Raw genomic sequence first — 57,671 nt, forward strand, 5'->3', positions numbered from 1 at the left:
ATATTCCTCATGGCGTAGCCTGTGCGTCTTTACTACCGACTGTGATGAAATACAACAAGGATTTTACCACTGAGAAATACCGTGAGATCGCGATTGCTTTGGGCTTGGAAGGTGCAGAAGCAACGAGTATCGAAGGTGTGCGTGATGCCGCGTGTGAAGCAATCGACCAGTTAAGTAAGGATGTCGGCATTCCTGCAACAATTTCCGAGCTGGGGGTGAAGGCGGAGGACATTCCGCACATCGCACAGGATGCCTTCAAGGATGTGTGTACACCGGGGAATCCAAGAGACGCATCAGTAGAAGAAATCATTGCGCTATATCAAAGCTTGATGTAGGAAAGAAAGTCAGAGGTTGGATTGGAAAATCCAACCTCTTTTAATGAAAAAAAGACCTGCCAGTCGTAAAATTAGATTATGATTGTTATAAAACGCTATCTTCACATTATCACTTGACCTTGAAAGCTTTTGCTTGTATTATACTACTTGGGCACCTTTTAAAAGGTCAGAAATTGAATGTTACTCGCTCCCTATTCATTTGGATAGGGGCGTTTTCTTTTTTTATAAGAGTAAATTTATTCAATGTTCTCTCTAAATAATTTATACGAAGGGGTTTTTGTAATTATGACAAAATATATTTTTGTTACTGGCGGCGTGGTTTCATCAATCGGAAAAGGGATTGTGGCTGCCTCTCTCGGACGCTTACTGAAAAATCGCGGATTGAAAGTGACGATTCAAAAGTTTGATCCTTATATCAATGTGGATCCGGGAACAATGAGTCCCTACCAGCATGGAGAAGTGTTTGTTACAGATGACGGTGCTGAAACTGACTTGGACTTAGGTCACTATGAACGATTCATCGACATCAATTTGAACAAATATTCAAATGTAACAACAGGAAAAATTTATTCAGAGGTTTTAAGAAAAGAACGTAAAGGGGAGTACTTAGGTGCTACGGTACAGGTTATCCCTCATATTACTAATGAAATCAAAGAAAAAATCATGCGTGCAGCAAGTATGACAGATTCTGATATTATCATTACAGAAGTCGGTGGAACTGTTGGAGATATCGAATCATTGCCGTTTCTGGAAGCCTTGCGTCAGATGAAGGCGGATGTGGGTGCAGATAATGTGATGTACATCCATACGACATTGATCCCTTACTTGAAAGCCGCAGGGGAAATGAAGACAAAACCAACACAGCATAGTGTGAAAGAATTGCGCAGCTTGGGTATCCAGCCCAATATTTTGGTGGTAAGAACAGAGCTTCCTGTGTCTCAAAACACAAAGAATAAATTGGCTCAATTCTGTGATGTTGCTCCTGAGGCTGTGATTGAGTCCAGAGACGTGGAAACACTATACTCTATCCCATTAGCGTTGCAGGCGCAGAATATGGATCAGATCGTCTGTGACCATTTAAAACTGGATGTACCACAGGCTGATATGGAAGACTGGCGTGCACTGGAAGAAAAAGTGTTGAATCTGAAGAAGAAAACAAGAATTGCTCTTGTTGGAAAATACGTTGAATTACCGGATGCCTATCTTTCTGTTGTTGAGTCGTTGAAACATGCCGGTTTTGCTTTTGATTCAGATATTGAAATCGATTGGGTAGATTCACAAGATGTTACAGCTGAAAATGTTGAGGAGCTTTTAGGTAAAGCGGATGGCATTTTGGTTCCTGGCGGATTTGGTGATCGAGGAATTGAAGGGAAGATTGAAGCAATCCGTTATGCCCGTGAAAATGATGTGCCCTTCTTAGGCATATGTTTAGGTATGCAGATGGCGTGTGTAGAATTTGCACGCAATGTTGTAGGTCTTGAAGACGCAGGATCTGCTGAAACCAATCCGGATATAACAAACAATATCATTGATTTGATGGCCGATCAGGAGAATATTGAAAATCTTGGTGGTACATTACGTTTAGGGTTGTACCCTTGTAAGTTGAAGAAAGGCAGTGTTACTGCACTGGCATATGGTGAGCAGGAGGTTGTTCAGGAACGCCACCGTCACCGCTACGAATTTAACAATAAGTACCGTCAGCTTTTTGAAGATAACGGACTGGTGTTCTCTGGTGTATCTCCTGACAATCGCTTAGTTGAAATTGTTGAAATACCTGAGAAAAAATTCTTCGTAGGTTGTCAGTTCCATCCGGAATTGATTTCCCGTCCAAACCGTCCGCAGCTTTTGATCAAAGGCTTTGTAGGAGCGGCATTGGAGAATCAGAAATAGAAAAAATGAAACGTAAGACCTGTTAAGAGCAATTTTGCTTTTGACAGGTTTTTTGTTTGTTCAAAAAAACCCCTATAAGCGCAGCCGTTGAATAAAGCGGATCTGTCTTATAGGGGTTTTGAATTATCTATTTGTGATCCGTCAGGGCGTCGGTGTCGGATCAGGTGTCGGGGTGGGGTCCGGCGTCGGCTCTTCCTCAGAGCTTGGCGTTGGTTCTTCTTCGGAGCTAGGTGTCGGCTCTTCTTCAGAACTTGGCGTCGGTTCCGGTTCGACTGTCGGAGTAGGTTCTTCGGCAGTACTTGAGCTTGATGAACTGGATGAGCTCTCACTGCTTGACTCAGAAGTCGTAGTACTTGTTTGAACCTCGCTCGTATATATCGATGTCTGTGTCTGAGCGCCTTTTACATACAACTCTGAACCAATACGAACTACACTATCAGGCATTTCCCAGTCGTCGTTTGATACACTTTGAGAAAGATAAAGCATCATTTCCCGGTAAATGTCTGAGGCCGTTCCCCAGTACTCTGAATGGATTGGTGTATCTCGATTTTCATAGCCTGTCCAGACGGAAATCGCATAATGGGTGCTATAGCCAACGAAGCTGCTGTCTGGGGCAATATTAGATTGACCAACCATGCCCATTCTTACTAGATCTTCATCGGAATAGTTGGAGGTTCCTGTTTTACCTGCTTGGATCAGACCGTCGATTGCCGCATTATTGACCCCTTCAGTGATAACATCCTTCAGCATATCTGTCATCATATAAGCAGTGGAGTCCTTCATTGCTCGTGTGCTCTCAGTAGAGAACTCGTCAACAGAATCATCCTGATAAACAACTCTGCTGACGTAATAAGGCTTGTTGTACGTACCGCCATTACCAAATGCGGCGTAGGCCGCTGCCAGTTTCAGAGAAGATACACCATATTTACCACCGCCAAGATCAGAGGTATTACTTGAAATCGCATTGGCTTGTTCGATAGGGTTGAATTCAATATCCAGTCCTTTTAGGAATTCCGCGGCTTTATCTCCGCCTACGGCATCAAAGGTCTGAACAGCCGTCGTGTTTCTTGAATAAACGATTGCTTTACGCATGGTCATCGATCCGAAATACTGTAAATCGGAGTTGAAGACTGAGGTTGAGGTTCCTTTATAAGTAGTCGGTTGATCCACCATCATTTTTCCAGTCGAGTAATCTAAATACTCGATTGCTGGACCGTAATCTACCATAGGCTTCATTGTCGAACCAACATCGCGTCCAGTATTAACTGCCAGGTTTTCTGTTAATTGGGCATCATCCGGAATATTTCTTCGGCCAATCTGAGCTTTGACCTGTCCAGTTTTAACATCGATCACAGTAGAAGCAACCTGTAAATCAGCATCAGGGTATTCTACATATTGATCTGTGTTGATGATGTCAAATAAGTATTTCTGAGCATTCATATCAAGATTTGTATAAATATCTAAGCCATCAGTGTAGACGTTTTTACCTGTCTTTTCTTCAACCTCTGCAATAACCTCTGTCACATAATTATCAATGACTTTTCGATCAGCAGTAGATTGGTTTAGCGGCTGCAGACCATCTTCAACCGGTGTTGCAACAGCTTGTTTATATTCTTCTTCAGTGATTTTATCGTTTTGTTCCATTGTAAGGAGAACGATGTCCCGTCGCTCCTTTGCTAATTCCGGGTTTGTATATGGATCATAATCATTTGGAGCTTGCGGCATTCCCGCAAGTAGTGCTGTCTGTGAAAGATTCAGCTCGGACAATGGTTTGCCAAAATAAGTCTGTGCAGCAGTCTCCATACCATAGACACCGTTTGCCATATAAACTTTGTTTATATAATAGGTAAGGATTTCTGATTTAGAGTTTTCTCTTTCCAATTCTACAGCCATCCAAGCTTCCTGTGCTTTTCTTTTCAGTGTCTGATCAGATGCTTTTGTTGAGAAGAAAGAGAGCTTGATCAATTGCTGAGTAAGTGTACTACCACCTTGCAATCCGCCGGTTTTAAGGTTGGAGAATAGCGAACCGACGATCCGAATCGGGTCGACTCCGTTATGCTTATAAAAACGTTTATCCTCAACAGATACGACAGCATCCTTCAATAATTGAGGTACATCGTTTGGCTGGATGATTTCTCGTTTTTCTGATCCTAAATCTTCAAAGACTTCATTATTGATGTCATAAAGCTTTGAGGATACAGTATCGCTTAATCGAGATTCATCCAGTTCGGGTGCATCTTTCGCATAGAACCAGAAAAGTCCGACTCCACTTAATAGCCCGATGAAGCCCAACGCAACAAGACCAATCAGTATTTTCACAAAAATTTTCTTTTTCTTTTTAGGAGTACCGGTCCCGCCAGGCATTCCTGTCGAGGGTTGGGTACCATGTTTTTGGGAACGTGTCCCGAATTCGCTTGCCATATTTATTTGCTCCTTTTTGATTTAACTTCATTCATTGTTTTGAATACTTTGAATGTATTGATCAACTGCTTTCAAATAGGGGACTCTGGGAGCGAGACCAAGTGTAATCTCGATTCCTTCGGTTTCCAATGTATTCAAGTGCAGAGATTTTTTTCCTGATGGTTGTTCTGACCAGTAATGGATCAGTCGTTCACCGCTTAGAAAGAAACAGCGATTTAAAGATGAAAACCACAGCAGAACAAAACAAATTCCCTGCTGTGCCATACATTGCTTCATATGAACGATTTGATGTTCATGAAAGTTTTTGAAGGGGAAGGAGGTTTTGTTCTTCGTTTCCTTCGCTTCAAAGTCTAAGTAGTGTCCCTTGTACACACCATTATAATCTGTCGTGGAAGCTTGTCTAAAATAGGCTTCTTTGATAACCGCGGCACTTCTGCGGGGATAATCGACCTTCACGATTTGAACAGGCGTCGGTTTCTTGTGGATCACGGCTGCTCCTCGTGTTAAGTAGTAGCTGTTGCTTTGATTGATCTCGTCTTCAAAATCCATGCCCCGTTTAGCAAAATCAACAGTCTTCTTTTTTTCTTGTTTTTTTTTCTTAGATGCTTCATTATTGTTGAAGGGGGTTCCGTTTGGATAATGAAAAACCATATCTATCACACTCCTAGCGAATATTATATCAAAAAAAGCACATGAAGGAAAAGGAAAGTCTTATGGAAGTCGTAAAAACCGTATTTGTTACAGGATACAGGAGCTTCGAATTGAATATATTTCAAGACAATGACCCGAAAGCAGCGGTTATTAAAAAAGTCTTAAAAAGCGAGCTGGTCAACTTTATAGAAGAGGGTGTTGAATGGTTTTTGATTTCAGGTAATCTCGGTGTCGAGCTTTGGGCAGGCGAAGTTGTTCTGGAGTTAAAGCAGGAATATGATGTAAAGCTTGGCATTCTTTATCCTTTTCAAGGCTTTGGAGAAAATTGGAATGAAAAGAATAAGCTGCTTCTGGAAAAAGTAGAGGGGCAGGCGGATTATGTTGATTTTGTCAGTCGTCGACCGTATCAGTCGCCGGCACAGCTAAAAGGGCATACGACATTCATTCTTAACCATTCACAGGCGGCTTTGATGATCTATGATAAAGAGTATCCCGGTAAAAGTATGTATTTTCTTAAAGACGCAGAATCCTTTGCAGAGACGCATTTCTATGAAAATCGGTTGATTTCTATGGATGATTTACAAAATTTTTCTCATGAATAAAGAATCTGTTTGATTTTCCCGCTGTTTTTAGATACAATGAAAATGTTGAATTATGAATTGGGCTAATGAGTAAAGAATATAATGAGGTGTAGATATGGCAAATTTGATATACAACCCAAAAGAAATCCTACAAAAAGAATTTAAATCGAAAATGCGAGGCTATGATCCAATCGAAGTGGATGAGTTTTTAGATAACGTCATCAAAGACTACGAAGCATTTAATAAAGAGATCTTGGCATTACAAGAAGAAAACAGTCGTCTTACTGCAAAACTTGATCAAGCATCTAAAGTTTCTCAAGCAATGCCTTCAAGAAGTGCAGGTATGCAGGAAGCACCTAAGAGTGCTGCTGTGACTAACTTCGATATCCTAAAAAGATTGTCTAACTTGGAAAGAGAAGTTTTCGGTAAGAAGCTTGATGATACGCCGGCACCTCCTCGTACAACACCAACGTACGAACCAGCACCACAACCGTCCCATGATAATGCTGAAACACGTCAATTCTAAGAATTGATAGTATAGATGAATCCTTGTATTTCTTTACTAGGATTTATACAGATGAATACCTGTAATTTTCGGGTTACCGCGGTCTGAGTGATCAGGCTGAGGAAAGTCCATGCTCGCACAGACTGAGATGTCTGTAGTGTTCGTGCTTAGCGAAACCATAAGCTAAGGTACTCTTTTAGAGTAACGGCAGGAAAAAACGGCTAAGGCTTCGGCTATGTCTGAGTATCCTTGAAAGTGCCACAGTGACGAAGCAGTACGGGAAACCGTGCTGGTGGAACGCGGTAAACCCCTCGAGCGAGCAACCCAAATTTTGGTAGGGGCACTCTTCTAAAGGAAATGAACGAGTAGAAGAGGCAGAATACTTCTGCAGATAGATGGTAACCATCAGTTTTTTTACCTGAGAAAAATCTGATACAGAACATGGCTTATAGAAAATTACAGGCAATCAGGCTGACCTTCCAACATTGTTGTGAAGGCTTTTTTTACGAATAGAGGCTGTAGTGATGATAAATCAACAGCTCTTTTCTTTTACGATAAAGTGAGAAATAGAAGTATAGGACTATAAACGATTCATTAAATTAGGAAGCCTTTCTGATGAATCCGTGTGAATAAAAAGATAGGAGAACTAGCATGACAGATAAAACATATCAGCTTGTTGCAACAGCAGCCAGCGGCCTTGAAGCCTTGGTTGGAAAAGAACTGAAGGATCTTGGCATCCCTTGTCAGGTAGAAAACGGCAGAGCACGCTTTGAAGGAACTATGGAGACCATTGCAACAGCAAATCTTTGGTTGAGAACAGCCGACCGTGTCAAAATCGTTGTGGGTGAATTTGATGCTTACAGCTTTGACGAATTATTTGAAAAGGTCAAAGCGCTCCCTTGGGAAGATCTTCTGCCTTTTGATGCAGAGTTTCCTGTAGCAGGTAAATCCATCAAGTCCAAACTTTATAGTACACCGGATTGTCAGGCAATCACCAAGCGCGCCATCGTCAATCGTCTTCGAGAAGTCTATCATCGCCCAGCAAGTGTACCATTACCTGAGAGCGGTGCGTTCTTTCAATTAGAAGTTGCCTTACTGAAGGATCATGTAATGGTGACACTTGATACGACTGGACCAAGTCTTTTCAAGCGAGGCTATCGTCTTGAAAAAGGTGGAGCGCCTCTTAAGGAAAATATGGCTGCAGCATTAGTACTGCTGACAAACTGGCGCAAAGATCGTCCATTTTTTGATCCGGTTTGCGGTTCCGGTACCTTGTGTATAGAAGCGGCATTGATTGGTCATAATATTGCACCGGGCTTTAATCGTGAATTTGCCTTTGAAGCGTGGGACTGGTTTGATTCATCTGTTGTTGAGAAGGTTCGTGCAGAGGCAGAGGAACAGGCTGATTATGATATTGAACTTGATATCAGTGGTTCAGATATCAATGGCCGGATGATCGAGATTGCTAAGGCTAATGCGGAAGAGATTGGATTAGGCGACTCAATCAATTTCAAACAGCTGGCAGTCAAAGATTTCTCTACAGATAAAGAGTACGGCGTAATGGTTGCTAATCCACCATATGGAGAACGTCTGGGAGATGAAGAAGCAGTAAGAGAGCTGTACAAGGAAATGGGCCAAGTATTCCGTCCAATGAAAACTTGGAGCAAATATATTTTGACGAGTGATTTATCATTTGAACAGTATTATGGAGAAAAGGCTACAAAGAAACGAAAACTTTATAATGGTGCACTTCGGACCGATCTATTCCAATTCTGGGGAGAGCGTCCACCAAGAAAACCAAGAACAGAAGAAGAGGGATAATTATGAACGAGACGTCATTTCTAAGAGAGATAAAAGAGATCGATATGTTGAATCAGTCTTTGGGACTTCTTGAGTGGGATGGGCAGACAGGAATGCCCGAAGCATCAAGCAGTTTTCGTGGAGATGTTGTCGGTTATCTCAATAAATTAGCTTTTGAAAAAAGTACAGGACCTGTCATCCAAGAAGCAGTGACCTATTTCTCAGAGCATCCTGATGAGCTGTCTGAGGTAGGCGGAGAAGTATTCAGAGAAGTCAAGGAAGAGTACGAGCGCAACCATAGCATTGCACCCGAGCGAATGGAAGCCTATCATGGGGAAATCTCAAAGGCACACACAGCTTGGCTGAACGCAAGAGCGAAGAAGGATTTCACTGAGATGAAGCAATCTATCGGTGACTTGATTGCCTTTCTAAAGGAGTTTATCCCACACTGGCAAAAGGAAGAAAAAACAGCCTACGATGTACTGTTGAATCAATATGAGCCGGGTCTGACTGTTGAAAAATTGGATCAGTTGTTTTCTGAATTGAAGACAGGTATCATGAGCATCAGAAAAGAAATCGCTGAAAAAGGCACTGTTCCTAGAACGGATTTTCTGTCTCGTCATGTGTCAAAGGAACAGCAGAAACGATTTGTCATGGATGTGGCACAGCAGCTAGGCTATGATTTTTCTAAAGGACGCTTGGATGATACGGTTCATCCGTTTATGCTGGATTTAAATCGTAACGATGCAAGAATCACTACACGTTGGGATGAAGCCAATTTTTCCATGGCAGTTTTTGGCGTGATCCATGAAGCCGGTCACGGAATTTATGAGCAAAATATCGATCCTAAATATGATTATACGCCATTGTCAACAGGCGCTTCTATGGGGATTCATGAATCTCAGTCTTTGTTCAATGAAATTATTTTAGGGAGTAATAGAAATTTCTGGAAGAAGCAGTATCCATTGTTCCAAAAGTACACAGAAGGAACTTTTGATGATATTGATTTTGATACCTTCTACAGAGGCTTGAAGGAAACGAAGGCGAGCTTGATTCGGATTGAAGCAGACAGCCTGACGTATCCACTTCATATCATCATCCGTTATGAAATTGAAAAGATGATCTTTAATGAAGAGGCTGCTCTTGAAGAATTGCCGAAAATTTGGGCAGACAAATATGAAGAGTATCTGGGTATCCGTCCGGAAAATGATTTGGAAGGGATCCTTCAAGATGTTCATTGGTCTGGAGGCAGTTTTGGGTATTTCCCATCCTATGCATTAGGTTATATGTACGCAGCGCAACTATGTCATACACTGGAACAGGATGTGAAGTTGAATGATGTTCTTCTATCAGATAACTATGCGCCGATTTATAATTGGATGACAGAAAAAATTCATCGTTTTGGTGCATCTAAAAAGCCGAATGAGCTAATCGTGAATGCGACAGGGGAAGAACTGAGCCCAAGCTATTTGATCGACTACATGAAAGCTGTATATTTTGATGTATACCAGATCGAAGCAACAGATAAATAATGGAATGACTGTTATATAAATCCTATTAAAGAAGTACAATGACGCGATCTCCATTATTTTGTACGCTGAGAAAAGCTCACTTTTCATGTGATGAATATTTATTAGGAGCTATATAAGCAGATTAGAAATTCTAAAAATGAAGGAATCGGTGAAATGCCGATTGAGTTTATGAGAAGGGAATGAACAGCCATGTTATCGATGTATGATTATTTACAGGCTGGTGAAACGACCATTTCAAATTTGGTGATTGAAAATTACCGTAAAATCGGCTTAAGTGATGAAGAGTTTCTCTTTTTACTTCAGCTGTATCGTTCTCAAGCAAAGGGCGATTTGTTTCCTGATCTTGGTGCAATCAGCCTAATCATGGGCAAACCGAAGGAGTCTATGTATCAGCTGTTGAATGAGCTGGTATCTAAAGGCTGTATTCGGATTGACACAAAGCAAAATGAGCAAGGGCAGATGATCGATACCTATGATTTGCTTCCCATTTTCCAAAAAATAGAGGGAGTCCAGCAGAAACAGACAGTGCAGCATCAACTGCAGTCAGAGGAAGAATCCATCAAGCAATTGTATCAGGGCTTTGAAAAGGAATTTTCACGTCCGTTATCACCAATAGAGCTGGAAATGATCAGTCAGTGGTTGGAAACAGATAACTACAAGCCGGAGCTTATTCGATTAGCGCTAAAAGAAGCAGTTTTGAATCAGGCTTACAGCTTGAAATATATTGATAGAATACTCTTGGCTTGGGAGAGAAAGAACATCACAACAAAAGAGCAGGTTGCGGAAGATCAAAAGAGGCGAAAGCAAACACTGCTCCAAAAAGAGATTGATGAAGAAAGTCATGCACAGGAAGAACTGCCGAAAGTTACGTTGCATAATTGGCTGAATCCTGAGGACAGCGAGTAGGAGGAACCTTATGATTTCAAAAGCAAAAACAATGGAAGCTATCATGATCATGTATGAGATGTTTCCAGATGCTGTAGGAGAACTACAGCATAAAAATCCTTTTGAACTGTTGATTGCAGTGATCCTTAGTGCTCAAGCGACAGATGTTTCAGTCAATAAGGCGACACCGGCACTTTTTTCTGCATATCCTACGCCGGAAGCGATGGCTGAAGCTCCGTTGGATGATCTGATTGACAAAATCAAGACGATTGGGCTTTATCGAAATAAAGGGAAAAACATCAAGGCTTGTGCAGCTCAGCTGATTGAACGTTTTGGCGGGGAAGTTCCTAAAACCAGAGAAGAGCTGATCACACTACCTGGGGTCGGCAGAAAGACAGCCAATGTAGTCATGGGAGATGCTTTTGGGGAACCTGCGATTGCGGTAGATACCCATGTGGAAAGAGTCTCAAAGCGACTGAGAATCTGTAAGCTGGATGCCAGTGTGACTGAGGTAGAAGAAACCTTGATGAAGAAGGTGCCGAAGGAACTGTGGATCAAAACCCATCATACGATGATTTTCTTTGGGCGCTATCATTGCTTGGCGAGAAATCCTAAATGTGATATCTGTCCATTACTATATATGTGTCAGGACGGAAAAAGTCGAATGCAAGCCAAGGCATAGCTTAAAATAAATCCGTATTTCAAGAGAAAATCAAAGAGCGTACAATAATGATCAAGGCGAGAATCTATGTGCGCTGCTAAACACTAAAAGAGGCTGAAAAAAGTGATATACTTTTTCAGCCTCTTTTCTATCAGCCAATCCCGGTAACAAAGTAGAAGAGCTTATCAGAATAAGTCGGTTCCTTCAAGTCTGTTTTGATTGTTTCATTCAATAGCTTCATGTAGTCAGTGATTATTCCGTCTACTCCATAAAACATCATACGAGTCATCGTATCCTCATCATTTACGGTCCAAGCGTACACCTTTTTATCGTCGCTGTGAGCGGCATCAATAAAGTTTCTATTTAATGTAGTGTATTCCATCGTAAAGAAATCAACAGTTGCGATTGGTGGACCAACGATATTAAAAGGAAGAATGTAGCCTACATAAAAATCAGGCTCCTTCTCCTTTAGCTCAGCTGCTACGTCAAATGTCAGCGTATGAAGAATATGTTTTTCGGATAGAATCGTTTCTCGGTATTCTTTAACAAATCTGTCCACCATATCAGGGCTGTCCTGAGGTGTGGCTTTGATCTCAATCAACAACGGTTGGTTGAGCTTTTTCGCTTCAGCCAGATAGTCATCGAAAGAAACAACGGGTTCTTCCATTCCGTTTTCTTTAGCTGTTAGCTTTTGCAGCTCTGCTAAAGTCAGCTGATTTGGTCGTTTATTCACACCAGTCAATGCTTTTAGATTGAAGTCGTGCATAACAACAAACTGCTTATCCTTCGTCTCCTGAATATCCATTTCGATATAAGAAGGATTGAACTTACTTGTTTTTCTCAACGCATCCAAACTGTTTTGGACACTATTACTGTCATCGACACCTCTGTGGGAAATCGTCAACGGCTCTTTGATGGAGTAATTACTTAAGTAATTCGTATTGTATGTCCCAACCCCGATTCCGAAAATAACAGCTATAAAAGCAAAGCCGGCAGCACGAGCAAAGGTCCACGGATTGCCGGGAGCTACTTCTTCCTTTTTATACCATGAAGGCAGGTTAGGAAGGAAGCCTTCATCATCCATGAAATCGATCGTAATGTAGAAGATACCAACCGTTGAGAAAACAATGTTCAGTAGAAACATCCCTTGAAGCAACGTCATGGCAATTACTGCACCGGGAAGTGCGTAGTCTGGAAAATAGGTTTCAATCCCCATTTGAGCTAGGAAGATCAATGAATAACCGATGGTGGATAACACTAAAATCGTTCCGCCGATAAAGATGAACTGTCCCAAAATCTTAAAGAATTGTTTTTTTGTGCTATTCCAGCTTTCTCTTACCGCTGTTTTGAAGGGCAGATCTCTTAGTATCATTTCCGGTAAAGCGAAAATCAAGCGGATAGACAGGTAAATCAGCAGTAAATAAACAACAATGACAGTAGCAACGATGATTACTCGATTGGCAAAAATGTAGTCCAGAATAAACGCAGGAATCTTGATCTTTGAAAGCAGATCGGAATTAAAATTCAGTCCGCTAAAGGGCAGAACCAAAAAGAAATAGAACAAGAAGAATAGGATAGTGCTTGGTTTTATTTTCTTTAACTGGCTGATTGTTCCCAGTAATAGATGCTTTAAGGAAATAGGTTCCTTCTTCTTAATGAAGAAAACACTTAGAAGTAAAAACGTGAATTCAAAAAAGACACTGATTAAAATAGCTAACAGAACAAGCAACAGCGCAATTAGAACACCGGGATGCTCTCTTAAAATGATTCCAATTGAATCATAGGAAAGATAATCGATCTTTCCTTGGCGCAGAATAAATCTGGTCAAACTTGAAAGAAAGGGGAGCAGGATAAACAACATAAAGCCGTGAAGCAGTAGTACATCACGGAAATATGCGGTTGTGCTTTTTAGAAAATCGATAATATTTACTATACTGTTTTTAAAATAGTTCATGGCTGCTCATCCTATCTCTGTTATCTATGTGAGTGAAGTTTTTTCTATAATAATTTTGTCTAAAGGGGTGCTGCACGAGAAGTGGCTACTGACTCATATGTAGACAATAGCGAAGCTCGGTTATTTCATCGCATTCATTTAATGAAAAAATCGGGACCGAATAGCGTCCCGATCCATATATTCATTATAAATAGTTCTGCTTTAAAAGCCTAGTAAAGTGTTCAGATAGCCGCCGCCGTAAATCAATGCCAGGCTATAAATTGCGATCGATAAAGGTTTACCTAAGATAATGATCAATGTGAATTTTTTTACAGACATTTTTGTCATACCAGCCAATAGGCAAAGGGCATCATCTGGAGAAAACGGGAACAGGATCGCCCAGATAAACAATCGCTCAAAACGGTTTTCATTATCCAGCCAGCCAATATACTTATTGTAGGTTTTGTCGCTGATCAGACTTAGTACCAGTGGTTTACCGTATTTTTTACTAAGCATAAAAATGATAACTGAGCCGATGGCAATTCCAACATAATTGTAAATGAATCCTGCAACCGGACCGAAAATCAATACACCGGCCGCACAACTGATACCTCCGGGAATGATGGGAATCACGACTTGTATAATTTGAATGAACATAAAAATTACCGGGCCGAGAATCACAGAGTTTCCGACTAATCCTCTCAAGGCATTCGTATCTCGAAATACACCTAATTTTAAAAAGTAAATCGTCACAATTATGGTAGCAATGATTCCGATAAAAGAAACCATTTGAATTATTTTTCTTGAAAGTGCAATACTCATCTATCTCATCTCCCTGTAGTTGTAATTACGTTCTATCCAAGTAATCCTCTTGCTGAGGTTATGTTTATTCTATCATTGTTTTGCCTATAAAATGAATAACAATATTGTAAGGAAAGACTCTATTTGTAAATCTCACAAAAGAATTCATCCGTGTTAATCTATTGTCATTATAGCCTGTTTTATATTTCCGCACATCAAACTTTAGCCCGAAAAGTAAAATTTTAAAAGTATTTTTGGGAAAACATAAAATAAACTGTATGAAACGCAGACTCACAGCGATTTTCAACTAAATAGGGAGATCATTTTTACCTTGTGGAGGCTGTAAAAAGAGTAGCTAGATGGAACGAACGATTTTGTTAGCTGCTTCGGCATTTGTCGTGGTATTCACTGGGGAAAAATGATAAAATGAAAAAGATTATGAATGAAATGAGGTCTTTACGTGGTTGAATATTTAAATGTTGGAAAAATTGTTAACACTCAGGGAATCAAAGGGGAAGTAAGAGTTATCTCGCAAACGGATTTTCCGGAGCTTCGTTATAAAAAAGGTTCTGTACTGACATTGTTTCAAGATGGCAAAAAGCCAATCCAGCTAGTGATCAAAAGTCATAGAAAGCATAAAAATTTCGATATTGTAAGTTTCGAAGAGCATCCGAATATCAATGATGTTGAAAAATATCGAGATGGTATCCTGAAAATCGAAAAAGACAATGTAGGAGAGCTGGATGATAATGAGTTCTACTATCACGAAATCATTGGATTGACGGTTTTAGATGAAGAAGGGATCGAGCTTGGGAAAATCAAGGAAATCCTGTCACCGGGGGCGAATGATGTATGGGTAGTACAGCGAATCAAAAAAAGAGATTTACTGTTGCCGTATATCGAATCAGTTGTTAAAAAGGTAGATGTAGCTAACGGTCAGGTCATTGTAGAAATTCCGGAAGGGCTGATCGACGATGAAAATTGATATCCTGACATTGTTTCCCAGAATGTTCGAAGGACCTTTAGGAGAATCGATTATAGGGAAGGCTGTGGATAAGGATTTACTGTCTATTCAAGTGCTTAATTTCCGTGACTATTCAGATAATAAGCATCAGACTGTCGATGATTATCCTTATGGCGGCGGCGCCGGGATGCTGTTAAAGGCACAGCCGATTTTCTCAGCAATAGAAGCAATAGAAGAACAGGCACCGGAGACGAAAAAAAGAGTGATCCTTCTTGATCCTGCCGGTAAACGATTCGATCAGACGATGGCTGAGGAGTTTTCTCAAGAAGAGCATCTGGTATTCATTTGTGGTCACTATGAGGGCTATGATGAGCGTATACGGACACTGGTGACAGATGAAGTGTCACTAGGAGATTATGTTTTGACGGGCGGAGAGCTTGGCGCAATGGTCATGGTAGATGCAACAGTTCGCCTGCTTCCGGAGGTGTTAGGCAACAACCTATCTGCACAGACAGATTCTCATTCGACTGGTCTGTTAGAACACCCGCAATACACTCGTCCAGCTGAGTTCAATGGAATGGCTGTTCCGGAAGTGCTGACGAATGGCAATCATAAATTGATTGAAGAGTGGCAGTTGAAGGAGTCGCTTCGCCGGACTTATCAGCGAAGACCTGATATGCTGGAAAAGCTGGAACTCACAGATCAAATGAAGAAAATGCTTCAAGAAGTTGAACATGAAGAAGCAGAATAAAACAACGAGAAAGCGGTCTTGAAAATGACCTGCCAGGATAATGTAGTATTGTTTTTCAATGATGCTTATAGGGCTGTAAGCCAAGAGAAGCAGGAGAAAGAGGATGGTTAACATCCAGTATTTTCTCCTGCTTTGGTTTGTCGTCATGATGGGGTTTTAGGACCAGCTTAAGCGTCCGTGTGCTGAGAAATCCATTTGGTGATAAACCTGCTGCATTGAGCAGCCGCTTCAGAATCGGAAGTTCCTCTTTCTAAAAGATAGAAATTACGTTCATAGCTCTCTGCTAAAGGAACGGTGTGAAGGCCATCAGTCTCTCGAGAAGAAATGATCGATCGTCCGATCCCCATTTGTAGAAGCTTTAGGATCAGTTCATTACTGTTGATTTCTAAAAATGGGCCAGTGATATTATTTTCTTCAAAGTAGCGTTTTGAATAATGATAGACGCCGGAGGTTGGCTCTCGGACTAACCACAGTGTTTCTTTGATTTCACCAGCGATCACAAGTGTGTCAGACATCAAGGTCGTACGCTTGAGTGTTCCAGTCTGCAACGGCATTTCAATAAAGCCTAAATCTGCTTCATGCTTGGTCATCGTATTCAACACATCAAGGGAGTTGCAAAGAGTGATCTTGAATGAGATTTGTGGAAAGACAGCAAGCATGGCCTTCATCAAATCGGGAAGGACTTTGATACCAAAGGTCTGTGAAGCAGCAATCTGAATGATTTCATTCGCTGCTGACTGACTTATGACTAGATGCCGTGTCTTTTCCCATTCCTCTAGAATATCTAAGGATTGATTGTATAAAAGCTCTGCCTGAGGCGTCGGGGTGATTTTTTTCTTACCGCTTCGAATAAAAAGTATTGTGGACAGCTCATTTTCGAGCTGTTTGATTTGAGCAGAAACAGCAGGCTGAGAAATAAACAGGATCTCTGCAGCTTCTGAGAAATTTAACGTTTCATATACCGTTTTGAACGTTTCCAGTAGTTTAAACAAAGAAATCACTTCCATTACATTTCGTTATAGTAACTATAATAACAATAAATTAAAAGAATGAAAAGCAGGGTGTATAATAGCTACAGATAGTTAGGAGGGAAACAAATGAACATTCGTTCAATTACAAAAAACTCATTCGTTTCAGGAGTTGTTTTAGCTTTTTTAATTGCCCTGATCAGTAAAGGCCTGGCAATTTTTCTACCGCAGCTTGGCGGTGCGACGATCGCTATTTTACTAGGGATCGTATTAGGAAATTCCATCGGTCATCAGGACCGTTTTGATAGAGGAACAAAGTTTGCTGAGAGTAAGCTCCTTGAGATTTCGGTTGTATTGTTGGGGGCGACAGTGACATTTCAGACGGTAGCAGAGATGGGTGTTAAAGGAGCCGTATTCATTGTGCTGTTGATGACAGGAACGATTATGTTTACCTATATTGTCGGAAAAGCTTTGGGCTTCAATCAATCAATGGCTTTGATGATGGCCGGAGGTAATGCAGTTTGCGGATCTTCAGCAATTGCATCAATTGCACCAGTCATTGGCGCCAAGGATGAGGAGAAAGGACAAATCATCACATTGGTGAATTTACTTGGAACCGTTATGATGCTGACACTGCCCTTTATCGGCTTAGCTTTGTTCGGAGATGGACTTATTGCAAAAAGTGCTTTGCTAGGAGGCACGCTTCAATCTGTCGGGCAAGTTGTAGCAGGTGCAAGCTTGTTGAATGAAGAGGTTGTTCAATTTGCGATGCTGTTTAAAATTTTACGTATCCTATTGTTGGTTGTCGTCGTTTTCGTATTTGAGAAGTGGGCTTCACGCTCAAGTCGCTCACTGGACACAACAGCCGCTGCTCAGCCTAAAAAGAAAAAATCTCTGCCGTGGTATGTTACTGGCTTTCTGATTGTTTGTATCATTAATAGTGTTTTTCATATTCCGACACTAGTATCAGAATCTGCTCATTTTGTCAGTGGCTGGTGTGAAGTAACAGCATTAGCAGCGATTGGCTTACGCCTGAACTTGAAAAAATTCTTGAAGGAAGGGCCAAAATTCATGATTTACGGTCTTTCTGTCGGGGCTTTTCAAACGATAGGTGCAGTCCTGTTGATTTTCCTTTTACTAAAAGGGTGATCGATCTGACGAAAGTGATAGATAGTTGGTTCAATGAATTGTTGTCGAATAATTGGCAACGATTCATTGGATCTTTTTTTCTATTCTGCTTAGTTTACATTCAAAAATAATAGATATATATGTTTTCTGCGTCTCTGTAATTGTTAAAAAAGTAAATGATAATAATTTTAGATTGTGAAAAATATTCTGGCGTATTTATAGAGTTTAACAATTTTTATGTATTTTTTTCAATTTGTTGTTGTTTTGTTTGATTTGAAAAAGGTATAATGAAATAAGGGTTTTAATTGTTTTTTTAGAAAATTAGTATAGCAAATCATTGCTTTTTTCTACAGCTGGAATTTTAGTTATATAAAAAATTTCACAATCTTTTGTTGTTTGTTCCTTTTGCTAAGGTAAGGAGGTTTGAACGTGAGTAAAATTATTCAAGCTTTTTCGAAGTTCAAAGGGGGGATATCTGTACCTCATCATAAAAATACGAAAGAAAATGTAACCGCTAACATTCATGATCCTTCAATTGTCATTATTCCTATGCAGCAGCACATTGGCGCCGTCTGTCAACCTACAGTCAAAAAGAAAGACATGGTTAAGGTTGGTCAGGTAATTGGACAATCAACCGCTTATGTATCAGCTCCGATTCATTCATCTGTTTCAGGAAAGGTCAAAGCTATCAAGCCTATCCTGCTTTCCAATGGGAAGATGTGTGAAGCTGTTTATATTGAAAATGATGGGATGAATACGATTGATCCAGAGTTGAAGCCGACAAGTGTGAAAACTAAGGATGAGCTGCTGCAGGCTGCCTATGATAGCGGATTAGTAGGTATTGGCGGTGCCGGATTTCCACTGCATGTAAAACTGGCAAATAAAGAAAATCATTTGATCGATCACCTGATTATTAACGGAGCGGAATGTGAACCGTACATTACTTCTGATTACAGAGAAATGATTGAGTACCCTACACGCATCATCAATGGAGCAGAAAGAATCATGAAGCATCTGGGAATCAAAAAAGGAATTATTGGTATTGAGGAAAATAAGCCGAAGGCCATTCAAGTAATCGGTGATCTTTTAGAGAAGCGCACAGATATATCTTCCGCAATTGAAGTAATGTCTCTCCCTGTAAAGTACCCGCAAGGGGCTGAGAAAATGCTGATTTATGGAGCTACAGGAAGAAAAATAGGAAAGGGAGAACTGCCTGGGCAAGTAGGCTGTCTTGTCTTGAATGTCTCCACAGTTTCTTTATTTGAACACTATTTGGAAACTGGTCTTCCATTAGTTCGTAAACGAATCACGGTCTCGGGAGATTGCATCGCTTTACCTCAAAATGTTTCCGTTCCATTAGGCACATCGATCAAGGATGTTATTGATTTTTGTGGTGGATTTACACAGTCTCCAAATAAGCTGATTCTTGGCGGACCCATGATGGGGATTGCACAGTATACCATGGACCTTCCAATCACAAAGCAAAATAATGCGCTGATAGCATTAGGAGAAAGTAAATTGCTGCCTGAAGAATCCCCTTGTATTCGCTGCGGGCGCTGTGTGACTGCCTGTCCGTTATCCCTGATGCCGGTTCAAATTGAGCGAGCCGTTAAAATGAAAGATGCTGCTATGCTTCGCAGGCTAAATGCTTCTGCTTGTATGGAATGCGGCTGCTGTTCCTATGTCTGTCCGTCTGGTAGAAAATTAGTACAGTATATGAAGCAGTCCAAAGTTCTGGAAAGGGGAGCGACTACATGAAGCAAGCAGCAGAAACACTGAATGTCTCTATATCTCCTCATCTTCACAGTGGCAGAACCAGTCGCAGTATTATGCTGGACGTGGTTATCGCATTGATTCCGGCAATGGCTGCTTCTGGTATCATTTTTGGCTTTAGAGCAATACTGTTGATTGGCGTAACAACTGTTTCATGTGTTGTGAGTGAGTATGCCTTTCGCAAAATAATCAAACGTTCTCAAAGTATCAACGATTTAACTGCGGTAGTTACGGGGATCTTACTGGCGTTGAATCTGCCTGTGACGCTGCCCTTTTGGATGGCTGCTTTAGGCGGCGGGATAGCAATCATTATTGTAAAACAATTCTTTGGTGGTGTCGGACAGAATTTTGTGAATCCGGCAATCACGGCTCGAATCGTTCTTTTGATGTCCTTTGCTTCTCAGATGAATGTATGGAAGGAACCCTTTTATTATTTATCAGAATCAACAGACATAGTTTCTTCTGCTACTTATTTTGCAAATGCGGCAGAAGGAAATTTGCCATCCCTAACAGATATGTTTTTAGGGGTCAGAACAGGCAGCCTGGGGGAAACCTGTGCGGTCGCTCTACTTCTAGGTGGTTTCTATTTGATTTTTCGAGGTGTGATCACACCGCTGATTCCTGCCTGTTTTATTGGAACAGTGGCCGTACTGAGCTTGCTTTTAGGCGGTGATCCGTTGTATCAGGTTCTATCCGGCGGCTTACTGCTAGGGGCTATTTTCATGGCAACTGATTACACAACGTCACCCATCAATCGAAAAGGGAAAATTATTTTTGCTATAGGCTGTGGTGTGATCACGGTTTTGATTCGTTTCTATGCCTCATTACCTGAAGGAGTATCATATGCCATTTTACTCATGAATATTTTGGTACCGCATATTGAAACCTTGACGATACCAAGGGCCTTTGGAGAGAAGCGGAGGGATATCAATGAAACAGTCAAATAGACGAGCTGTGATTTCCGGAACAGTATGTTTGATGGTCATCTGCTTTGTCGTGACATTGACTGTTGCGGGAACTCGATTTATTTTCAAGGATAAAATTGCCGCACAGGAATGGCAGAACACGGAGCAATCAATGAATCGTATTTTGAAAGCAGACTCCTATGAGAATTTATCCACTGACGATGAAGAAAAAGCATATGCTGCATTAGATAGAAATGGAGAAATACTGGGCTATATTTTTATTACAGAAGCATATGGCTATGGCAGTATGATCAGCGTGATGAGCGGTATATCAGCCGGTGAGGTCATGGGTATTGAAATTTTGGATTGTACGAATGAAACACCGGGGTTAGGTCAAAATGTTGCTGAGGTTTCATTTAAAAACCAGTTCAGCGGTTTGACCTCCAATCCTGAGGTAACAAAAACAGAAAAGAAGACAGCGGATCAGGTTGAAGCAGTCACGGGAGCGACGAAGTCTTCTGTTGCAGTAGCTGAAGCAGTGGGTATTGCGCTAAGTCGATACCAAGAGCATGTTGATTCTGTAGTGAAATGAGAAAGTGAGGGAGAGTCTATTGGAAAAACCAAAGTTACTATCCATTTTTACAAAGGGAATCATCGTGGAAAATCCTGTGTTACGGCTGGTTTTAGGAACATGTCCAGCACTTGCAGTGACAACGTCTGCTATGAACGGCTTAGGGATGGGTGCTGCTGCAACCGTTGTCTTACTGGGGTCGAATGTAGCAATTTCCTCGTTGCGAAAGCTCATACCTGACCGCGTACGAATACCTGCATTTATTACGATCATCGCCGGTTTCGTAACAGTGGTTCAACTGCTGATAAAAGCACTGGCTCCCGCATTAGATGCCACCTTGGGCATTTATTTACCACTGATTGTTGTGAACTGTATTATTTTGGGAAGAGCAGAGGCCTATGCAAAAAATAATCCTGTATTACATTCTGCGCTGGATGGCTTGGGAATGGGTGTTGGGTTTACCTTGGCGCTGTTGCTTATGGGAGGGATCCGTGAGCTTCTTGGTAGCGGAACGATTTTAGGCATTGCTGTTACTTCTGAATTTATCACACCCATGACGGTGATGCTGTTGCCTCCCGGCGGTTTCTTTGTCTTTGGCATGCTGATCATGCTAGTCAATAAATTGAGTGAGGAAAAAAACAGCAGAACTCTGGATTGTTCAGCTTGTCCAATTGTAGAAGCCTGTCCAAACGTTGACTCATGTGAAGCAAAAGAGAAAGGAGAGGATTGCTGATGCAGATGATGCTGACAATTTTAGTTGCGGGAATTTTAACAGATAATTTTGTGTTGGCACAATTTTTAGGGATCTGTCCCTTTCTTGGTGTCTCAAAAAAATTGGATACAGCAGTTGGAATGTCCTTGGCAGTAACACTTGTGATGGTCATTGCAACACTGGTCACTTATCCGATTTACACAGGAATACTCGTTCCTTTAGGCTTAGATTACCTACAAACGATTGTCTTTATTCTAGGTATAGCTGCACTTGTTCAATTAGTGGAAATCCTGCTGAAACGGTATATGGAACCTCTGTATAAGTCATTGGGGATCTACTTACCATTGATAACAACAAATTGTGCTGTATTAGGAGTGACCCTGCTTCATCATGCAAAGAATTATACATTTTTACAAGCGATCGTCAATGCCTTTGCAGGTGGGCTAGGCTTTTTACTAGCAATGGTGATTTTTGCAGGTGTGCGACAGCGGCTGGAAGGAAACGATATTCCGGAAGGACTAAAAGGGATGCCGATCACCTTGGTTTCTGCTGCAATCGTGTCTCTGTCGTTTCTTGGCTTTGCGGGTCTGGCTGAAGGACTGTTTAATTAGTAAGGAGAGGGAAGAAAATGATAGAAAGTATTGTTGCCCCCATTCTCATTGTGTCGGGGCTTGGCCTGTTTGCCGGTATCGGCCTATCTATCGCCACGATCATTTTTGATAAGCCAGCTGATAAGAAAGAAGAAGCATTGAAGGAGATTCTTCCGGGAATCAACTGCGGCGCTTGCGGCTTTACAGGGTGTGAGGGATATGCTCAGGCTATGGCGGCGAATGAAGCTGAAGCAAACCTTTGTACACCTGGAGGGATCGATGTCCAAACACAATTAGCTGAACTTTTGGGAACCGCTATTGGTGATTATCGGCGAACAGCTGCATTTGTTCATTGTAATGGAACTTGCAATCATACCAAAGAAAAAATGAATTATGCAGGTGCAGAGACCTGCTATGGCGCCGCTCAAATCTTTGGCGGTCCTGGAAGCTGTCAGTTCGGCTGTATGGGCTATGGAGATTGTGAAGCTGTTTGTGCATACGATGCGATCCATATCAAAAATGGTGTGGCTGTAGTGGATGAAGAGAGATGTATTGGCTGTTTAGAATGTATTACAGCATGCCCTAAGCAATTGATCCGTATGTTGCCGGCTGCTGAGATTTCTGCTGTTGTCTGCTCAAATCATGAACGAGGCGGAGGTGTCAAAAAGCTCTGTGAAGTAGGATGCATTGCCTGTAGTAAATGTGTTCGAAGCTGCCCGGTTCAAGCAATCACGATGGAAGAATCACTGGCAGTGATCGATCCTGAGCTGTGCACCAATTGCGGAAGCTGTATAGAGGTTTGTCCGCAGAACTGTATCGTAGAGGTTGGCTCTAGTGTGAAGGTTGGTTAGTAGATTGATCAGGGTAAAGAAGAGTAAAGATGTGAATAGCTTGAACGGTTGACAATTTTTTGGTGTTTCTGGGTAATGCAAGAAATATTCAAGTAGTAAAAGCAGGAGAAAGATCCATGAATCACAGGCTGAAGGGGAAGTTTTCCTTAGATATAAAGAAAATTTCCTTTACAGCTATTTTTGTCTGTGCTAAAATGATTTGGTGAGTGCAAAAGCACTCATCTATTACGATATTCCGCTGTGACAATTGCTCATAAGAATGTTTTGTATAAGGAGAAGGATAAAATGAATCCATTGATCGAAGAATTAACAAAGGAACAACTACGTTCAGACATTCCAGCGTTTCGCCCAGGGGACACAGTACGTGTTCACGCGAAAGTTGTCGAAGGTACTCGTGAACGTATCCAGATTTTTGAAGGTGTTGTAATCAAACGCCGCGGAGCTGGAATCAGCGAGACTTACACAGTACGTAAGATCTCTGGCGGTGTAGGTGTGGAACGTACATTCCCATTACACACTCCACGTGTTGCTCAAATCGAAGTAGTTCGCTATGGTAAAGTACGTCGTGCAAAACTGTACTACCTACGTGCATTACACGGAAAAGCAGCTCGTATCAAAGAAATCCGTCGTTAATTCATTATTATCGAATGAGATTGAACCCCTTGAGAAATCAAGGGGTTTTTTGTATGTTCTTGTTATTTAAAATAGGTAATGATAGAGAGCGTCATTATTCAAATAAATGAAGAGTCGCAGAAAAGGGACAGAGGACTACAGTAATTCGATGTCCTTTCTCAATTTTCCCCTAAATAGCTATAAATATCTCTTGTACAGACTTCTTATATTTCATTAATAGGGCTCACACAACCTAGCGGCCAATCGTCCCAAACCCATTTTCAATTCGTAAAAAAAAAGTGACGACAATAGTCACTGCTTTTTTGTATGAAAATAAATTACTGATTCTTGATTTTATGAACTGTTCTAGCAAGGATCTCAAGTATATATGTCACAGATAATTGAGAAGTGATATTTGTTTCTCTATACATTTCCGTATTGGCATAATAGGGAATATCTACATCAGATAATTTTGCGATTGATGAATTGGAACTGTTTGTTATTGAAATGATAGAAGAACTATGCAGTTTAATGTGATTAATGTAATCAATGATATCTTCATTTTCTCCGGATACAGATAATGTAACGAGACAGACTTTGTTGTCTAATCGATCTGAAATATTATACAGCGGAGTGTTCAATGGATCTTGTATATTCAATGCCAAGGTAAAAAGGGAGGAGAACAGCAATGCTCCGTAGCTTGCAAAGATGCTTGATGTTCCGATACCTACGAAAAGAACCAGATCAGATTCTTTAAGAATATTTGCTGCAGAATTTATGCGCTCCTGAAATTCATTAGAGTGTGTTCTCTTTAAAAACTCTATGAAAGGAAGCTCATCGATTGTTTGAATGGGTTCAGATAGCTCTTTTAATTCTTTCGCATATATTTGAAGCTTAAGTCGAAAATCAGCATATCCATTACAATCAAACTTTTTGCAAAACCTTAAAATAGTTGATGTACTTACATGACACGCATCGGCTAATTCCCTTATTCTCATATAAGGAACTGAATTTAGATTTTTAGTGATATAGTCATAAATATCAATTTCAATACTTCTTAACTCCGCTTGATAAGGTAAGAACAGCATAATTAATCACCTCTCCATTAGTTATAGCTATAGTGATCCTGTAGCAATTTACATGACTTTAGTGAAATGATATACAGAAAAGCAGCTGGAGGTTCAGTCAGAACCTGCCAGACTATACTTTGGGCCAATAGCCAATGATTTGTCAGGATTTATATAAAGTATAAGTGAAAAAAATTACATTAGCAACAAACAGAAAGATAAACAATTGAAAAAACACAGTGTTTTATTTTTGTTACAAATGCCTAAAAATGAGACCTTTGCCTAGATAGCCTTAACGTATATACAACAGATGCAAGCCTTTTCTATAATACAAATATAACAAAGAAAAGGAGAGTTATTATGGATAAGTTTTTGAATTGGATGCAAAGTGTTGTAATTCCGCCGATGACTAAATTGGGAAATCAGAGGCATCTTGTGGCAGTCAGAAATGGTCTTGCATTGACCTTACCAGCTATCATCAGTGGTAGTGTATTTTTGATTATTGGAAATATTCCTATTGATGCTTGGCTGAATTTTTTAAGCCCTTATGAGAATATGATCAATGCTGCTGTCAATGTTTCATTCGGTATTATTTCTTTATTAGCAGCGACAGGAATTGGGTACCAGTTAAGTAAGAGCTATGGCTTAGATGCGATATCGGGCGCCGGACTAGCTGTGATGGCTTTTATCATTACCCAGCTTTCAGATGAGTTTGTTATTGATCCGGCTGGTTTTGATTCAACAGGGCTGTTTACAGCTATAATTGCCAGTATTGCAGCGGCTGAGATATTTCATTTTTGTATTAAGAAAAAACTGGTTATCAAGCTGCCTGATGGTGTTCCTCCAGCAGTGAGTAACTCTTTTGTATCATTGGTTCCTGCTATGATCGTTCTTATTTTATTCTGGACCATTCGGGTACCGCTGAATTTTGATATCACGCAATTTATTGAACAGCTGTTTACACCTCTGTTGTTTGCTTTAAACAGCTTGCCTGGAATTTTACTCTATACTTTCTTAGTTAGTTTATTATGGTGTGCCGGTATCCATGGTGATATGACGCTGGAGGGTGTTGCCGACCCGATTTTCTTAACGTTTATCGCTGCTAATGCATCCGCATATGCTAAAGGAGAAGCGCTTCCTTATATTACTGCTTCAGGATTTTCCAGTCTATTTGTGAATGTTGGCGGTACAGGAGCTACGTTGACATTAGTACTATTAATGATCTTTTCAAAATCCAAAACCTATAAACAGCTAGGGCGAATCGCTCTGCCGGGGTCACTTTTTGAAATCAATGAACCTGTGATTTTTGGCTTTCCGATTATTATGAACCCATTGATGATGATTCCATTTATCCTGATTCCGTTAGTATTAGCTACAAGCAGCTATCTGCTGATGTCTATCGGATTGATTGGAAAACCAATCATGGTAGTCCCTTGGACCATGCCGCCAATCATTGGGCCGCTGATGGCAACTGGTTGGGATTGGCGTGCGGCTGTGTGGTCAGCAATAGAAATAGTTATTGCAGTCGCAATCTATTTTCCGTTCTTTAAAATTGCTGAAAAGGAAATGCTGTTGAATGAAGAAGAGAGCAGTCAAATTGAAGAACCGGACACAATCGAGTTTGTTGATTAATACTAAGCTAAGGAGGATAAAGGTATGAAGAAAAAATTGAAAATCGTAACAATAGGCGGAGGTTCAAGCTATACCCCTGAATTAGTTGAAGGCTTCATTAAGCGATATGATGAGTTTCCTTTGACTGAATTGTGGCTTGTTGATATTGAGGCAGGGCTGGAAAAACTGAATATTGTTGGAGAAATGGCTAAAAGAATGGTCAAGAAAGCTGGGATCGAGTGTGAGGTTCACCTGACGTTGGATCGCGAGGAAGCACTTAAAGACGCAGATTTTGTGACAACACAGTTAAGAGTAGGTTTACTTGATGCACGGATTTTGGACGAACGTATTCCATTAAGCCATGGATTGATTGGACAAGAAACAAATGGAGCAGGTGGAATATTTAAGGCGTTAAGAACCATTCCGGTTATTCTGGATATCGTAGAGGATATGAAAAGGCTTTGCCCCGATGCTTGGCTGATCAACTTTACTAACCCGGCTGGCATGGTAACAGAAGCAGTACTGCGCTATGGTAATTGGAATAAAGTCGTAGGCTTATGTAATATTCCGGTAAATGCTGTTGTGGAAGAATCTAAAATCCTTGGGGAAGAAACCAAAAATCTGTTTTTCCATTTTGCAGGAATCAACCATTTGCATTGGCATACTGTAACGGATGCAGCTGGCAACAACCGTACTGACGAGCTGATAGAAAAGATGTATGGAAGCGGAGATGCGAAGTCTATCGTAGCAAATATCAAGGATAATGATCTGATTTTTGAACAAGTTGAGAATCTTCATATGGTTCCTTGCCCATACCACAATTACTATTATTATACGGATAAAATGCTTGCTGAAGAGCTGGAAGACTTCAAAAACCATGGAACTCGTGCTGAACGAGTGAAGGTAATTGAAAAAGAATTATTTGAACTTTATAAAGATCCAAAACTCGATTATAAACCAAAACAGCTGGCAGAAAGAGGCGGCGCGAGATATAGCGATGCTGCCTGTGAAACTATTACTTCTATATATAACGATAAACATACCATTATGACTGTCAGCACAAAAAATAATGGGACTATCACGGACTTGCCTGAGGATTCAGCAGTTGAAGTAACCTGCATGCTGACAGGACAGGGACCCATTCCTTATAATTTCGGAAAGTTTGAAGCGAAGGAGCGCGGCTTGCTTCAATTAATGAAGGCTATGGAAGAACTTACAATTGAGGCAGCTGTTTCAGGAGATAGAGGAACCCTGCTTCAAGCCTTTACAATGAATCCTCTGATTACAAGTGGCGATGTTGCCAAAACGGTCATGGAGGAGCTGTTAGAGGCGCATAAAGAGCATCTTCCTAATTTCTTTAGATGATTTCAAAGAAGCATTACCTAATTACTATCTAGTGATTGGGTGATGCTCTTTCATTCTTTTAGGATGAAAATGAAATTATTGGTATACATATAAAATGAATGAAGAAAAAGGATTTTTATTTTCGGAATACCTAAAATTGTTATAGTGAAAAATGAAAACACTTCAAAAACACGGTGTGCAAAATAGAGATAATTATTATTGAGCTTAAAATTTATAGAGATAGATTATTTTGGTAAATAAAGAGTGATTGACGGAGAAGAAAATGATGGATAGTTGAATTTTTTTCAAAAAAAAGGAACAAGCTTTTTATTATAGGAAGAAAAAACATCTGCCGCTTTTTTACTTACCTATATAAATAGAAGAAAATCAATAGAAGTATAAATATATCAACAAATGTAATCGCTTTCATGGTAAAATGAGATATAGGATTGTTCTATCCTTAAATAACGGATTCATCCCATTAGCACACATATTTAAATGTGCGTAAATATGCCTTATTTATGCATAATTATCATTCTTTCTTTATAATCAAGTAGAGTAAGAAAATCAAAATTGGAGGAGGTTGGGAATGAGCGAATTGGATAAGCCGGAGCAGATGGAAGACAATGATGAACAAGTCTGTCGTTTTCTTACCGGAGAAAATTTTTATAGTCAGCATTATTTTGGGTTTCATAAGATTCTAAGAAATGGTCTATCTGAATATGTGTTTCGAGTATGGGCACCAAATGCTGAACAGGTATGGCTTGTTGGTGACTTTAATGACTGGACTGATTCTCTGCCAATGTCGAAGCTTGAAGAGTGGGGTGTTTGGGAGATATATACCGAATTGCCTGCTGAGGGAGATTTTTACAAATTCAAAGTTCGTCAGTCAGGAGGAAGAGAAGTATTTAAGATCGATCCTTATGCCATTGCTTTTGAAGAACGGCCGGGAGATGCAGCTGTTATTCATACGATCCCAGATAAAAGCTGGAAGGATGGTTTATGGCAGGGACGTAAAAAACGTTCCGATTATTTTAAACGTCCGATGAACATTTATGAAGTGCATGCCAGTTCATGGAAACATAAGGCGGATGGAACACCCTACACGTTCAAATCATTGAAAAAAGAACTGATTTCTTATGTTAAAGAGATGGGCTACACTCATATTGAGTTCATGCCTTTGATGGAGCATCCTTTAGGGATGTCATGGGGATATCAGTTGATTGGCTATTTTGCATTGAGCTCCTATTATGGTACACCAGAGGAATTTCAGCAGTTCGTGGAAGAATGTCATCTAAATAATATTGGTGTTTTAGTCGATTGGGTACCGGGACATTTTTGTATCAATGACGACACCTTGCCTTATTATGATGGAACACCGCAGTTTGAGTACGAGGACCCGGATCGGGCGAAAAATGTTCGTTGGGGTTCTTTAAATTTTGATTTAGGTAAGCCGCAGGTTCAAAGCTTTTTGATTTCCAGTGCGCTTTTTTGGCTTGATTTTTATCATCTGGACGGCATTCGTGTAGATGCAGTTTCAAATATGCTTTACAGAGATTACGATGAAGGCGCATGGCTGCCAAATCATGAAGGGGGCAACCGGAATTTTGAAGGTTATTATTTTTTGCAAAAGCTTAATGCAGTAATCAAACTGGCGCACCCTAAAGCAATCATGATTGCAGAAGAAAGCTCATCAGAGACGAAGATCACTGGTTTGATTGAAACAGGGGCATTGGGATTTGATTACAAATGGAATATGGGCTGGATGAATGACACGCTTCGATTTTACGAGATGGACCCTGTCTTTCGAAAAGATCATTTCAATTTATTGACTTTTTCCTTTATGTATATGATGGATGAAAGTTTTATTTTGCCTCTGTCTCATGATGAAGTGGTACATGGGAAGAAGAGTTTGATGCATAAGATGTGGGGGGATCGCTATAAGCAGTTCGCTCAGTTAAGGAATCTATACGTATACATGATGGCACACCCTGGTAAAAAACTGTTATTCATGGGGAGCGAATGGGGGCAATTTTTAGAGTGGAAGTATGATGAAGGACTTGAATGGCGGGATCTACAGGATGATATGAACAGTAAAATGCAGCACTTTACTCGCGTGCTGAATGCACTTTATAAGGAGCAAGGAGCACTTTGGGAACAGGACAACAGCTACGATACGATTGAGATCATTGATGCGGATAATAGTCAGGAAACAGTTCTTAGCTTGATACGTAAAGGAAAGAAGAAAAAGGATTTTCTGATCATTGTCTTGAATATGACTCCAGTCGAACGTCAGGATTTTCAAATTGGTGTTCCTTATGAAGGGGTGTATGAAGAAATTTTAAATACTGAAATGAAGGAATTCGGGGGGACTTGGAAGAATGGGAACCCACCTGCAGTTGCTGAACCGGAAACCTTTAAGCAATTTGGCTATCGAATCAAAACCATTGTACCGGCATTAGGTGCAGTTATCTTGAAGCCGAAGGAGATCGTCGTACCAAAAAAACGAAGATAGTGTTTTGTCGACTGAAAGAAAGCTTCAGTTTTCTGATCAAGGTGGACAGTTTATAGTGCTATATAGCTTTTGAGGATGAAAGGAGGTAGGGTGGATTTATTCATGTTCACCTGTACGAGAGATGAATAACGAAATGTTAGCAATGATTTTAGCCGGAGGGCAAGGAACAAGATTGGGGAAACTAACTAAAAACATCGCCAAGCCCGCTGTACCGTTTGGCGGAAGATACCGTATCATCGATTTTACCTTAAGTAATTGCGTTAACTCCGGTATTACAGATGTTGGGGTAGTCACTCAATATCAACCCTTAGCATTGAACAGTCACATCGGTAATGGTGCAAGCTGGGGGTTGGACGGAATCAATTCAGGTTTGACTATTTTGCAGCCGTACTCAAGCTCAGATGGTGAAAAATGGTTTCAAGGAACAGCTCATGCTATCTATCAGAATATCGCCTACATCAATCAGAAGAATCCTCAATATGTCCTGATTCTATCTGGGGATCATATTTACAAAATGAACTATGAAGCAATGCTGGAAGAGCATAAGAGTAATAATGCTTCTTTAACAGTTGCGGTTATTGAGGTGCCAATCAAAGAAGCTTCACGCTTTGGTATCATGAACACCGACGAAAACGACCGGATCATTGAATTCGAGGAGAAGCCGGACGAGCCCAAAAATAACCTGGCATCAATGGGAATCTATATCTTCAACTGGGATCGTCTGAAAGAGATATTGACAAACAGTCATTCAAAAGACAGCCAGATGCTGGATTTCGGAAAAAATGTGATTCCCTCTTACCTTGATTCCGGAGAAAATGTGTATGCCCATCGTTTTAGCGGCTATTGGAAGGATGTTGGAACGATTGATTCACTTTGGGAAGCCAACATGGAGTTCATTGATCCTGATAATGAATTCAATATCCGTGACTTGTCTTGGCGTATATTTTCCAAAAATACCAGTTCTCCACCTCATTTCTTAACAGAAACAGCGTCCGTAGAGAACTCGTTGATCGTAGACGGCTGCTATGTTGCTGGAACAATCAGCAATAGTATTCTGTCGACTGATGTTCAGGTAAAAGGAGGCAGTAAAATAGAAAACAGTATTATTATGCCTAGAGCTAAAATTGGGGAGAATGTTTTGATAAAAAATGCAATCATCGGTGAGGATGCGGTAATTGGTGATAATGCAGTCGTTTATGATGAGGATGAGATAGTAGTGGTTGGTTATTCTGAAGTAATTGGGGTGAAAAGCGATGAAGACTAATAGAATGTGTGCAATTATTGGCAATATAGAGAGATTTGAAGAACTGATGCCTTTGATTGAAAAACGACCGTTAGCTACCCTTCCGTTTGATTGTAAATACCGATTGATCGATTTTCAATTGTCGAGTTTGGTCAATGCAAATATTGATCGTCTTTTCATGGTGTTTAACGAAGGAGAAACCCAGTCGGTGTTCGATCATATTGGGGGAGGAAAGGAATGGGATCTGGATTCATTGAAAAATCGCTTTTTCACTTATTTTTATCAGGACTTTATTAAGCGAAAAGCTGAGGGAAAACTATATTACAGTTCCTTGATCGATTATTTACAGAAATCTAAGTCAGAGTACACGGCATTCATGGGTAGTCGGATGCTTTGCAATTTGGATTTAAGAGCTATTTTGAAAATTCATCAGGCGCAGCAGAATGATATGACGGTTGTCTATAAGCGAGTGGATAAGACAAGTGTTTGCTCTGCGGATATGCTGCTGAATATCAATGAGGAAGGCAGCGTAACAGGTACGCATTCATTACAAGATAGTGATGCGGAAACAGAGAAGGTCGCCTTGAGTATGGAGGGCTATATCATTCAAACGGATTGGCTGATTGAAAAATTAGAATGGGCTCAGGAAAACGATGGTTCGCCAAGCTTAGTAGATTTCATGAAGGAACAATTTGGACAAGCAAAATGCTCGACTTATGAGTATACGGGCTATCTCAAAAATATTTATGATATCCAGTCTTACTATAAGGCAAATATGGATATGCTGGACCCGCAGAAATTCAATGCGCTGATGTATTCAAATCAAAAAATTTATACGAAATTAAAGAATGAGGTGCCTACGTATTATTCTGCAACCTCTCATGTGAAAAATAGTCAGTTCGCAACAGGCTGTGTTGTGCAGGGGACGGTAGAGAATTCACTGGTTTCTCGGAGAACGAAGATTGCTGAAGGGGCTGTAGTAAAGCATTCAATCATCAATGCAAGTGCTAAAATCGCCTCTGATGCCCAAGTTGAATATGCTATACTGGACAAAGGTGTAGTTGTTGATCCAGGCGTTCAGATCAAAGGAACACCAGAAGAGATTGTCGTGATTCGAAAAGGAGCGCACGTCACTAGTGATGTATTTGGAGGAGAAGGGAAATGAATATTTTATTCGCAGCAGCAGAATGTGCTCCGTTTTTCAAAACAGGAGGATTGGGTGATGTAGCTGAGGCCTTGCCTAAAGAGTTGAAAAAGAAGGGTCTGGATATTCGAGTTGTCTTGCCGTATCACCAGCAAATGCCGCAAAAATATCGGGATCGTTGTGAGGATGTGCTCCATTTCTATGTAGATGTTGGCTGGCGGCACCAGTATTGTGGTGTGAAAAAGCTGGAAATGGATGGAGTAATCTATTACTTTATTGATAACGACTATTATTTTGGCCGAGAAGGCTTATATGGTTATTATGATGATGGTGAACGTTTTGCGTATTTTCAGCTGGCTGTGATTGAAATGATGGAAAAGATTGATTTTGTTCCGGATATTCTCCATAGTAATGATTATCATACGGCGATGATCCCTTTTCTTATTCGAGAGAAATATCATTGGATTCAGGATTATCAAAAAATTGAAACCGTTCTGACTATCCATAATATTGAGTTTCAAGGTGTGTTTTCTGCAGATATTCTGCCGGATCTATTTGGAATGGGAAAAGAGCGTTACTTTGACGGCACCGTACGCTTTGATGATAATGTGAACTTTTTGAAGACAGGGATTTTGTATGCCGGTCGTGTCAACACGGTTAGTCCTTCCTATGCACAGGAGATCCAGACCTCAGAGTTTGGAGCTGGTTTGGATGGTGTTCTACGGATGGAAAAGGATAAGCTGAATGGGATTCTAAATGGCATCAACTATACACTCAATGATCCTGAAACTGACCCGTTAATCCCAGCTAACTTTTCATTGGCTGATCTGACAGGCAAAGGAATCAATAAATCAGCGCTGCAAAAAGCGATGGGCTTGCCTATAAAGGAAGATGTACCATTGTTTGCAGTTGTCAGTCGATTGACCCATCAAAAAGGGTTCCAGCTGATCATGGACGAGCTGGAATATATGATGGATGGAGATATCCAACTAGTTGTCTTAGGAACAGGAGAAGCTGGATTTGAGCAGGGCTTTAGAGATTTTGCAGCACGTTTCCCTGAAAAGTGTTCAGTCAGCATATCCTTTAATGTCAAGCTGGCTCAGCTATTTTACGCAGGGGCAGATGTCTTCCTGATGCCGTCAGCGTTCGAGCCTTGTGGTTTGTCCCAAATGATTTCGATGCGTTACGGTACATTGCCGATCGTACATGAAATCGGCGGATTGAAGGATACTGTGATTCCATATAATGAAGAGTCTGGAGAAGGAACAGGTTTTGGTTTCTATGAATTCCGCTCGTTTTATTTGATGGAAACGATCAAGCGAGCAGCGGCGTTATACAAAGAAAAACCATCTGTGTGGCAGCAGTTAGTCAAAGCTGCCATGGCGAAAGATTTTAGCTGGGAGCAGCCGGGGCAGGCCTACATTGAATTGTACCGATTGTTGATTGAAAAGTGAGTTTAAAATAAATTTTTCCGATTGTTTTATGATGGAATGATTTATGGCAAAGCTTGTGACCATCAATTTTCAGTGAAGATAGATGAGGTTGAGACAACAGTTAAGTTGTCCCAGCCTCTGCTTTTTAAAACCGATAAGAAGGGGATTTAGTTACTAATGAGGATTACGAAAGAGCAGTTTAAAACCGATTTTAGGCAACGTGTGCAGGAAAAGTTCACAAATGAAGTCGAAGAAGCGTCAAATGGCGAACTCTTTGCTTCATTGGGGGCTGTGATTCAAGCCTATTATTCCGATGAATGGAAGGAAACAAGAAAGGCGACACGAGACGACAAATGTAAGCAGGCCTATTATTTTTCTATTGAGTTTTTACCAGGTAGAATGTTGAAAAGTAATCTACTTAATATGGGGCTGCTGGACATCGTTCGCGACAGCTTGAAGGAGCTTGACATTGATTTGGAAGAGCTTTGCAAAATCGAAAAGGATATGGCTTTAGGAAACGGCGGTTTAGGAAGACTTGCTTCTTGCTTTATGGATTCGATTGCTTCCAGCAGTCTGCCGGGAAACGGCAATGGGATTCGATATGATTATGGATTGTTCAAGCAGAAATTTGTAGACGGCAATCAAGTGGAGCTGCCGGACGAATGGCTTCGAGAAGGTAATGTTTGGGAGGTTCGCAAGGCCAGCAAGGCGGTCAATGTTAATTATGGCGGGCATGTCTACCTAAAAGAAGATGAAGCAGGTCGCTTGAAGCCTGTTTATGAAAATCAACAAGTATTGCGGGCAGTTCCTTATGATACGGGGATGGTAGGTTTTCAAAATGATATGGTAAACACCTTGCGTTTATGGTCAGCTGAGATTCCTGATTTTGAAGAAAGCAATTATCGGAGTATTGAGGAACGACGCGATTTTCGTGATTTAACTTCTGTACTTTATCCAGATGATTCGAACTATGAAGGCCGTCTGATGCGTCTGGTACAGGAATATTTCTTTGTTTCAGCAGGAATCCAAAGCATCATTCGCTCCCATAAAAAGAGCGGTCTTGCAATGAAGGATTTAGCAGAATATATAGCGATCCATATCAATGATACACATCCCGCACTTTGTGTTCCTGAGCTGATGCGGTTATTGATTGACGAAGAAAATTTGAGCTGGGAAAAGGCATGGGATATCACAGTAAAAACAATGAGCTATACAAACCACACGATCATGGCAGAAGCTCTCGAAAAATGGCCAGTATTCATGTTGCAGGAAGTTGTTCCGAGAATATTCCAGATCATTGAAGAAATTGATCGTCGGTTTGTAGCAGAAATGACTTCGTTGGTGGATCAAGAGGTCATCGAACGGACAAGGATCATCAAAGACAATCAGGTTCATATGGCTCATTTGGCGATTATCGGCAGTCACAGTACCAATGGTGTTGCGAAGCTGCATTCTGATTTGCTGAAAGGTATCGTCCTTCATGATTTTTACGTGCTCTATCCGGAACGTTTCAATAATAAAACCAATGGGATTGCTCAGCGACGCTGGCTTCAATTGGCTAATGAGCCGCTGGCTGGATTTTTGGATCAAACGATTGGAACCTCATGGCGGAAAGAAGCGAATGATTTACACTTATTAATGAATTATAAGAATGATTCAACTGTCCTCCAAACATTGGCAGATACAAAGCGCTTGAATAAGGTACGGTTGGCACAGTATATTTTAGAAACGACTGGGATTGAGGTATCCCCGGATGCCATTTTTGATGTTCAAATCAAACGACTCCATGCATACAAGCGTCAGCTATTGAATTTACTTCATATTTTGAAGCTGTATTTTGATTTGAAGGCTGATCCGAATGCAGATATCTATCCACGAGTATTCATTTTTGGTGCTAAAGCAGCACCGAGCTATACCTATGCTAAATACGTGATCAAGTGCATCAATGAAGCAGCCGATTTGATCAATCACGACGAAGAAATTCAAGGGAAGTTAAAAATAGTCTTTCTGGAAAACTATAATGTTTCTTTAGCTGAAATGATAATTCCCGCTGCCGATGTAAGTGAACAGATTTCTTTAGCCTCCAAAGAAGCTTCAGGAACCAGCAACATGAAGCTGATGCTCAACGGAGCTGTGACAATTGCGACATTAGATGGAGCAAATATAGAAATTCGAGATGTCGTTGGTGATGAAAATATTGTGATATTTGGCTTGACAGAGGAAGAGGTTTATCATTACTATGAAACACAAAACTATCAGGCAATCAAAATCTATGAAACGGATTCAGAGCTTCAACGGATATTGAATGCATTTATTGATGGAACGATTCCTAATATTCAGGTTGAAGGACAAGAAATTTTTGATTCCCTGATTCGATATAATGATGAATACTTTACCTTACGCGACTACCATTCTTACGTTGAAGCACAAGAGAAAATCGAGCGCCTTTATCGTGATAAGAAACGCTGGCAGCAAATCAGCTTGATCAATACTGCAGAAGCAGGTCACTTTTCTTCTGATTACACAGTTCGACGCTATGCAGAAGAAATTTGGCAGATTGAACCAGTTAAAGGATAAAAGAAAAAACGATATAGATCCTGTAAAAGAGTCTGTGAACAAAGGCAGATTTCTGTCTAAGCATAGAAAGAATGAAGCATTTAAAAATTCACTTTTACAGGATTTATATACTATAGGAGAAGTACGATGACCGCAATTTATTTTAATTCCTGGCTTGAAGAATACAAACATCCTTTTGGGGCAATCCAACAACTGAATACTGCTCATTTTTCTATCAATGTTAAGTCTGCAGGAGTTGAGAAAGTGTCATTGATCATGAGAAAAGAAGATGGAGAACGGGGATTCGAGCGTTTACCCATGACAGCTGAAACAGATGATTTTTACAAGTGTTCCTATACATTTGATCAGGGAAAGGGCTTGTACTTTTATTATTTCGAGGTACTATGTAATGGCGAAGCAACGATCTATTGCGGTTCTAATCAAGGCAATGGAGGTATAGGGGTTCTGTCAACAGCCATTGAAGAGGTTCATCCTTATCAAATCACGTGCTATGAAACACATGATCCAGCACCTGATTGGTATAGAAATGGCGTTGTTTACCAAATATTCCCGGACCGTTTTTTCAATGGCAATCTTCATCGTGAGATCTCTCATTCTAAAAGGAATACGTTTATTTATGGAACCTATGAAGATGAACCGCTGTATCTAAAAGATGAGAATGATGAAATCATTCGCTGGGATTTTTTCGGCGGCAACCTGATGGGGATCATAAAGAAAGTTCCTTATCTAAAATCGTTGGGAGTTACTGTGTTGTACTTAAATCCTATTTTTGAAGCAGCCAGCAATCATCGCTATGATACAGGGGATTATTTCGCAGTAGATGGAATTTTAGGAGATGAAGAAACTTTTGAGCAGTTGGTTTCGATTCTTCATGAAAATGATATGCGATTGATTCTGGATGGTGTTTTCAGCCATGTAGGCAGAAACAGTCGATACTTCAATCATGACGGTCGATACGGTAAGGGATCAGGTGCCTATCAAAATATTGAAAGTCCATATTATCCGTGGTTCAGCTTTTCCGAATCCCCTGAAGAGTACAAATCTTGGTGGGGAATCAAGGATTTGCCGGAAATTAATAAAGACAATACAGACTTTCAGCAGTTTATTTATGGTAAGGATGGTGTGCTGGATAAGTGGACTAGTTTAGGTGTGGACGGCTGGCGACTTGATGTTGCCGATGAACTGCCTGATTTCTTTATCACAGGGATTCGTCAAAGGTTGAATCAGTATCCCGAAAAGGTTTTGATTGGTGAAGTCTGGGAAGATGCGTCCAAAAAAATATCCTATGATCAAAGAAGAGAATATGTTTTTGGCAACGCACTTCATGGCGTCATGAATTATCCATTTCGAGAAAGCATTCTTGCGTATCTTGATGAAAAACAAACTTCTCAACAGTTGGCAGAGCAGCTGACTATTTTGCAGGAAAACTATCCAGAAGCCATTTTTTATAATAATTTAAACAATATTGGTACACACGATACGGAACGAATATTGACTCTGTTGGACAATAATACAACGAAGCTTTCTTTTGCTTTAGGCTTGATGTTTATGCTTCCTGGTGTTCCAACGATTTACTATGGGGATGAAGCTGGTCTGACTGGCGGCAAAGATCCGGCAAATCGCAAATTCTTCCCTTGGGAAAACCAGGATCAAGCTATTTTTGAAAATTACCAAAGATGGGTTCGTCGCAGAACAGAGAATCCTATTTTAGCTCAAGGAGGTTTTTATCCTTTCTATACGGACGAGCTTCTAGGTGTTTTACGGTGCCACAAAGGGCAGTCAGCACTTTATTTAGTGAATTTGACTGACAAGGAAGTAGCTGTTTCCATAGATAATCTGCATTTTACGAAAGCATTACCGATTTTTGAATCACTGCTTCAGGAGTTATTGAAAGATGTTGTGATTGCTGAGCATTCGGATTGTTTCATCATGAAAAATGAAGAGGATTGATCTACTGACAATTGGCTTATGCTGTTAGAGGGAGAATGATTGATCTATAGGTTATTTCCACTCATATATTCGAAAAATAAACCTCCACCAGTCAGATTAGTGGAGGTTTATTTTTTAGAATACACTCTCTAAAAAAGAGTCTCTAGTTCAGTTAAGAGTGCTTGTTCTTTTTTATAGAGTTTTTGGATTGTCTGGGACATTTCAGGAAGCAGTTTACGATCAGCGGTTTCGTGCAGCCTCCACATATCATCGGAAAGCTCATCCCAAAAAGCAGCAAGCTCCATGAAGGCTGTACCAATGGTTTCCAGCCTGTGTTCTTCAAGAATCGGTGCGGCTTCAATCAAGAAACGACCAAACAAGCTGCGAAAAATACCGCCTCCGGTTCCTCCATCTTTGTTGATTTGGAAGTAATTCGTCGCTCCAGCTGTTCGCAGTTTGTCATCATCAAAGTTTTTCCAACTGATGACTTGCTTCGAAAATTTTTCAATTCCTTGAATGCCTTTCAATTTTGCCTCAGGATACAGCATTTTTTTAAGAGTGTGTGTAATGGCAGTCATAAGACATTCTTTTTTAGGTGATTGATAGCTTGAGAAATCAAAGCGGATACTTTTATTGTTAGCTGGAAAAGGGCGATGCTTACTTCCTCTGGCAAGGGCTAAATCATCGTATGAGATCAAATGATAGTCCTGCTGGCTCGGTCCGTTTGGCATTCGGATCGGATAATCAGAATTATCTCGATCGCTGAGATAGAAGACTTTCTCTGTGTCATCAAAGCCATAGATGATAACAGCATGGCCGCCGAAATGAGTATCTTTGTCTAATGCAAAATAAGGTAGAAAAGCCATATCCGTGTAGATAAGGAGCGGTTGATTCTCAGTGATACTTTTCTGAGCGTTAAGGAGGGCTTGTTCGTTACTTTTTGGTTTTTGGATCGTCAGCTTGATGCCTAAATTAGCTGCTAAGTTCTTTTCAAAATCGAGGATTTTTGATCGCCCTGAAACCATTGGCGAATGTCGTAAATTGATATAGGTAAAATCTAAACCTTCCCCTAATCCAAAGAGCATTGCTTCAGAAAGGGGATGCCCGTGATAAGTGAAAAGCTGCTTTAATGCATGGGTAATACAATGCTGTCCGCCGGTCGGCGTAAAATCAGTTATGATATGCTTCATTATGAGGACCTCCATAGTCATTGATTGATACAGATAGCTGTTCTGTAAGTTCAGTATAAACTCGTTCCTAAGGAGAGAGTCAATGGGAGAAAAGGAATTTATATCTTCAATTTTGAAATGAAAAACACTAATCTATGTGCATTTGACCAATCGGCTTATTTAGAAAGTTGTTTTTTTTAACTATTCTTTGCTTGCGCCATATCTTTTGATTGGCTTCAATTATCAGTTATAGGAGAAGATATATATATGCCAACATCGTTCACTTTTTTACCAAAGCGGAATCTTAAGAATCCAATAAAAAAATGATAACTTTGACATAGAGACTATTTTTGCCTACTTCGACATTGTAAAATATATTGAGGAACATTTTGCTTATTCCTACTATGAAAATGTTGAAAAGGAGAATTGGTATGGGGAAACAAGGAAATAAAAAGATCATTGTTGGACTAGCAGCAGCTGGTATAATTATTTGTTCAATAGCAGGCTATTTCATTGTAAAAAGTCAAAACGAGAAAAAGAAAGTTGAAAACACAGTTAGTAAGTACACGGACTCGTTAACAAAACAAGAATTTTCAACATACAATAATCTGTTTTCAGAAGAGTCATTTACTAAATATGACACAACAAGGGATGAAGTAGTTCAAAGATATGAAACCATTTTTGCAGGCATCGGGGTAAAAAATATAAAGGTAGAAGATGTAGCAACAAAACCCAAAGATGATTATTACGAAATTTCCTATAATTTAAAGCTGGATACGGAGTTTGGCGAAATCATTACTGAAAAATATACTGTTGATATGAAAAAAGCCGATGAAACCTATTCATTTACTTGGACACCGGCGTTGATTTTTCCAGGCATGAGTGCTGATGATACGATCAAGGTATCCACTGACGAAGCAGCCCGTGGTGAAATAATGGATAGAAACGGAATAAAAATTGCAGAGAATTATGATTATCAGCAAGTAGGAATAACTCCGGGGCAGCTTGGAGAAGGAGCTGATAAAGAGCAAAATATACAGGCAATCAGCGACAAATTTGGTGTTTCCACTGACAATATAAACGAAAAGCTGAGTCAAGCTTGGGTACAGGATGATCTGTTTGTACCTATCAAGACATTAGAAAATTCATTGAGTGTTATGGAAATAGCAGCACTCCCTAGCGGTGCAGCCATCGGCAATACAAATCAAAGGCACTATCCTTATGGAGAAGCGACAGCTCATTTGTTAGGTTATGTTGGAAAGGTCAGCGCAGAAGACATTGAAAAAAATCCGGAGCTATCTGAAAATGATTCGATTGGAAAATCCGGATTGGAAGCAGCTTTTGATGAAAAATTGAGAGGGAAACGTGGTGTCAGCATTGATATTGTTGATGAGAAAGGTCAACCGCAAAAAACACTTTTAAAGATTGAAAAAGTAGAACCCACCAATATCACATTGACTATAGATAGCGAAGCACAGAAAATTGCTTATGACTCATTAGGTGGAAAGCCTTCAACAGCAGTTATATCAAGTCCTAAAACGGGAGAGCTACTGGTTGCTACAGGTGCGCCTTCATATAACCCAAACAAGATGGTACTGGGGATTTCTGAAGAGGAATACAAGGTCTACGCAGAGGATACGAATTTACCGTTCATGTCACGTTTCGCCAATCGTTATGCCCCTGGCTCAACCTTTAAGACTATCACGGCAGCGATCGGACTCGATTCCGGTCATATCACTACAACAGAAGAACGAAGTATTGATGGGCTGAAATGGCAAAAGGATGATAGTTGGGGCGGCTTTTGGACAACTCGGGTAAAAGAAACACCGGTGGTTGATCTAAAAAAGGCACTGGTTTATTCAGATAATATTTTCTTTGCACAAAAGAGCTTGGAAATGGGAGAAGATGTTTTCCGAAGCGGGTTGAACAAGTTCATCTTTGGAGAAGAATTGGATTTGCCGATCTATATTGAACCGGCAAGTATTTCTAATGAAGAGACGTTCCACTCGGACATTCTTTTGGCTGACACGGCATATGGACAAGGTGAGTTGATGATCTCGCCAATTGCTCAATTGACGATGTATAGCGTATTCATGAATGATGGGGCGCTTGTTTACCCTCAGATAGTTAAGGACCAAGAGGTGAAAACGAAAGCTGATGTTGTTGGAGCTGAATCTGCAAATATTGTGTTGAACGATTTGATCGATAGTGTTGCCTCACCGGAAGGATATGTTTATAACTTATATAATCCTGATTTTGCATTAGCTGCTAAAACAGGAACAGCTGAGATAAAGGAAAAACAGGACACTTTGGGAACAGAGAACAGCTTCTTACTATTTTTTGACGTGAACAATCGCAACTTCATGGGATTGATCATGTCTGAAAATTCAAGAGAAAACGGAACTGCGACGGAAAAAGCGAGTGCGGTGGTTCAATATTTAGAAGCACATTATCAATAGTAATATAGAATTGAAATGTTTTTGACAAATATTGTTTAAGAGTTGAGCATAGAATGTCTCAACTCCTCTTTTTTATTGGAGGAGCAGGCTTTAGAGCTGCTCTAACCCAAATGTGATGGCAGTTTTCTCAGAAATCTCTATGAAAAAATCCATTTTTTCAATTGACTTATATATCTGTACTGGTACAATGTATGTTAAATGATAATTGTTATATAAAAGGGGAGCTTCTATGGTCGGTATCAAAGTATGGAGTTTCAAAATATTTTTGGTGTCAAGTGAACAATGAAAGCACTGTTAAGGAGAAGTAACTGCCTTAACCTAATTGTTCATGAATAAAAAAGAAAGAAGTATGATCAGTTGAAATGACTATTGAGTATTTGTTTGATAAAAAAGCAAGGAAAAATAATTTGGAGAATAGCGGAAAATAAATAGAAGTTAGACGTTTTTTTATTTTACCCTATTTTTCGCTTATATAGATCCTATAGAGGATTCTGCGCACGAAGAATTGCTCTTTGTTAAAGGGAGCAAAATGAATGTTCACTTCTGTAATAGTGTTTGTATATCTGAATCCTATTGAATGTCGCGTTGCATGAGATGTTTTTTTGATTGTTGCGTAAACAAAGGAAAGCGTTTAATTAACGGAAGTTATGTGCATGGTAAAATAAAAAATCTATCTGAATCTTGTTGAATAATCAACAAATAAAGAGCGACCTTTGTTGTAACATGTATAGCAAAGGAGTAAGAATCAGCTGTTATTTATTTAATAAGATTCATCTATTTATTGACTGCTGTTAGATGATAAGGAGAGATTTTTGAGTGAGTAAAGTGAAAAACCGGTGGCTAATTGCGCTGGCAGGCGTATCTGTGCATTTGTCTATAGGTTCTGCCTATGCTTGGAGCATTTATACCAAGCCGATCAATGAATTGACAGGATGGTCACAGACATCTATTTCATTTGCTTTCAGTATAGCCATTTTTTGTTTGGGTATATCGGCTGCATTTATGGGGAAATTTGTGGAACATTATGGTCCTAAAACGACAGGGACAGTGGCTTCCATATTCTTTGGAGCTGGGATTGCATTGACAGGTGTAGCGATCCAAGTTCAATCCTTGCCATTACTGTATGTGACATATGGTCTTATCGGAGGAATTGGGCTAGGTTCGGGGTATGTGACACCAGTATCAACAATGATTCGCTGGTTTCCTGATAAAAGAGGTCTGGCAACTGGATTGGCGATCATGGGCTTTGGTTTTGCCTCATTGATCACGAGTCCAATTGCTCAGTTTCTGATGGGAAAAGTAGGGATTTCCAATACATTTTACGTATTAGGTGCTATGTATTTCTGTGTGATGTTTCTTGCATCCCGCTATCTTGAGAAACCACCAGTTGGATGGAAACCAGAAGGAATGGTTGAAGAACAGAAACCGTTTGACGGTCAGAAAATTGAGGCTTCAGAAGGACTTACTGCAAACGAAGCGATTCGCACACAGAAATTCTGGATGCTATGGATCATGCTGTTTTTGAATATTACATGCGGTATTGGGATTGTATCGGCTGCTTCACCAATGGCACAGGAGATGACAGGCATGTCAGATCAAATGGCCGCGGCTATGGTTGGGATCATGGGGATTTTTAATGGCTTGGGACGTTTGTTCTGGGCAACAATCTCTGATAAATTCGGCAGGCCAAAGGTGTATTCAACAATTTTCGTTGTTAACGCATTGGCATTGACAGCCTTATACTTTTCTAGTTCAGCCATTTTCTTTGCTGCATTGGTTTGTATCATCATGACCTGTTATGGTGCAGGCTTCTCGATTATTCCAGCATACATTGGCGATGTTTTCGGAATGAAAGAGGTTGGTGCGATCCATGGGTATATATTGACTGCTTGGGCGGCTGCCGGAGTGGTAGGTCCAGTCTTATTGTCTACAGTAAAACAAATGACAGATGGGTATACAACCACACTGCTTATTTTTATTGTACTATCAGGGATTGCCTTCACGGTATCGTTGATCATGCGCAGAAAATTGAATCAAAAATAGAAAATCGGAGAGCAAATCCAACTGGATTGCTCTCTGTTTTTTGTTTATTTGAATCAGTCTGTTTGGAAATGAAGCCTCAGCTTTTTATGGAAAAGCGCTGCTTTTAAAAGGATTTTCCTGTAAGTACAATTTATTCCTTTTTAGATAATAATTGCAAAAAAGCTTTGGAAGCATTAGAAAAAATTTGATTTTTCTTCCATATAATATTGATATTCGCTGTTAATGGAGGTGCGAAAGGAACAAATACTAAATTTGTATTTGCTGTGGGGATGATACCGTCAATACAAAGAGCACTAGCAACATTTTGCTTAACGAGCAACGAGGCATTGTAAAGCAGATTATAAGTGCCGATAATTGTTAAATGTTCGATATTTTCTCCAAACCATTCTGCAAGTTGATTATCAACGGATGATTGACTGGAAATGAGCAAGGGAATATCAACAATATCCTCAGGAGCAATCGTCTTTTTTTCAGCTAAGGGGTGGCTGTTGTTGATCAATACGCCCCAGTGATCGGCTAAAGGAAGACGAAGATATTCATACTTCTGTTTTTCAACAGGATCGATGACTAGCCCGAAATCAAGCAATCCTTGATCGATTTTATCCAATACATCGTCTGCATTGCCGCTATAAAGCTTGAGCTTTATATCTGAATACTTTTCTCTGAGTTCGTGTAAAAGAATTGCAACAAATTCAAATGCCTGTGTCTCTCCGCCGCCGATACTGATTTCCCCGCTGATTACCTCTTCCGACATCAGATTTGCCGTTGTTGAGTCAACTAAGGATAAAATCTCTTTTCCTTTATTAGCTAAATAGATTCCTTCTTCGGTCAATGTAATGGTCCGATTCCCTCTTGTAAATAGAGTAACTCCTAATTCTTCCTCTAGCTCTTTCAATTGTTTTGAAAGGGTTGGTTGAGAAAGGTGAAGCGCTTCTGCCGCCTTACTGATAGTCTTTTCTCTAACAACCGTCAAAAAATAATTTAACACTCGTAATTCCAATCAATACACCTTCCTATAGAAAAAAGTTATGGATAAGTATTCTGTATAAGTATTAGTCAAGTATAACGGAATTACGTACAATAAAGCTAGTAAAAAAAGAATTAGGAGGAAGAGATATGGCGGGTTTTAGCTTGCAAAAAAGATTACTTGATCAGGATATACTACCAGACTCAGCATTAAACAAAGAAATTCATCTCGTGAAGAAGAACAATGAGCGTCTATTAGCGGAGATAAATACTCAATACCGCACAAACGAAGAGCTGTTGTTTTATCTTGAAAAAATTATTGGTAAAACGATTGATGCCTCCACGACTGTGTCACAGCCTTTCTATAGCGATTTTGGCAGACATATCACGTTAGGAAAGGATGTTTTCATTAACAAGAACGTTATGTTTGTTGACTTGGGAGGAATCACGATCGAAGATCACGTGCTGATTGGTCCTGATGCCAGACTGATCACAGTCAATCATTTAACTGATCCTGAGAAGAGACGTGGGCTTAGAGTTGCCCCTATATTGGTTAAAAGAAACGCTTGGATTGGTGCGAATGCAACGATCTTACAAGGAATAACGATTGGAGAAAATGCAATTGTTGCAGCTGATTCCACTGTAACAAGAGATGTCCCAGCTAACGTGATTGTTGCTGGTAGTCCGGCAAAAAAAATTCGAAAAATCGATCAAAAATAGGGGATGAGAATAGCGAATGATAAAGTATTCTAAGAATGAAAAGGATGGAGGTTAATGAATAGAAGCTGGTCGCTTTTCGTTCTAATTTCTCTGAGTAGTCTATACTTTTCCGCGTGTTCATCAAGGGCGTTCGAAGATACTGCTGCTTCTAACTCTCTGAAATATTCGGACAATCAAATGATCACCCAAGAAACAAGTGATGAAGCTCGTGGGGAGCAGGAAATGATTACTAGACAGTTAAGGATTGAGGAGCAACAGTTTCAGCTGGAGTTGGAATCAAACGAAGCGGTTGACGCTCTATTACAGGCATTGCCGATATCGGTTTCAATGACAGACCTCAATCAAAATGAAAAATATATGTATTTATCTGATTCCTTACCAATGGCACCTGAAAAAGTGGGGCGGATTGAAAAAGGAGATGTACTGTTATTTGGCTCAGACTGTTTCGTGATTTTTTATAAAGGCTTTGATACTGAGTATTCTTATACCCGAATAGGAAAAATCAAAGATGCGGATGCGTTGGAATTCCTTGAAAATACTGAGACAATAAAGATACATTTGGAATAGGTGACAACAATCAAAAAATCGAAGGAGAGAATCAAATGGCAATTAAGAATAAAGTAGTTATTATTACAGGAGCTTCTTCAGGGATTGGCGAAGCGACAGCTAAACAATTAGCTGAAAAAGGAGCAAAGCTGGTACTGGCAGCCCGTCGAGAAGAAAAATTGATCAAAATAGTTGATGAGATCAATAATCAAGGTGGTAAAGCAGTATATAGAGCAACGGATGTGACAAAACGAGAAGACAATCAAAAATTGGTAGAGTTTGCGAAGGCAACCTATGGCAAAATTGACGTGATTTTTCTGAATGCCGGCATTATGCCGAATTCTCCATTATCTGCTTTAAAGGTAGATGAATGGGATCAAATGATCGATATAAATATCAAGGGTGTTCTAAATGGTATCGCTGCCGTACTACCTTCATTCATTGAGCAAAAATCGGGACATATAATCACTACCTCTTCTGTAGCTGGATTGAAAGCCTACCCTGGCGGAGCAGTCTATGGTGCTACCAAGTGGGCGGTACGTGATTTGATGGAAGTGCTGCGGATGGAATCTGCACAAGAGGGAACCAACATTCGGACAGCGACTATTTATCCGGCAGCGATCAATACAGAACTGCTGGATACAATCACAGATGAGCAAACAGCGAAAGGAATGACTGGATTATACGATCAATACGGAATTGCGCCGAATCGTATTGCCAGCATTGTAGCTTATGCGATTGATCAGCCGGAAGATGTGAATGTCAATGAGTTCACTGTTGGTCCGACAACTCAACCGTGGTAAGTGATAGCTTGATTACTAAATTATAAAAACTGCTGAGGCTCACTATTTTACTGAAAAACACCTATGAAATATCCCTAAGGGGTTCATTTCATAGGTGTTTTTTTATGACCAGCCCTTTTTATCCCTGCTCTTTGAAGTTTTTAGCGTACTGCTTTGGTGTTACAGTAGTGATTTTTTTAAAGGTGCGAATGAAGTTGGAGTAGTCATTGAAGCCAGATAAATAGCATGTATTTAATACGTCGTTTCCATTTTCCAGATATTTTTTTGCAGCCGAAATCCGGCTTAATAAAATATAGTGATAGATGCTGCTGCTCAGTTCCTTTTTAAAGATTCGATTCAAATAAATACCATTATGAGAAAAGTTCTGTGCCAGCATATCCACTGACAATTCTGAGGAGCTTAAGTTTTCTTGGATGAAAATCAACATGTTTTTAACCAGCTCAGGTAAATGACTGTCTAAAAGGGCTTCCTCACTGCTGGCCGCACAACGATTGGCATAAAGCAGGATTCGTATCAATAGGGAGGATACTTCCAAATCATGACCGTAAGGGGAAGGGGCATTGTATTCATTTGTCAATTCCTTCATCAAACTAATCATATGCAGTAGCTGAGTTTCGGAAAGCTTGATCAACGAAATTCGTTCATTGAAGGTTTTTAGAAGAGAGGTTTTTTCAGTAGACAACATTTCAGCAAACTTGTGAGAAAAATGAATTGATATTCGTTCATACAACGCATCAGACAAAAGCTTTGGTCCATGTATTTGGTTATTATTGATGAATAGTAGATGCCCCGGTTGAAGCTCAATCGCTTTACCATCAATAAAATAGCGAACGTCTCCCCTGATAAAGAGAAATAGTTCCAGATGATTATGAAGATGCAGTTTGATTTTCGGCACATTGATATTGTAATAGCAGTCAATTTTCTTATGGAAATGCTCAATAAGATAGTCCATTCAATTTCTCCTTTTTAAGTTTGTTTTTGCATGTTTTTATGTTCGAAAACGCAAAGAAAGCGCTTTTGTTTCATACTATAATCACATTGTAAGGCAAAAAAAAGAAATGTCAAAGAACCGTTAAAAATTTTTTGACAAAGAAGGAGATCATTGGGATGAAAAAATTTCTGAAGCTCGCATTACTATCTAGCTTGTTTGTCGGTGTTTTATCAGGAGTTGCTGCTTGTGGAAAGGGCGAAGCAGATGACAAAGCAGAATCTAATGAATTATCCGTTGCAGCTTGGGCATATGATGCAAATCCGGAGTTCAAAGCAATGGTGGAAGCATTCGAAAAAGAAAATGAGGGTGTAAAAATTAAAATCGTTGATATTGCCGCTGATCAGTATGAAGATAAAGTGACAACAATGCTTTCTGCCGGGGATTCAACAGATGTACTAGGTATCAAAGGTGTCGGCAGCTATGTCAATTACGCAACAAAAGGGCAGCTGCTGGATCTTTCTGAAGAAGCAGAAGCTATTGAAAATCCTGAGAATTTCAAAGGAAATCTTGATGGATATAAGCTAGAAGGAAAATACTATGCATTACCATTTAGGAAAGACATTTACATGCTCTTTTATAATAAAAAACTCTTTGATGATAATAAAACGCCTTATCCGGAAAATCTGACTTGGGAGGAATATGAAGAGCTGGCGGAAAAGCTGACGACTGAAAAAGATGGAGAAAAAATCTATGGTACTTACCATCATATTTGGTACCCGATTCTTTTATGTACAGCTGCCAACCAAACAGACAGCTCGTTGTTAGATGGGGAATACGGCTTTGCAAAAGAGTATCTTGACCGATGGATTCGTATGCAGGATGCAGGGGTTACAATGGACTATTCTTCCATAAAGACAGCTAGTGTAACCTACGCTTCTCAATTTGAAACGGAGAAAACAGCAATGATGCCGATGGGTAGTTTTTATCTTGGTAAATTGCTGAATGCGGCAAAGGAAAATCGTACAACTGTAGAGTGGGGGATCACTTCCATGCCGCAAAATGAAAAAGGGGCTGTTAGTACCTATGGCGGGCCTTCCGGCTTCGCAGTCAATAAAGGTGCTAAAAACCCTGAGCTGGCGAAAAAATTTGTCAGTTTCTGTGCCGGTGAAAAAGGAGCGAAGGCTGTTGCTGCAATTGGCATGACACCCGCTTATCAGTCGGAAGACGTGATGAATGTTTTATATACGCTAGACGGTATGCCTCAAGATGAAGAAAGTAAGAAAGCATTGAACCCTGATAAAAATGGTTGGGAAATGTTGCCAGACCCGAAAGCGGCTGAAATCAACGCAGTCATCAATGAAGAATACGATCTGATCATGGTTGAAGACAGCCCCGTGAAAAAAGGGATCGACGCATTGAATAGTCGTGCGAAAGAAGTGTTGGAAGAAGACAATTGAGGAGGAGACGATGAATTCAGTTAGCCATTCAGTCATAAATACGAGGGAAGAATTTAGTACAGCGTTTCAAAAAATCGTTCAACCGGCAGTCAATATATTGACACCGGAACATCCGGGTCTGTTGGATGTCGCTTCTTCAGGAACGATCTATAGTAAAAAAACGCGAGAAGCGGAGGGTTTCTTACGATTACTGTGGGGCTATGGCCCCTTCTATAAGGAAGAACCAGTTGATGATACTTTTGATAAACTATTAAAGGGGATTTGTGCAGGTGTTGATCCGACTGCACCAGATTATTGGGGAAGGATTGGGCATGTAGACCAGTTGATGGTAGAAATGGCCCCACTGGCAGTATTTCTGGTAATGAATAAGGAGAAAATCGAATCAAGGCTTTCGACTGTCCAGCATCAGCAGTTAGTTGACTGGATGAATCAGATCAATGACTTTGATACAGCACAAAATAATTGGTTGTTTTTCAGAGTTTTAGTGAATGTTTGTCTTCATAAAAACTATGAGATGGATACACTTGAACAAATCGAAAAGGATTTTGCCAAGATTGAAACCTTTTATTTAGGGAATGGCTGGTACTACGATGGAGTTAACGTGCAGATTGATTATTATATCTCTTTTGCGATTCATTATTATTCATTGATATATGCTGTTCTGTTTGAAGAAGAAGACCCGCGAAGAAGCAGCCTATTGAAAGAACGAGCTTCAGAATTTGCTCAGACCTTTCAATATTGGTTTGATGACGAAGGACGAGGTATTCCTTTTGGGAGAAGTCTGACATATCGGTTTGCTCAGAGCTCGTTTTGGTCAGCAATGCTGTTTGCTAAAGTAGAAGGCTTTGATCCAAAAAAATCAAAGATGCTGTTAAGTAAAAACCTTGCATTTTGGCTTTCTCAGGATATTTTTTCAAAGGAAGGCTTGCTGCGTGTAGGCTACTGCTATGATGATCTGGTGATGTCAGAGGAATATAATGGTCCGGGATCGCCTTACTGGGCTTTGAAGGCTTTTCTGATTCTAGCCTTACCTGAAAACGATCCTGTCTGGTCATTGGAGCCATTCAACACACAAGGAGCAGCAACTGCAGACCCTACACTCATTGAAGAGGCAAGGATGCTTGTGCGCAAGAGCTCTGATGGCAAAGAAGTACAGGCCTTTCCTGTCGGCCAGTTTGTCGAGCTGCATACGCATGGTGAAGCAAAATATGGAAAATTCGTTTATTCAACGCTATTTGGATTCAATGTATCTAAAGGATTAGTTGGGTATGAAAAAGGCGGCTTTGATAATGTCTTGGCAGTTTCAGAGCAAGATGATTTCTATCGTGTCCGAACGGTATTTGAAAGCTATCGAACAACCGAGGCGTATGTTGCCGTATCTTGGAAGCCTTGGGAAGACGTGACTATTCAATCGTGTATCATCCCCTTTGGGCAATGGCATTTCCGTATCCATAAAATCAACAGTCATAGAGCCCTTACTATTCGTGACGGTGGCTTCTCAGTGCCCTATGACGGTCCGGAAACTGTACAGATCAAACAGACTGATACGAATTGTTTTCTGGATTCTGTAATTGGTGTTTCAGGAGCAGTCGACTTAACTGAGCAAGGAAGCAGTCATATCTCTGCTCGATTGGCGAATGTAAATGTGCTGCATAACAATGTTATGTTTCCTTATTTGAATCAAAATATTTCTGTGGGGGAAACTATTGTTTGTCATGCGTATCTTGGAGATGGTCAGCACTTGACTGATGCTGTTACAGAACTGCCGAAAATCGATCTTGCTGGAAACAAGGCATGCCTAAGCGTTGGAACAGAAAATAAAACAATTGAACTGCCATTTATTTGATAAATAGAGGAGAAGAAAATGGAAAAAATCGATCATTACTTAGATAAAATTGCAGAAAAAGTTTTACATGAATCCGCCAGACTTAATGGCGGCATTCCATATATTCCTGAAGATGGTCATTATACAGATATAGGACAAGAGGATATCGCTTGGTGGACAAATGGCTTTTTCGGTGGTTTACTGTGGCAGCTCTATCACTATACAGAGAATGAGGCGTTTAGATCTTATGCGGAACAAATTGAAGAAAGGCTGGATCGGGCATTAGAAGAATTTGTTGATCTCCATCATGATGTAGGTTTTATGTGGCTGCATACAGCTGTTGCGAACTATCGTAAAACTGAGAATGAGAAATCAAGAGTTCGAGGCTTAAAGGCCGCATCTATCTTATCCAGCCGTTTCAACAGCAATGGTCATTTTATCCGAGCATGGAATGAAGAGAAGACTGGGTGGGTCATTATTGACAGCATGATGAATATTCCATTATTGCATTGGGCAGCTGTAGAGCTTAAAGATCCTAGATTTAAGCAGATTGCGATTGCCCATGCAGATACTGTACAACAATACTTGATTCGTGAAGATGGTTCATCGGCGCATATCGGCAGCTTTGATCCGGAGAGCGGAGACTTTATTGAATGGATTGGGGGGCAGGGATTCAGCAGTGATTCTGCTTGGTCAAGGGGACAATCGTGGGCAATTTACGGCTTTGCACTTAGTTATAAGCATACGGGAAATACGAATTATCTGAACACTGCAATTCAGGTGGCTAATTATTTTCTAGCTAATTCAGCACAAACGAATAATATACCAGTTATTGACTTTAAGGCGCCTCCAATCAACGCAGATACAGATACAAGTGCTGGAATGATTGCTGCCTGTGGTTTGCTGGAGCTGAGCCGCAGCTTATCTAAAGAGCACGGGAAGTTGTACAAGGATACAGCTTTACAGTTATTGAGCGCTGTTCTGGATAGCTATACGGATTTTTCAATTGAAACAGACGGTTTAGTAATGGGTGGTGCTGTCGATTACCACGGAAAAGAAGGCAAAAATGTTGGACTGGTTTATGCGGATTACTTTCTAATTGAGGCGTTGCTTAAGCTGAAAGATTCTGAAATGGACCTTTGGTAATCATTGATTTTGTGAATAAAGGAGGGGGGGACTAAATGAAAAAGTATTTATATGCATTCTATAACAGGCTTTCTAGACGAAAAGTGAGTGTTGCTTCTACCATGGATAAAAAGGTCGGTGTATCTATCTATTTCTTTTATAGAATCTATGTATTCTGCTTGATTCTTTTAGTACCGCTTCTTTCCTCCTGTGCAAATAGAGAAGCAGTAGATTCTTTTGACAAACAATTCAAAGAAGAAGCAGCAAAGATTTACAAACAATATTCTTCAAGGGCTTTTCAACAGGGAGAGGTAGAACTGAATACCTTTGTTCAGCTTAGCGGTGTCATCACAGTAACAGATAACCAAGATGGTTGTTCAATCAAGAAGAATGACCGTTTTATTCTTGAAGTGGAAGGCGATCGGTATCAGGTGATCAATTATTCTGATAGCGAGTGGGAGCTGACTGAGCGTGTAACGGTTTATGGAGAATATTACGGATTTATCAAAGCTGAGGAAATAAAAAATGAACTATAGTAAGGAGGGACATGTCTGCAGCATGGCTTAGGCATGGGAAGTAATGGAGTCTGTCAAACAACATCATTCAAAGCGTTTGAAGAGAAAAAACTTATTAACTGCGTACTCATTTATTGCTCCAAACTTTATCGGTTTTTTCCTGTTCACACTAATTCCAGTTATCTTTTCACTGATTTTGGCATTTATGGAATGGGATTCATTTTCAACGCCAAAATTTGTTGGGTTGAGCAATTTTGTAAAAATGATGAAAAACGAAACATTTTGGATATCCTTTAAAAACACGATACTATACACGGTTGGCGTAGTGCCGCTCACTCTGTTTTTTTCATTAGGCTTGGCAATTTTGTTAAATCAGAAAATCAAGGGGATGAAGTTTTTCCGAACAGCCTTCTTTTTTCCGTATGTGACATCATTGGTAGCTATTGCAGTTGTTTGGAACATGTTGTTTCATCCAACGACGGGACCGATCAATCAATTTCTTAAACTAATCATCGAAAATCCGCCGGGTTGGACTTCCAGCTCGCAATGGGCATTATTCGCCATTGTTATTGTTAGCGTTTGGCGTGGGATGGGTTACTATATGATTTTGTATCTGGCAGGATTACAGAGCATTCCGAAAGAGCTGTATGAAGCAGCTTCGATGGATGGTGCGAACAAATGGAGACAGTTTATGAATGTGACATTGCCGTCATTGAAACCCACAACTTTTTTTGTGACAATCATGTTGGTGATCAACTGTTTCAAAATCTTTGATTTAGTTCAGGTGATGACGGCTGGCGGGCCGGGCCGATCTACGAATGTACTGGTCTATACGATTTACAACGAAGCTTTCGTCAAATTCAATTTTGGCTATGCTTCAGCAATCGCCTTGGTACTATTCATCATTGTACTTACAATTACAACGGTCCAATTTAAATGGAACCAAATTCAGGAGAGAGCCTAGTGAAAGGAGAGGAGTAAGATGCAAGTGACTGCAAAAACAAAAATGTTGGATGCACCGCTTAAAAAGCAAAAAAGAACAAGTGGAACTGTCAAACGAGGTCTTTTAATCGTCATTCTGACAGTTTTAGGACTGATCACTTTGGTGCCTTTCATTTGGATGGTTTCCGCCTCCTTTAAAGCCAATAATGATGTGTATACTGTTCCGATTCAATGGATACCAAAGGAGTGGCATCCAGAAAACTATGCAAATATATGGGATCGAGTACCGCTGCTTACATTTTTTAAGAATACAGGATTTTTGAGTGTCCTGATCACATTGATTCAGTTATTTACCAGCAGCTTTGCGGCTTACGGCTTTTCCAAAATGTATTTCAAAGGAAGAGATGTACTTTTTCTAGCTTATATTGCTACGATAGCTGTTCCCTGGCAATCATATATGATCCCGCAGTTCATCATGATGCGCAAGCTCGGATTGACGGATACATTATGGTCTTTAGTTCTGCTTCAAGCCTTTAGTGCTTTTGGTGTGTTTTTATTGAAGCAGTATTACAGCAGCATTCCTGATGAGTTGTGTGAAAGTGCTAGAATCGATGGATTATCTGAGTGGGGAATCTATCGGAGGATCATTCTGCCGCTGACGAAACCAGCTATTGCCAGCCTAACGATCATTACCTTCGTGAATACGTGGAATGATTATATGGGACCATTTATTTATTTGACATCTACTGAAAATAAAACGATTCAACTGGGATTGAAAATGTTCGTTGGTTTATACGATGCAGAATATGCATTGATCATGGCAGCATCAGTGCTATCTATTTTGCCAGTTGCCATTGTCTTTCTTGCAATGCAAAAATATTTTGTTGAAGGAATTGCAACTTCTGGAATGAAAGGGTAGTGAGGCAGATGAAATCAATGCGTACATTTGAAAATAATATCTATATGAAAGCATTTAGCTGGGTATATAATCTGTTGGTTTTCAATCTTCTGTTTACATTGATGAATCTACCGTTATTTCTGGCTTTCAGTTTGTTAGCGATTGATTTTCGGAATCTGCTTTTCTTTCTATTGGCTGCTTTGCCATTCGGTGGTGCGTTTGCGGCTTTGCTAGGATCATTGCAGCAGTTCATACAGGAAAAAGAAGATGAACCCTTCAAGGTGTTTTTTAGTCAAATGCGCAGCCTTTGGTTGAAAGGCACAGGCTATTGGCTGATTGCTGTATCATGTCTGCTGATCGTTGCTGTAGATCTGCTGTTCTTTTCTGCAACTTCACTGTTTCGATGGGTAAGTCCTCTATTTTTCATTATCGGAATAATTGGGCTGAGTGCTTTTCTAAATAGTGTGTATTTTCAAATCAGAAATCCTAAAATGTTTAGGAAAGCAATTTACAAAATCAGCTTGTATTATACAATCAGGAAATGGTATGCAGCTGTTATCAACAGTGTTCTGTTTATGATCATTATCGGCTGTATGCTGTTGAAGCCTCAATTTGGGTACTTACTTGCACCATCTCTATTAGGCGGACTTATTTATTTGAACAGCAGTAAACTTCACAAAAGCAGCTGATAAACGGTTGGAAAATCACAAGGTATTTTAAAATGGAGGCTCAACCATAAAAAGAACTCTTCATTGCTTATTATAGTAGTAATGAGGAGTTTTTAGTTTGTGGTCAGAGGCTAACTGCATGTAAGTTACGGCTTTGAGAGCTTGGCTGATTTTAAGGGCGTGATTTTGGAGATACTGTTTAGTCAATTTTTAGAGTGTTCAAATGATGGGTTACAGACCTATATTTTGTTCATATAAATCCTATTAAAGAAAGGTCGATTCCTTTTATTTCCTTTGCCTGTAAGAGAATGGCTTATTTGGCTTATGATTAATATAGATAGCTTCACAATTAATTGAGTTGAAAAAAATGAAGAAATATTATGTGTAGCTGGCAGGCTGAGCTATATGGTAACTGTGATCTATTCAATGAATGTAAAAGCAATAGGTCATCCAAAGATGTCAATAAACACCCGGAAATCGATAAAAAGATTTTCGGGTGTTTTGATCAATTTTGAGCTTTGATTTATATAAGTACTCAAATAGAAAGAATCGATACATTGAATACTATCCTTCATTTTATTGATTGATGCTCAACACAACAATAAATCTGTCAGTTTCCATAAGTTAGTTTGATCATTTTATGGTCAACGACAGGCGATTCTCCCTTTACTGGACCGAAATATGACTGCATTTGATTTCGAAGGCGACCGATATACTCGCGATCACGCATGAAGGTATAGAAGCCTAGAGGGTCTGTTGTTGAATGGTCACCAATCCAAGTATCGTTTTTCAGGGAAATATCTTTTCTGACAGTATAATGACCTAGTGATTGTTGAAACTCATAGCTCTGAACAAAGGCGATAAATAAGCGGGCTGCTGCCTTGTGCTTAGTCAGCTTGAACATAGCAATTCTTTGTCCCCAGGAAATAAAGAAATCATTTTTAGGAATGAAGGATTGAGAAAGCTGTTCCGGCATGGTTTCATATCCAGTCAAGCTACCTAGTAAGCCTTGCTTACCAACCAATAACGGTGGTCCAGCTGTTCCTCTGATAAACAGGGGATTGAGCTTAGCTAAATCAGCTAAGAATTGTTCTCCATGTTTTTTGATCATTTGACTATAGACAAATAAAACGGCATCATCATCATGAGGGTATGTTAGCACTAATTTATCTTGATACTCATGCGTCAACATATCCATAAGCGACTCTGGAGTAGAGGACAAACCGCTCTTGGCGTATTGAGGTAAAAATGCAAACATACGAAAAACTGAAAATGCGCCCTCCGAATCTTTAAACTCATCACGAATATTTTGAAATCCGACAGGCTTGAATGGTTCAAGTACATCCAGTTTTTTCCAATCTTCAAAGTCATTTGAGGTCTGCAGCATCGTCACGTCGGGAGTTAGGTCACCATTCAATAGCTCTTCGTAGATTTTCAGATCATGGATTTTTGATAATTCTACCTTGATATCAATGGGGATTTCAGGAAATCGGTCAGAAAACGCTTGAACTACCGCATCTTGTTGGTTCACGGCATCCCCGCCAGCCCAGATAATCAACTCTTCTTTTGTACCACCCATCTCTTCAATGGCCAGCTGGTAAAGTTCCTCTAATTCTTTGTTTTCTAAATCTATACTCATTTGTTGCCCCTCCTTCTTAATATTCGAGTTTTATACTTTAATACAAACATGTAAATTTTTACATGTTTGTATCTACGTAATTATGTTATAATCAAAAAAAGTAATTGTCAAGGAGAAGGCTGATGGCTAAAAAAAATACACTCAGATATATATTGTTGGGATTACTTAGTACTCAGAAAATGACTGGTTATGATTTGAATCAAGCGTTTAAAGATGAGATAGGTGAGTTTTGGCAAGCGAAGCATAGTCAGATATACCCCGAGCTCACTAAAATGGAGCAAG

General features: G+C 40.0%; 48 protein-coding genes, 1 other RNA gene and 1 pseudogene (1 of these 50 running past the window's edge). 40 read left to right on the forward strand and 10 right to left on the reverse strand.

The annotated features are described in order from the left end of the window. Both I6N96_RS18230 and pyrG read left to right on the forward strand, forming a co-directional pair. Positions 1–335, forward strand: a pseudogene (locus I6N96_RS18230) (lactaldehyde reductase); the annotation flags it as partial. Positions 336–620: 285 nt separating this feature from the next. Continuing rightward, positions 621–2,225 carry a CTP synthase gene (gene pyrG, locus I6N96_RS18235; protein ID WP_209559009.1) on the forward strand — a complete coding sequence of 535 codons (1,605 nt, stop codon included), beginning with the start codon at positions 621–623 and terminating at the stop codon, positions 2,223–2,225. 141 nt (positions 2,226–2,366) lie between these two features. Here pyrG and I6N96_RS18240 read toward each other — a convergent pair whose 3' ends face one another. Beyond that, positions 2,367–4,646: a PBP1A family penicillin-binding protein gene (locus I6N96_RS18240; RefSeq protein ID WP_209559010.1), complete on the reverse strand. Its 2,280-nt coding sequence runs from the start codon at positions 4,644–4,646 to the stop codon at positions 2,367–2,369. Between the two features lie 27 nt (positions 4,647–4,673). After that, positions 4,674–5,297, reverse strand: a complete 624-nt coding sequence (gene recU / locus I6N96_RS18245) for a Holliday junction resolvase RecU (RefSeq protein WP_209559011.1) — start codon at positions 5,295–5,297, stop codon at positions 4,674–4,676. 62 nt (positions 5,298–5,359) lie between these two features. On the opposite strand from recU, the gene I6N96_RS18250 reads away from it, so the two are divergent. The 7 genes from I6N96_RS18250 (at position 5,360) to nth (ending at position 11,282) form a co-directional block, all read left to right on the forward strand. Further along, positions 5,360–5,899, forward strand: coding sequence for an SLOG family protein (locus tag I6N96_RS18250; protein WP_209559012.1), 540 nt, complete (start codon positions 5,360–5,362; stop codon positions 5,897–5,899). Positions 5,900–5,993: 94 nt separating this feature from the next. Continuing rightward, the gene (gene gpsB / locus I6N96_RS18255; protein ID WP_209559013.1) at positions 5,994–6,404 is read left to right on the forward strand and encodes a cell division regulator GpsB; all 411 of its coding nucleotides are present in this window, start codon (positions 5,994–5,996) and stop codon (positions 6,402–6,404) included. Positions 6,405–6,468: 64 nt separating this feature from the next. Then, positions 6,469–6,837: RNase P RNA component class B (gene rnpB, locus I6N96_RS18260), an RNA gene on the forward strand. A gap of 197 nt (positions 6,838–7,034) precedes the next feature. Further along, positions 7,035–8,204 (forward strand): THUMP domain-containing class I SAM-dependent RNA methyltransferase, encoded by a 1,170-nt coding sequence (locus I6N96_RS18265; RefSeq protein ID WP_209559014.1) that lies wholly within the window; start codon positions 7,035–7,037, stop codon positions 8,202–8,204. 2 nt (positions 8,205–8,206) lie between these two features. Continuing rightward, the gene (locus tag I6N96_RS18270; protein ID WP_209559015.1) at positions 8,207–9,715 is read left to right on the forward strand and encodes a carboxypeptidase M32; all 1,509 of its coding nucleotides are present in this window, start codon (positions 8,207–8,209) and stop codon (positions 9,713–9,715) included. 189 nt (positions 9,716–9,904) lie between these two features. Then, positions 9,905–10,621 (forward strand): DnaD domain protein, encoded by a 717-nt coding sequence (locus I6N96_RS18275; protein ID WP_209559016.1) that lies wholly within the window; start codon positions 9,905–9,907, stop codon positions 10,619–10,621. A gap of 10 nt (positions 10,622–10,631) precedes the next feature. Then, the gene (gene nth / locus I6N96_RS18280; protein WP_209559017.1) at positions 10,632–11,282 is read left to right on the forward strand and encodes an endonuclease III; all 651 of its coding nucleotides are present in this window, start codon (positions 10,632–10,634) and stop codon (positions 11,280–11,282) included. Between the two features lie 130 nt (positions 11,283–11,412). Here the strand turns inward: nth and I6N96_RS18285 are convergent, their stop codons facing one another. Both I6N96_RS18285 and I6N96_RS18290 read right to left on the reverse strand, forming a co-directional pair. Then, entirely contained in the window at positions 11,413–13,215 is a 1,803-nt protein-coding gene (locus I6N96_RS18285; RefSeq protein WP_209559018.1) for a glycerophosphoryl diester phosphodiesterase membrane domain-containing protein, read from the reverse strand. Between the two features lie 201 nt (positions 13,216–13,416). After that, complete coding sequence (locus I6N96_RS18290) at positions 13,417–14,016, reverse strand: TVP38/TMEM64 family protein (RefSeq protein WP_209559019.1); 600 nt, start codon at positions 14,014–14,016, stop codon at positions 13,417–13,419. Positions 14,017–14,455: 439 nt separating this feature from the next. On the opposite strand from I6N96_RS18290, the gene rimM reads away from it, so the two are divergent. Both rimM and trmD read left to right on the forward strand, forming a co-directional pair. After that, on the forward strand, positions 14,456–14,980 hold the full coding sequence (rimM, locus tag I6N96_RS18295; protein WP_209559020.1) for a ribosome maturation factor RimM: 525 nt from the start codon (positions 14,456–14,458) through the stop codon (positions 14,978–14,980). Next, positions 14,970–15,710: a tRNA (guanosine(37)-N1)-methyltransferase TrmD gene (gene trmD / locus I6N96_RS18300; protein ID WP_209559021.1), complete on the forward strand. Its 741-nt coding sequence runs from the start codon at positions 14,970–14,972 to the stop codon at positions 15,708–15,710. The genes rimM and trmD overlap by 11 nt, the downstream gene beginning before the upstream one ends. Before the next feature lie 167 nt (positions 15,711–15,877). Here the strand turns inward: trmD and I6N96_RS18305 are convergent, their stop codons facing one another. Then, positions 15,878–16,711: a LysR family transcriptional regulator gene (locus tag I6N96_RS18305; protein WP_347339097.1), complete on the reverse strand. Its 834-nt coding sequence runs from the start codon at positions 16,709–16,711 to the stop codon at positions 15,878–15,880. A gap of 96 nt (positions 16,712–16,807) precedes the next feature. Here I6N96_RS18305 and I6N96_RS18310 point away from each other — a divergent pair, with 96 nt between their 5' ends. The 8 genes from I6N96_RS18310 (at position 16,808) to rplS (ending at position 23,841) form a co-directional block, all read left to right on the forward strand. Then, positions 16,808–17,827, forward strand: a complete 1,020-nt coding sequence (locus tag I6N96_RS18310) for a YeiH family protein (protein ID WP_209559023.1) — start codon at positions 16,808–16,810, stop codon at positions 17,825–17,827. Positions 17,828–18,235: 408 nt separating this feature from the next. After that, a complete protein-coding gene (gene rsxC / locus I6N96_RS18315; protein ID WP_209559024.1) occupies positions 18,236–19,564 on the forward strand; it encodes an electron transport complex subunit RsxC in 1,329 nt (442 codons plus the stop codon). Further along, positions 19,561–20,526, forward strand: a complete 966-nt coding sequence (locus tag I6N96_RS18320; RefSeq protein WP_209559025.1) for an RnfABCDGE type electron transport complex subunit D — start codon at positions 19,561–19,563, stop codon at positions 20,524–20,526. Before rsxC ends, I6N96_RS18320 begins: the two co-directional genes overlap by 4 nt. Continuing rightward, a complete protein-coding gene (locus I6N96_RS18325) occupies positions 20,510–21,076 on the forward strand; it encodes an RnfABCDGE type electron transport complex subunit G (RefSeq protein ID WP_209559026.1) in 567 nt (188 codons plus the stop codon). Before I6N96_RS18320 ends, I6N96_RS18325 begins: the two co-directional genes overlap by 17 nt. A 19-nt stretch (positions 21,077–21,095) precedes the next feature. After that, positions 21,096–21,788, forward strand: a complete 693-nt coding sequence (gene rsxE / locus I6N96_RS18330) for an electron transport complex subunit RsxE (RefSeq protein WP_209559027.1) — start codon at positions 21,096–21,098, stop codon at positions 21,786–21,788. Further along, the gene (locus I6N96_RS18335; RefSeq protein WP_209559028.1) at positions 21,788–22,378 is read left to right on the forward strand and encodes an electron transport complex protein RnfA; all 591 of its coding nucleotides are present in this window, start codon (positions 21,788–21,790) and stop codon (positions 22,376–22,378) included. Before rsxE ends, I6N96_RS18335 begins: the two co-directional genes overlap by 1 nt. Before the next feature lie 17 nt (positions 22,379–22,395). Further along, positions 22,396–23,208: an RnfABCDGE type electron transport complex subunit B gene (locus I6N96_RS18340; protein WP_245187049.1), complete on the forward strand. Its 813-nt coding sequence runs from the start codon at positions 22,396–22,398 to the stop codon at positions 23,206–23,208. 285 nt (positions 23,209–23,493) lie between these two features. Further along, complete coding sequence (gene rplS / locus I6N96_RS18345; RefSeq protein ID WP_202058620.1) at positions 23,494–23,841, forward strand: 50S ribosomal protein L19; 348 nt, start codon at positions 23,494–23,496, stop codon at positions 23,839–23,841. Between the two features lie 317 nt (positions 23,842–24,158). Here the strand turns inward: rplS and I6N96_RS18350 are convergent, their stop codons facing one another. Beyond that, a complete protein-coding gene (locus I6N96_RS18350) occupies positions 24,159–24,908 on the reverse strand; it encodes a MurR/RpiR family transcriptional regulator (protein ID WP_209559029.1) in 750 nt (249 codons plus the stop codon). 339 nt (positions 24,909–25,247) lie between these two features. Between I6N96_RS18350 and I6N96_RS18355 the strand changes: the two genes are divergently transcribed. From I6N96_RS18355 to I6N96_RS18390, 8 genes are all read left to right on the forward strand, one after another. After that, positions 25,248–26,519 carry a PTS sugar transporter subunit IIC gene (locus I6N96_RS18355; RefSeq protein ID WP_209559030.1) on the forward strand — a complete coding sequence of 424 codons (1,272 nt, stop codon included), beginning with the start codon at positions 25,248–25,250 and terminating at the stop codon, positions 26,517–26,519. A gap of 24 nt (positions 26,520–26,543) precedes the next feature. Beyond that, the gene (locus I6N96_RS18360; RefSeq protein WP_209559031.1) at positions 26,544–27,863 is read left to right on the forward strand and encodes a 6-phospho-beta-glucosidase; all 1,320 of its coding nucleotides are present in this window, start codon (positions 26,544–26,546) and stop codon (positions 27,861–27,863) included. Between the two features lie 568 nt (positions 27,864–28,431). Then, positions 28,432–30,357, forward strand: a complete 1,926-nt coding sequence (glgB, locus tag I6N96_RS18365; RefSeq protein WP_245187050.1) for a 1,4-alpha-glucan branching protein GlgB — start codon at positions 28,432–28,434, stop codon at positions 30,355–30,357. A gap of 121 nt (positions 30,358–30,478) precedes the next feature. Further along, positions 30,479–31,621 carry a glucose-1-phosphate adenylyltransferase gene (locus tag I6N96_RS18370; protein ID WP_209559032.1) on the forward strand — a complete coding sequence of 381 codons (1,143 nt, stop codon included), beginning with the start codon at positions 30,479–30,481 and terminating at the stop codon, positions 31,619–31,621. Continuing rightward, on the forward strand, positions 31,611–32,765 hold the full coding sequence (gene glgD, locus I6N96_RS18375; RefSeq protein ID WP_209559033.1) for a glucose-1-phosphate adenylyltransferase subunit GlgD: 1,155 nt from the start codon (positions 31,611–31,613) through the stop codon (positions 32,763–32,765). Before I6N96_RS18370 ends, glgD begins: the two co-directional genes overlap by 11 nt. Then, the gene (glgA, locus tag I6N96_RS18380) at positions 32,762–34,198 is read left to right on the forward strand and encodes a glycogen synthase GlgA (RefSeq protein ID WP_209559034.1); all 1,437 of its coding nucleotides are present in this window, start codon (positions 32,762–32,764) and stop codon (positions 34,196–34,198) included. The genes glgD and glgA overlap by 4 nt, the downstream gene beginning before the upstream one ends. Before the next feature lie 162 nt (positions 34,199–34,360). Further along, the gene (locus I6N96_RS18385) at positions 34,361–36,754 is read left to right on the forward strand and encodes a glycogen/starch/alpha-glucan phosphorylase (RefSeq protein ID WP_430650181.1); all 2,394 of its coding nucleotides are present in this window, start codon (positions 34,361–34,363) and stop codon (positions 36,752–36,754) included. Between the two features lie 126 nt (positions 36,755–36,880). After that, the gene (locus I6N96_RS18390) at positions 36,881–38,704 is read left to right on the forward strand and encodes a glycoside hydrolase family 13 protein (protein WP_209559036.1); all 1,824 of its coding nucleotides are present in this window, start codon (positions 36,881–36,883) and stop codon (positions 38,702–38,704) included. Between the two features lie 128 nt (positions 38,705–38,832). Here I6N96_RS18390 and I6N96_RS18395 read toward each other — a convergent pair whose 3' ends face one another. After that, positions 38,833–39,873, reverse strand: a complete 1,041-nt coding sequence (locus tag I6N96_RS18395) for a BtrH N-terminal domain-containing protein (RefSeq protein WP_209559037.1) — start codon at positions 39,871–39,873, stop codon at positions 38,833–38,835. Between the two features lie 410 nt (positions 39,874–40,283). Between I6N96_RS18395 and pbp4 the strand changes: the two genes are divergently transcribed. Both pbp4 and I6N96_RS18405 read left to right on the forward strand, forming a co-directional pair. Further along, positions 40,284–42,311 (forward strand): penicillin-binding protein PBP4(5), encoded by a 2,028-nt coding sequence (pbp4, locus tag I6N96_RS18400; protein ID WP_209559038.1) that lies wholly within the window; start codon positions 40,284–40,286, stop codon positions 42,309–42,311. 816 nt (positions 42,312–43,127) lie between these two features. Then, entirely contained in the window at positions 43,128–44,354 is a 1,227-nt protein-coding gene (locus tag I6N96_RS18405; protein WP_209559039.1) for an L-lactate MFS transporter, read from the forward strand. A 130-nt stretch (positions 44,355–44,484) separates the two neighbouring features. Here the strand turns inward: I6N96_RS18405 and I6N96_RS18410 are convergent, their stop codons facing one another. Beyond that, entirely contained in the window at positions 44,485–45,354 is an 870-nt protein-coding gene (locus tag I6N96_RS18410; protein WP_209559040.1) for a LysR family transcriptional regulator, read from the reverse strand. 116 nt (positions 45,355–45,470) lie between these two features. On the opposite strand from I6N96_RS18410, the gene I6N96_RS18415 reads away from it, so the two are divergent. The 3 genes from I6N96_RS18415 (at position 45,471) to I6N96_RS18425 (ending at position 47,389) form a co-directional block, all read left to right on the forward strand. Further along, positions 45,471–46,040, forward strand: a complete 570-nt coding sequence (locus I6N96_RS18415; protein WP_209559041.1) for a DapH/DapD/GlmU-related protein — start codon at positions 45,471–45,473, stop codon at positions 46,038–46,040. A 177-nt stretch (positions 46,041–46,217) separates the two neighbouring features. Then, positions 46,218–46,607: a cyclophilin-like fold protein gene (locus I6N96_RS18420; protein WP_245187051.1), complete on the forward strand. Its 390-nt coding sequence runs from the start codon at positions 46,218–46,220 to the stop codon at positions 46,605–46,607. A 35-nt stretch (positions 46,608–46,642) separates the two neighbouring features. Further along, the gene (locus I6N96_RS18425; protein WP_209559042.1) at positions 46,643–47,389 is read left to right on the forward strand and encodes an SDR family oxidoreductase; all 747 of its coding nucleotides are present in this window, start codon (positions 46,643–46,645) and stop codon (positions 47,387–47,389) included. Positions 47,390–47,507: 118 nt separating this feature from the next. Here I6N96_RS18425 and I6N96_RS18430 read toward each other — a convergent pair whose 3' ends face one another. After that, complete coding sequence (locus tag I6N96_RS18430; protein ID WP_209559043.1) at positions 47,508–48,341, reverse strand: AraC family transcriptional regulator; 834 nt, start codon at positions 48,339–48,341, stop codon at positions 47,508–47,510. Between the two features lie 155 nt (positions 48,342–48,496). On the opposite strand from I6N96_RS18430, the gene I6N96_RS18435 reads away from it, so the two are divergent. The 7 genes from I6N96_RS18435 (at position 48,497) to I6N96_RS18465 (ending at position 55,771) form a co-directional block, all read left to right on the forward strand. After that, entirely contained in the window at positions 48,497–49,777 is a 1,281-nt protein-coding gene (locus I6N96_RS18435; RefSeq protein WP_209559044.1) for an ABC transporter substrate-binding protein, read from the forward strand. A 10-nt stretch (positions 49,778–49,787) separates the two neighbouring features. Next, on the forward strand, positions 49,788–51,623 hold the full coding sequence (locus tag I6N96_RS18440; RefSeq protein ID WP_209559045.1) for a DUF2264 domain-containing protein: 1,836 nt from the start codon (positions 49,788–49,790) through the stop codon (positions 51,621–51,623). Between the two features lie 18 nt (positions 51,624–51,641). Next, on the forward strand, positions 51,642–52,748 hold the full coding sequence (locus I6N96_RS18445) for a glycoside hydrolase family 88 protein (protein ID WP_209559046.1): 1,107 nt from the start codon (positions 51,642–51,644) through the stop codon (positions 52,746–52,748). A 35-nt stretch (positions 52,749–52,783) separates the two neighbouring features. Next, complete coding sequence (locus I6N96_RS18450; RefSeq protein WP_209559047.1) at positions 52,784–53,263, forward strand: hypothetical protein; 480 nt, start codon at positions 52,784–52,786, stop codon at positions 53,261–53,263. Positions 53,264–53,306: 43 nt separating this feature from the next. After that, positions 53,307–54,206: a carbohydrate ABC transporter permease gene (locus I6N96_RS18455; protein WP_209559048.1), complete on the forward strand. Its 900-nt coding sequence runs from the start codon at positions 53,307–53,309 to the stop codon at positions 54,204–54,206. Between the two features lie 156 nt (positions 54,207–54,362). After that, complete coding sequence (locus I6N96_RS18460; RefSeq protein WP_430650182.1) at positions 54,363–55,103, forward strand: carbohydrate ABC transporter permease; 741 nt, start codon at positions 54,363–54,365, stop codon at positions 55,101–55,103. A 17-nt stretch (positions 55,104–55,120) separates the two neighbouring features. After that, positions 55,121–55,771 carry a DUF624 domain-containing protein gene (locus I6N96_RS18465; protein ID WP_209559050.1) on the forward strand — a complete coding sequence of 217 codons (651 nt, stop codon included), beginning with the start codon at positions 55,121–55,123 and terminating at the stop codon, positions 55,769–55,771. A 589-nt stretch (positions 55,772–56,360) separates the two neighbouring features. Here the strand turns inward: I6N96_RS18465 and I6N96_RS18470 are convergent. Beyond that, positions 56,361–57,389 carry an ABC transporter substrate-binding protein gene (locus tag I6N96_RS18470; RefSeq protein WP_209559051.1) on the reverse strand — a complete coding sequence of 343 codons (1,029 nt, stop codon included), beginning with the start codon at positions 57,387–57,389 and terminating at the stop codon, positions 56,361–56,363. A 122-nt stretch (positions 57,390–57,511) separates the two neighbouring features. On the opposite strand from I6N96_RS18470, the gene I6N96_RS18475 reads away from it, so the two are divergent. Beyond that, a protein-coding gene (locus I6N96_RS18475; RefSeq protein ID WP_209559052.1) for a PadR family transcriptional regulator crosses the window boundary here: on the forward strand, positions 57,512–57,671 show its 5' end (the start). It continues 392 nt past the right edge of the window; the window shows 160 of its 552 coding nt (coding positions 1–160); its start codon is at positions 57,512–57,514; its stop codon lies off the right edge, out of view.

The organism is Enterococcus larvae (genome assembly GCF_017830045.1).
Classification (GTDB): domain Bacteria; phylum Bacillota; class Bacilli; order Lactobacillales; family Enterococcaceae; genus Enterococcus_L; species Enterococcus_L larvae.

Excerpts from the sequence above, each read along its gene's own strand:
- pyrG (WP_209559009.1), top strand. The coding sequence starts at position 621 with ATGACAAAATATATTTTTGTTACTGGCGGCGTGGTTTCATCAATCGGA.
- I6N96_RS18240 (WP_209559010.1), bottom strand. The coding sequence starts at position 4,646 with ATGGCAAGCGAATTCGGGACACGTTCCCAAAAACATGGTACCCAACCC.
- recU (WP_209559011.1), bottom strand. The coding sequence starts at position 5,297 with ATGGTTTTTCATTATCCAAACGGAACCCCCTTCAACAATAATGAAGCA.
- I6N96_RS18250 (WP_209559012.1), top strand. The coding sequence starts at position 5,360 with ATGGAAGTCGTAAAAACCGTATTTGTTACAGGATACAGGAGCTTCGAA.
- gpsB (WP_209559013.1), top strand. The coding sequence starts at position 5,994 with ATGGCAAATTTGATATACAACCCAAAAGAAATCCTACAAAAAGAATTT.
- I6N96_RS18265 (WP_209559014.1), top strand. The coding sequence starts at position 7,035 with ATGACAGATAAAACATATCAGCTTGTTGCAACAGCAGCCAGCGGCCTT.
- I6N96_RS18270 (WP_209559015.1), top strand. The coding sequence starts at position 8,207 with ATGAACGAGACGTCATTTCTAAGAGAGATAAAAGAGATCGATATGTTG.
- I6N96_RS18275 (WP_209559016.1), top strand. The coding sequence starts at position 9,905 with ATGTTATCGATGTATGATTATTTACAGGCTGGTGAAACGACCATTTCA.
- nth (WP_209559017.1), top strand. The coding sequence starts at position 10,632 with ATGATTTCAAAAGCAAAAACAATGGAAGCTATCATGATCATGTATGAG.
- I6N96_RS18285 (WP_209559018.1), bottom strand. The coding sequence starts at position 13,215 with ATGAACTATTTTAAAAACAGTATAGTAAATATTATCGATTTTCTAAAA.
- I6N96_RS18290 (WP_209559019.1), bottom strand. The coding sequence starts at position 14,016 with ATGAGTATTGCACTTTCAAGAAAAATAATTCAAATGGTTTCTTTTATC.
- trmD (WP_209559021.1), top strand. The coding sequence starts at position 14,970 with ATGAAAATTGATATCCTGACATTGTTTCCCAGAATGTTCGAAGGACCT.
- I6N96_RS18310 (WP_209559023.1), top strand. The coding sequence starts at position 16,808 with ATGAACATTCGTTCAATTACAAAAAACTCATTCGTTTCAGGAGTTGTT.
- I6N96_RS18320 (WP_209559025.1), top strand. The coding sequence starts at position 19,561 with ATGAAGCAAGCAGCAGAAACACTGAATGTCTCTATATCTCCTCATCTT.
- I6N96_RS18325 (WP_209559026.1), top strand. The coding sequence starts at position 20,510 with ATGAAACAGTCAAATAGACGAGCTGTGATTTCCGGAACAGTATGTTTG.
- I6N96_RS18335 (WP_209559028.1), top strand. The coding sequence starts at position 21,788 with ATGCAGATGATGCTGACAATTTTAGTTGCGGGAATTTTAACAGATAAT.
- I6N96_RS18340 (WP_245187049.1), top strand. The coding sequence starts at position 22,396 with ATGATAGAAAGTATTGTTGCCCCCATTCTCATTGTGTCGGGGCTTGGC.
- rplS (WP_202058620.1), top strand. The coding sequence starts at position 23,494 with ATGAATCCATTGATCGAAGAATTAACAAAGGAACAACTACGTTCAGAC.
- I6N96_RS18350 (WP_209559029.1), bottom strand. The coding sequence starts at position 24,908 with ATGCTGTTCTTACCTTATCAAGCGGAGTTAAGAAGTATTGAAATTGAT.
- I6N96_RS18355 (WP_209559030.1), top strand. The coding sequence starts at position 25,248 with ATGGATAAGTTTTTGAATTGGATGCAAAGTGTTGTAATTCCGCCGATG.
- I6N96_RS18360 (WP_209559031.1), top strand. The coding sequence starts at position 26,544 with ATGAAGAAAAAATTGAAAATCGTAACAATAGGCGGAGGTTCAAGCTAT.
- glgB (WP_245187050.1), top strand. The coding sequence starts at position 28,432 with ATGAGCGAATTGGATAAGCCGGAGCAGATGGAAGACAATGATGAACAA.
- I6N96_RS18370 (WP_209559032.1), top strand. The coding sequence starts at position 30,479 with ATGAATAACGAAATGTTAGCAATGATTTTAGCCGGAGGGCAAGGAACA.
- glgD (WP_209559033.1), top strand. The coding sequence starts at position 31,611 with ATGAAGACTAATAGAATGTGTGCAATTATTGGCAATATAGAGAGATTT.
- glgA (WP_209559034.1), top strand. The coding sequence starts at position 32,762 with ATGAATATTTTATTCGCAGCAGCAGAATGTGCTCCGTTTTTCAAAACA.
- I6N96_RS18390 (WP_209559036.1), top strand. The coding sequence starts at position 36,881 with ATGACCGCAATTTATTTTAATTCCTGGCTTGAAGAATACAAACATCCT.
- I6N96_RS18395 (WP_209559037.1), bottom strand. The coding sequence starts at position 39,873 with ATGAAGCATATCATAACTGATTTTACGCCGACCGGCGGACAGCATTGT.
- pbp4 (WP_209559038.1), top strand. The coding sequence starts at position 40,284 with ATGGGGAAACAAGGAAATAAAAAGATCATTGTTGGACTAGCAGCAGCT.
- I6N96_RS18415 (WP_209559041.1), top strand. The coding sequence starts at position 45,471 with ATGGCGGGTTTTAGCTTGCAAAAAAGATTACTTGATCAGGATATACTA.
- I6N96_RS18420 (WP_245187051.1), top strand. The coding sequence starts at position 46,218 with ATGATCACCCAAGAAACAAGTGATGAAGCTCGTGGGGAGCAGGAAATG.
- I6N96_RS18425 (WP_209559042.1), top strand. The coding sequence starts at position 46,643 with ATGGCAATTAAGAATAAAGTAGTTATTATTACAGGAGCTTCTTCAGGG.
- I6N96_RS18430 (WP_209559043.1), bottom strand. The coding sequence starts at position 48,341 with ATGGACTATCTTATTGAGCATTTCCATAAGAAAATTGACTGCTATTAC.
- I6N96_RS18435 (WP_209559044.1), top strand. The coding sequence starts at position 48,497 with ATGAAAAAATTTCTGAAGCTCGCATTACTATCTAGCTTGTTTGTCGGT.
- I6N96_RS18440 (WP_209559045.1), top strand. The coding sequence starts at position 49,788 with ATGAATTCAGTTAGCCATTCAGTCATAAATACGAGGGAAGAATTTAGT.
- I6N96_RS18445 (WP_209559046.1), top strand. The coding sequence starts at position 51,642 with ATGGAAAAAATCGATCATTACTTAGATAAAATTGCAGAAAAAGTTTTA.
- I6N96_RS18450 (WP_209559047.1), top strand. The coding sequence starts at position 52,784 with ATGAAAAAGTATTTATATGCATTCTATAACAGGCTTTCTAGACGAAAA.
- I6N96_RS18455 (WP_209559048.1), top strand. The coding sequence starts at position 53,307 with ATGGAGTCTGTCAAACAACATCATTCAAAGCGTTTGAAGAGAAAAAAC.
- I6N96_RS18460 (WP_430650182.1), top strand. The coding sequence starts at position 54,363 with ATGGTTTCCGCCTCCTTTAAAGCCAATAATGATGTGTATACTGTTCCG.
- I6N96_RS18465 (WP_209559050.1), top strand. The coding sequence starts at position 55,121 with ATGCGTACATTTGAAAATAATATCTATATGAAAGCATTTAGCTGGGTA.
- I6N96_RS18470 (WP_209559051.1), bottom strand. The coding sequence starts at position 57,389 with ATGAGTATAGATTTAGAAAACAAAGAATTAGAGGAACTTTACCAGCTG.